The sequence below is a fragment of the Massilia genomosp. 1 genome (assembly GCF_011682185.1).
Taxonomy (GTDB): domain Bacteria; phylum Pseudomonadota; class Gammaproteobacteria; order Burkholderiales; family Burkholderiaceae_D; genus Telluria_A; species Telluria_A rubra.
The window spans coordinates 1-46561 of sequence record NZ_WHJF01000053.1 but is presented as its reverse complement, the minus strand read 5'-3'; the positions used below and the strand labels follow the sequence as shown (position 1 = coordinate 46561).

Here is a 46561-nt window from a genome sequence, read left to right as displayed (position 1 = left end):
AGCTGCTCTAGGGTAGAATTCATGTCGGGCAAGGTGTGTTCGTGCTGATAGGGTAGGTTTTTAGATAACTCCCATTCTATCAATCACTTACGGCATTCTTGCCCTTTTTTGTGCAAAATTCAGGCTAAAGATCCATTTCGGCGATGTGAAAAATACATGTCAGTGTAGTACGCGAGCGTGTCCACCCATGTCCTCTGCAGATCAAAAGGACGATCGTACTCTGTCCCATCCGTTGCCTGACCAAAACAGGCGGCGCACTCACTTTAGGAACTGAAGATGAAGAATGTTTTCCAAACTGGCCCAATGCCAGTCGAGGTCTATTCCACTACTCCCTCAGTTGTTGCGGGCAATCCCATCGGCTTCTGTGTCTCCGTCACACAGCCAGGTCCTGACGTTCTCGTGGAGGTCTACCGATCCAGTCAACTCGCTTATTGGGACATTCAGTTTGGTACCCAGGCAGACCTCCTCTACCAAGGTGACTATCGCACTCGCATTTCCGTGCGCGAAGGCCAAGAGCCAATCTTCCAGGTGATCGTGGAGTCACTGAGCCAGCGAATTCCCCCCCAAGTGGGGTCGAACGGATGTGGATGGACGGTGTCGGCAACTTGGCAGACGCCCAAGAACTTAGTGTCCAGCGTCTACATCGCCAAAGCGACACAGGGTTCTGAATCCTCATACTCACTCTTCGTGGTTCGCAGCGAAGCACCAGGAATCAATAGCAAGGTGTTGTGCCAGCTATCGCTCAACACTTACCAGGCCTACAACCCTTGGGGAGGTCAGTGCTTCTACGGCCCACCGATCGCCGAAAGCGATCCCGAAAATCCCCCAGTCGTCTCCTTCGAGAGGCCTTGTTCTCTCTGGGATTACATGCTTTACGACGAGCCGATTGTCACGTGGCTCGAAGCGAATTCCTCGGTGGAGTTTTGCACCAACTGGGATGTTCATACCGATCCATTGCTTCTTACACCCTATCAACTCTTCGTGAGTTGTGGTCACGACGAGTACTGGTCGGGAGCCATGCGCAACAGCGTGGAGGCGTTTGCGAACGCAGGCGGCAATGTCCTGTTTTTGAGTGGCAACACCATGTACCGCCCTGTCGACTTCGTCGGACTGACAATGACACGAAACGCGATAACTTGGCAAGCCCTCAATCGTCCAGAGGCGCTGACAACGGGCGCCAACTGGTCAGCAGGGCGCTGGAGTAGCCCCTTGCCCCGGCGCGGTTACGTCGTCTCGATTCCAGACCATTGGATTTTTGACGGGACCAAGCTTCCAAAGGGCGCTGTTCTGGGAGAGCAAACGGGAATTATTGGCTACGAGACCGACGCCGCCACGGTTCCTCCCTCACCGGCGAATGTGGTCACGCTCGCAGAAGCGGACCTTAGTGAATGGTTCGACCAGCGCGGCAAGGCCGGCTTGACGGCATACTGGCGTGAACAAGGCTACATCCTGTCGACGTCCACCACAGGTTGGGGGCAGGGACTCAGGAGTGGCGGTGAGCCCGCCGTCGTGCAGGTCATGCGTAACCTCGTGGGACGGATGAAAGTTCGCTTCGGAATCGTGTACGCGGTTCAGGGCGACAAATTGGTTTGGTACCGGGACAGGGATCAGTATGGAGACGGCGATATTGGCGTCAGCAAGTCGATTGGCAGCGATGGGGGCTGGGATAAGTTCAAAAACATTTTCAGTGATGAGACTGGCAACATCTACGGTTTAACTACTGGCGGCGATCTTCTACGCTATCGTGACTCGCATCGCGACGGCTCCGGCGACGTCCGGGATCCGGTCATCGCTGGGCACGCTATCTGGTCTGCGTTCAAATTTGTGTTTGCCGGCGGAGATGGCGTTCTCTACGCCGTTTCCACAACGGGGGACTTGCATTGGTACAAGGACGAACTCCAGCCCAACGGCGGGTCGATCAGCGGCGGCGCTACCATCGGCCATGGCGGATGGGCGGACTACAAATTCGTCTTCAACGGCGGCGGCGGCATCATCTACGCCATCTCGAACGGCGGCGAGCTCTACTGGTACCGTGACAGCCATCGCGACGGAACTGGTGATGTGGGGACGGGGAGGCAGATTGGCGCCAGCGGTTGGAACAAATTTAAAAATGTCTTTGGAGACTCAACTGGGAACCTGTACGCCATAGATGGCGATAGCGGCAATCTGTTGAGGTACAAGGATACCGCGCGGGACGGGACCGGTAGCGTTGACGTCAACGCGGGCCACACTATCGGCAAACGGGGCTGGCAGGACCTGACCTTTGCTTTTTCGGGATCCTAGCCCGACGACGCGGCGGTGTACTTGGCGCGAAACTCCTCCATGCTGCGGATGATGATGCTGGCGCGTTTAAGGACTCCGTCGCCTTGTTTGGCAAAGTCGAAATGGCTGGATATGCTGGGCGTGTTCGCGGAGTTTGAAACCAACGTCCGGCGAGAGCGCCAGCTCGAAGGCATCCCCGCCGCGAAGGTGCGCGGCGCCTACCATGGGCGCAAGCCATCGGTCGATTCCGCAGAGGTCCAGCGCCTGCACGTTGAAGAGAAACTGGGCGCGACGGAGATCGCGCGGCGGCTCGGCGTCGGCCGCGCCTCGGTGTACCGCGCGCTGGCCCGCCATGAGCGGCCGGCGTGAGGCGATTCCCGTCGATTCGCTGCTGCAACTACGGCAGCGGCTGGACCGTCTGCCGCCCAAGAGCCCAGAGCGGGCGGCCCAGATCGGTCCAGTTGCACCTGACGCTGGCGCTCGAGGCGGGCTAGCAGACGGGCGAGAAGCCGGTCACGGCGGAATTGGTGGAGACGGTGCTGGCGCGCCACGGCTACCGGCTCATCAAAACAGACCAGGGCGCCATCGACGTCCGCCTCTTCAAGCATGTCTTTCGCGTCGATGAATATGCGGACCATCGAGACATCTTCAAACACGATGCCATCGCGCGTCAGCTGCCTGCCAACCACCTCGTCGAGCGCGATGCGGATCGTGTTCACGGCTTGCCGAAGAACAGATAAAACGTCTGGTTGCCGCGTTCCCCAACGCCGACCGCCACGGTGAACGGTCCCAGCGCGGTATTGACCGCGCCGAACAGGGAACCGGCGAACTGCGCCCGTTCCATCTGTTCGCCGTTCAAACGCCGCGTCATCTTGCCCAGTTCCACCGAACCGCCCAGATACACAGCGCGCATGCCCAGCAAGGTCATCTTGCGCGTGTACACGCCGCGCCCGAACAGATAATCGCCGCCGAGGAACTGGCGCGCCTGGTAGCCGGACAAATTCAAAAACCCACCCAGCGAAAACAATTCCATCAGCGGTAAATCGTCGCCCCACAGATGGCCCGCGCGCCCGGCCACGCTGAACCGGTGCGGGCCCCGGTTCCAGGCCATTTCGTGCCCCATTTCGAGCCGCTTGTATTCGACCGTGGCGCCGACCGAGGTCGGGGCAAGGCGCGCGTTCACAAAGCTGTAATTGCCGGTCGATGGAAACACCCAATCGTCCAGGCGATCCTGCACGTATTCGAACTTGATGACGCCAATCTGGCTTTTCTCGGTGCTCAGTTGCGACACGCCGATGCTCGGGTCCGAGCGTTCGGTACCGCGTTCCAGCCCCACCTTGAAGGTGCTGTCGTCATCGACGTGATTGACCAGATCGATGCCGATGGACGCCTGCTTGGCGCTGTAGGTCGCCACCGCCTTGTCGTTGATGATCAGGTTATCCTTGTTCTGCGAAAAACGCAGCGACGGCGCCACGTACCAGCGGCTTTCACCGCCCAGCGGCTGGTACAGCTGCGAGGTAAACGAGTTGACCTGGCCGAGCGAAACAGTATTGCGCCATTCCAGCCCGGAGCGCGTCAGCCATTTGCCGCGATGCGCCAGCAGGATGGTAAAGTCGCTTTCGCCGGCCAGGTCGGTCGACAGGCGCACGCCTGCTTGCAGGTAATTCGGCCCCCATTCCTTTTCGACCGGTTCGATCACCAGGGTGCGCCCTTCCGGTCCGTATTCGAAACGGTGCGTGACGTTTTCGAAGTCGCCGGTCGAATACAGGCTGTTCATATTGGCGTGCAATTCCGCCGTGCTGAACGCCTGGCCCGCCTTGATCGAGAATTTGCGGTGAATATACCCCTCGCTGACATGTTTCAGCTGTTTTGTATCGATGCGCACTGAATTGACCTTGACCACCGCCGGATGGCGCGCCGCGCGCGCGGCCAGGTGCGCCTTGAAATCGGCCTCGGACAAGGCCAGCGGCGCCAGGCGGTCGGCCACCACGCGCGCGGCGGCCTCGCCCATGTCGATGGTCCTGGCGGAGTTTTCGAAGTCGGCCGCGCTGAAATCGCCCAGCTGCGGCAGGATCAGCACGTCTTTCGGCGTCAGTTCGCGCAGCGAGGCTTCGACATTCTGCTCGGTAAGGATATTGAGCATCTGCTGGCCAACGCCGAAGGCCGAGACGATCTTGTCGCGCTTGAGCAGCGGCGTGCCGAGGTTGACGGCAATCACAATGTCGGCTCCCATGGCGCGCACCACGTCGACCGGCAGGTTGCGCACCAGGCCGCCATCGAGCAGGGCGCGGTCGTCGATCTCGACCGGGGCGAACACGCCCGGCACCGACATGCTGGCCCGCATCGCGCGCGCGATGCCGCCGCGTTCGAGCACGACCATCTTGCCGTTTTCGATATCGGTGGCAATCGCGCGGAAGGGAATGTCGAGCTCGTCGAAGTGGGTGACGTCGCCGGTTTTCGCAGCCAGGGTGTTGAAGAAGAATTCGATCTGCTGGCCGTAGTTCAGGCCGCGCGGCAGGCGCATTTCGGCGTCGGAAAAGCCGATCTCGCCGCTGACGATGTTCTTGCGCTCGGTCGCCTTGGCATAGGTGGAACGCTCCAGGCGCGGCGGGCTGTCGGTGAGGACATTGTTCCATTCCACGGCGGCGATGCGTTTTTCCAGCTCGTCCGGACGGTTGCCCATGGCGTAGGCTCCGGCCACGATCGAGCCCATGCTGGTGCCGACGACATAGTCGACCGGGATGCGCATGTCTTCGAGGACTTTGAGCACGCCGATGTGGGCCACGCCGCGCGCGCCGCCGCCGGATAACACCAGGCCGATTTTGGGACGGCGGGGTGGGTCGGCGGCGAGGACGGTGGCGTGGAAGACGGCGAGGATGAGGAAGACGGAGGCGTGGAAGGCGCGCATGAAATGGATGATGGAGGTTGAGTAACCCCCGTCGTTCCCGCGAAGGCGGGAACCCAAGTTTGTTGAGCCGCTAGTGGCTGCAGTACGAAATTGGGTTCCCGCCTGCGCGGGAACGACGGGGGCTTAAATTGGCTTTGCCTTCGAATCCCGCCTGTGGGGACCGTTTACTCTGGCCGCAGCGGTGTGAATGCATCCTTGCCGACGACGGTATTCCACTGCCGGACTTTATACCCGGTCACCACGCCATGCAGCAGGTAGGGATCGGCCTTGGCAAACGCCTCGACCAGCGCCGGCGATTCGGCCTGGAAGAACAGCACCGACATATCGGCCGGATCGGAAAACGCCCCGCCCATGATCAATTCTCCGCGTTCCTGCGCTTCCCACGCCAGTTTCAGGTGCTCGTTGCGGTACTTGCCGCGCGTTTCAAGATAATCCGGGGCCAGCTCGTAACATAACAAATAGTGCATGCAATCTCCGTCAAAACGCCATCATAAAAACCGGTCGAGAATCTTCCGGCTGTGCTTGTCGATGGTGAACATATCGCGGATCAAGAACTGGATGCCGTGGTTATCGGCCACCAGCAGCGACGCATCGCCGATCCGGCGGATATCTTCTTCGCCCTTGAGCGTGAACGCGGTATCACCCCGGTCGGTCTTGACTTCCCATGTGCAGGGCGTGGCAAAACTGCTGACACTGACAATATGGTGAATCACCGGCATGAATTCGCGCCCATCGAGTTCATCTTGCACCAATTCGCGGATTGCCGCTGGCAGTGCCGCCAAACTGTCGATCCAGCCGACTTCCTTGCCATTGGTCAGCACCATCGAAATACCCTGGTCCGGCGCCTGGATCGGAAAGGCCCGCACCGGCGAGACGCCGACATGCACTTCGCCGTCTTCCGCCGTCAAGGTCAATTTACCGAAACTGTCGCGGCTTAATGTGAATACCGAGCTTGCTGCGCTTGCCATCATCAATCCTTGTCGTCCATATCCGTATCGACGTTGCGCGCCTGCGCTTCGTACAAGCGGAAATATGCGCCTTCACGCGCCATCAATTCGTCGTGACTACCCTCTTCCATCACCACCCCGCGGTCCAGCACCACCAGCCGGTCGGCCCGGTGCAAGGTCGACAGACGGTGCGCAATGGCGATCGTGGTGCGGCCCTGCACCAGGTTATCGAGCGCTTTCTGGATTTCTTTTTCGGTTTCCGAATCGACCGAGGAAGTCGCTTCATCCATGATCAGGATGCGCGGATCGATCAGCAAGGCGCGCGCAATCGAAATGCGCTGGCGTTCGCCGCCCGACAAGCCCTGCCCGCGCTCGCCCACCATCGAATCGTAGCCCTGCGGCAGGCGCAAAATGAATTCGTGCGCATGCGCCGCGCGCGCCGACGCGATGATTTCCTCGCGCGTCGCATGCGGCTTGCCGTAGGCGATATTTTCGGCGATCGTGCCGAAGAACAAAAACGGCTCCTGCAACACCAGCCCGATATTCTTGCGGTAATCCGACACCGCGAACGAACGGATATCGACGCCATCGAGCAGGATCGCCCCTTCCGACACGTCATAAAAGCGGCAGATCAGGTTGACCAGGGTGCTCTTGCCCGATCCGCTATGCCCCACCAGGCCCACGAATTCGCCGGCCTTGATATTGAGCGAAATGCCGCGATTGACCGCGCGGTTGCCGTAGCGGAAACCGACTTCGCGCAAATCGATGCGCCCTTCGATCTTATCGAGCTTGACCGGATTGGCCGGTTCCGGAACGCTCGATACATGGTCGAGAATATCGAAAATGCGCTTCGCGGCCGATGCCGATTTCTGCGTCACCGAGACAATGCGGCTCATCGAATCGAGCCGGCCATAAAACCGGCTGCTGTAGGTAATGAACAAGGTCAGCACGCCAACCGTGATGTTCTTGTTCGATACCAGCCAGATGCCGAATACCCACACCACCAGCAAACCGAGTTCGGTCAGGAACGAGACGGTCGGCGAAAACAGCGACCAGACCCGGTTCAACTTGTCATTGACGGCCAGGTTATGCTTGTTGGCATCGCGAAAACGCGTCGCTTCGCGCTGTTCCTGGGCGAACGCCTTGACCACGCGCACGCCGGGAATGGTATCGGCCAGCACATTCGTCACTTCGCCCCAGACCCGGTCGATTTTCTCGAAGCCGGTACGCAGGCGGTCGCGCACGATGTGGATCATCCACGCGATAAACGGCAGCGGCACCAGGGTAATCACAGCGAGCATCGGATTGATCGAACACAGGATCACCCCGGTCATGATAATCATCAGCACGTCCGACGCAAAATCGAGCAGGTGCAAGGACAAGAACACGCAGATGCGGTCGCTGCCGCTACCGATGCGCGACATCAAATCGCCGGTGCGCTTGCCGCCGAAATACTCCAGCGACAGCTTCATCAAGTGCTCATACGTGGCCGAGCGCAGGTCGGCGCCCATCCGTTCCGACACCAGCGCCAGCACATAGGTCTTGCCCCAGCCCAGCAGCCAGGCCAGCACGGCCGAGCCGAACAGGCCGGCCATGTACATCCACACCAGGTGCTGGTCGACCGGCTGCCCGTTCTGGAACGGTATCAACACATTATCCATCAGCGGCATGGTCAGATACGGCGGTATCATATGCGCCGCGGTACTGGCCAGCATCAGGAAAAAGCCGAGCGAGAGTTGCCCGCTGTACGGCCTGGCAAAGCGCCACAGGCGCAACAGGGTCCAGGTCGACGGCGGCGTGTACAGCACCTTGGTGCAGATCGGGCATTCATCCTGCCCCGGTTCCAGGGGCGCCTTGCAGCTCGGGCACACATCCTGCTCGGCCGACTGCACCGGCAAGCCGCTCAGGAAACTGTCGCGCTGCTCGCTGAAATGGTCGAGCACGCGGATCGCGTGCAGGTTCTGCCCCAAGGTGAAGCGCCAGGAGTCCAGCAAACCTTGTTCGTCGAACAATTGCAGATGGCCGACACCGGCGTGATCGTGGTGGGTGAGCGACAATCCGGGACGGAAAGCCCACTCGCGCCACGCGCTTTCACCGGGCGCGCGCGCCAGCAAACGGCGGCTGGTGACCAGCACCAAGCCTTTTTTGAAATGCAATTTGGCATCGAGGTCAACCTCGACGCCACTTAAAACGTTTTCCCCTGGTGCAAGTTTTTTAGCGACCTCAGCCTGCCAGTGTTCAGGCAGGGAAAGCGGCCCGGTGGCCGTCGTCATAGGAGAAACAGATGGATCTATAGTCATCGTAGTGCGGTTCCGGCTCTGGGCCACGAATTTACGGGCGGAAATTGTTCAACGTGGGCGCCGGCAGCAGGGCTCCCTGGAATGCCGCACCGGCATGCTGCGGAGCAGGCCCGCGCGACGCGTTCGGGAATCCAGACTGGCAGAAATCGGTTCAGCACGGTAAGCTTCGTCTCTAGCAAGTATACAACATGATGCGCTTCGAAAAGCCTCACGAGGTCTTAGGGCGTGAACAACGCCAAGCCTGTTATCAAGAAATAACGACATGACAAAGAAGAAAGAAATCAGTGTTCTGCGGGTAAGCCACCTGCGCGGACCCAACATCTGGACCTATCGCCCGGTGATCGAGGCGTGGCTGGATATTGGCGAGCTGGAAGAGTTTCCGTCGAACCTGCTGCCCGGCCTGTACGAGCGCCTGACCGCGTTGCTGCCGGGCCTGATCGAACACCGTTGCGGCGTGGGCGAGCGCGGCGGCTTTTTGGAGCGCCTGCGCGAAGGCACCTGGTCCGGCCACATCCTCGAACATGTCGTTCTTGAACTGCAAAACCTGGCGGGCATGCGCACCGGTTTCGGCAAGACCCGCTCCACCGGCCAGCGCGGCGTCTACAAGATGGCCTTCCGCACGCGCCAGCCGGAAGTCGGCCTGGCCGCGCTCGAGACCGGGCGCGCGCTGTTGATGGCCGCCATCGACGACACGCCGTTCGACCTGGACGCCGCCGTCGCCAAGCTGAAAGACATCGCCGACCGCCACTGCCTCGGTCCCAGCACGGCGCACATCGTCGAAGCGGCCACCGAGCGCAAGATTCCGTTCATCCGGCTCACCGACGGCAACCTGGTGCAGCTTGGCCACGGCGCCGCCCAGCGCCGCATCTGGACCGCCGAAACCGACCGCACCAGCGCGATTGCCGAAAGCATCGCCAGCGACAAGGACCTGACCAAGACCTTGCTGCAATCGTGCGGCGTGCCGGTGCCCGAGGGCAGCCTGGTACGCAGTGCGGAGCAAGCGTGGGAAGAAGCGCAGGACATCGGCCTGCCGGTCGTGCTCAAACCCTACGACGGCAACCACGGACGCGGCGTCTCGCTCAACCTGATGACCCAGGCCGACGTCGAAAAAGCCTACCACCTGGCCGCGCGCAAAGGCGACAGCGCCAGCGTCATCGTCGAGCGCTTCATCCCCGGCGACGAACACCGCCTGCTGGTGGTGGGCACGCGCATGGTCGCCGCGGCCAAGGGCGAGTCGCTGTGGGTCACCGGCGACGGCACGGGCGACATCATCGCGCTGGTCAACAAGCAGATCAACACCGACCCGCGCCGCGGCGAAGGCGAAGACGCGCCACTGAACCCGGTCAAGCCCGACGTCGCGGCCGAAATCATCCTCGAACTCGAACGCCAGGGCATGAGCGCGCACTCGGTGCCGCTGGCCGGCCAGAAGGTGCTGATCCAACCGAACGGCAACGTCGCCATCGACGTCACCGACCAGGTACACCCGTCGATCGCGCACGCCGCCGCACTGGCCGCGCGCATCGTCGGCCTGGACATCGCCGGCATCGACCTGGTGGCCGAAGACATTACCCGCCCGCTCGACGAACAGCGCGGCGCCATCATCGAAGTCAACGCCAGCCCGGGCCTGCTGGCCCACCTGAAACCCGGCCAGGGCGCGACGCGCCCGGTCGGCACGGCCATCATCGCGCACCTGTTCGCCGAGGGCGAAAGCGGGCGCATTCCCATCATCGGCGTGACCGGCACCAAGGGGACCAGCCTGATTGCGCGCCTGATCGGCTGCCTGATCAACCTGACCGGCAAGCACACGGGCGTGGTCAGCGGCCAGGGCCTGTTCCTCGACCAGCGCCAGGTCTCGGGCGAGAACGCCATGACCTTCGACGCCGGCCAGCGCCTGCTGATCAACCGCACCGTCGAAGCGGCTGTTTTCGAAAGCAACGCGCGCATGATCCTGGCCGAAGGCCTGGCCTACGACAAGTGCATGGTGGGCGTGGTGACCGACATGGAAGGCCAGGAAGCGCTGGCCGAATTCCACATCCATGACGCCGACGGCATGGCCAACGTGATCCGCAGCCAGGTCGACGTGATCCTGCCGGACGGCGCGGCAGTGCTCAACGGCGCCGACGCGCGCGTGGCGCAACTGGCCGGCTTGTGCGACGGGCGCGTGATTTTCTACGCGGTCGACCCCGAGTTGCCGGTCATCGTGGCGCACCGCGCCGCCGGCGAACGCGCGGTATTCATGCGCGGCCAGGACGTGCTGCTCGGCGACGGCGCGAGCGAGACGGTGCTGCTGCGCATGTCCACGCTCAAGCCGGGCACCGCCCAGTATCCCGAAACGGTGCTGGCGGCAGTGGCGGCGGCATGGGCGCTCGATGTTCCGCCCGCGCTGATCGGCGCCGGCCTGCGCACCTTCGACACGGCGACGACCAAACCCACCAAAGCCAAACTTTAACAACACAGCGCCCGGCCAGACGGCCGGGCTGCCGGCAGTGTCAACGCCCGAGGGCGCAGCGACGCACCAGCGCAACACTTAGGATGAAACGCTTTATGGAAGTATCTCGCGTACGGGCCCTGCGCGGCCCCAACCTCTGGAGCCACCACACCTCGATCGAAGCGATCGTCGCCTGCACCAGTGCCGAACAGGATGTCGGCGCCCTGCCCGACTTCGAAGAACGCCTGCGCGCGCGCTTCCCCGAAATGAGCCCGCTGCAAACGCTCGGCCACCACGACCGCATCGCCATGGCCCAGGTGCTGGAACTGGCGGCGCTCGGCCTGCAGGCGCAGGCTGGCTGTCCGGTCACCTTCAGCCGCACCACCGCCACGCCCGAAGAAGGCATCTTCCAGGTCGTGGTCGAGTATTCCGAAGAAGTGGTCGGCCGCCTGGCCATGGACCTGGCCGCGCAACTGTGCGCCGCCGCCGCCGCCGACACCCCGTTCGACCTTGGCGCCGCCCTCCTGCAACTGCGCGACCTCGACGAAGACGTCCGCCTGGGGCCGAGCACCGGCGCCATCGTGCAAGCCGCCGTGGCGCGCAACATCCCGTTCCGGCGCCTGACCGACGGCAGCCTGGTCATGTTCGGCTGGGGCAGCCGTCAGCGCAAGATCCAGGCCGCCGAAATCGACAGCACCGGCGCGATTGCCGAATCGATCGCGCAGGACAAGGAACTGACCAAACAACTGCTGCACGCGGCCGGCGTGCCGGTGCCGCTCGGCCGCGTGGCCGCCGACCCGGACGACGCCTGGGCCGCCGCGCTCGAGATCGGCCTGCCGGTCGTGATCAAGCCGAAGGACGGCAACCAGGGCAAGGGCGTCACCGTCAACGTCACCACGCGCGAACAACTGGTGGCCGGCTACCACGCCGCCGCCGAATTTCGCGACCATATCCTGGTCGAACGCTACCTGCCCGGCCACGACTTCCGCCTGCTCGTCATCGGCAACAAACTCATTGCCGCCGCCCGGCGCGACCCGCCGATCGTCGTTGGCGACGGCAAGCACACCGTGCGCGAACTGGTCGACCAGGTCAACCTCGACCCGCGCCGCGGGAATGGCCATTCGACCTCGCTGACCAAGATCCGCTTCGACGACATCGCGCTGGCCAGCCTGTCCAAGCAAGGCCTGGTGGCCGAATCGGTCGCCGCCAAGGGCCAGCGCGTGATCCTGCGCAATAACGCCAACCTCTCGACCGGGGGCGCCGCCAGCGACGTCACCGACGACGTACACCCGGAAGTGGCCGCGCGCGCGATCGCCGCCGCCCATATGATCGGGCTGGACATCTGCGGCGTCGACCTGGTATGCGACAGCGTACTCAAACCGATCGAAGAACAGAACGGCGGCATCGTCGAAGTCAACGCCGCCCCCGGCTTGCGCATGCACCTGTCGCCCTCGTTCGGCAAAGGCCGCCCGGTCGGCGAAGCGATCATCGCATCGATGTTCGCCGACGGCGACGACGGCCGCATTCCGGTGGTCGCCGTGACCGGCACCAACGGCAAGACCACCACAGTGCGCCTGATCGCCCACCTGCTCACCGCCGGCGGCCTGCGCACCGGCATGACCAACACCGACGGCGTCTACATCGAAGGGCGGCGCATCGACAGCGGCGACTGCAGCGGCCCGCGCAGCGCGCGCAACGTGCTGCTGCACCCCGACGTGGACGCCGCCGTGTTCGAGACCGCCCGTGGCGGCCTGCTGCGCGAAGGCCTGGCCTTCGATCGCTGCCAGGTGGCCGTGGTCACCAACATCGGCGCCGGCGACCACCTGGGCCTGAACTACATCACCACGGTCGAAGACCTGGCGGTGCTCAAGCGCGTGATCGTGCAAAATGTCGCCGACAGCGGCGTGGCGGTATTGAACGCCAACGACCCGGCGGTGGTGGGCATGGCCAACAACTGCCGTGGCAGCGTCACCTTCTTCACCGCCGATTGCGGGCACCCGGTCATGTCGACCCACCGCGCCCAGGGACAACGCGTGGTGTATGTGGACGGCGCCATGCTCGTTGCCGCGCAAGGCAAGGTCGAACACCGCATCGCGCTGGCCGACGTGCCGATCACGCGTAGCGGCAGCATCGGCTTCCAGGTCGACAACGTGATGGCATCGGTGGCGGCGGCATGGGCGGTCGGCACCAGCTGGGACGACATCCGCACCGGGCTCAAATCGTTCGCCAACGAGAGCGACAACGCCCCGGGGCGCTTCAACGTCTTCAGCTACCGCGGCGCGACCGTGATCGCCGACTACGGCCACAATCCCGACGCCATTCTGGCCTTGGTGGGCGCGGTCGAAAGCATGCCGGCCAAGCGGCGCTCGGTGGTCATCAGCGGCGCCGGCGACCGGCGTGACGAAGACATCCGCCAGCAGACCGGGATTTTGGGGGCGGCGTTCGACGACGTGCTGCTGTACCAGGACCAGTGCCAGCGCGGGCGCGCCGACGGTGAAGTCGTCGCCCTGCTGCGCCAGGGCCTGGCGGGCGCCGCGCGCACCACCCACGTGGACGAAATCAATGGCGAATTCATCGCCATCGACACCGCCCTGGCGCGCCTCGGCGAAGGCGACCTGTGCCTGATCCTGATCGACCAGGTCGACGCAGCCCTGGCCCACATCGCCGGCCGCATCGCCCAAGGCTAAGCCCCAACCGGGGTCTGACCTCTGATTCGAAACATTTCCCGTCAGAGGTCAGACAACCCGCCGAATGAAACTCCAACCTCCTACAACCGGGGTCAGAGCTTTAATTCGAAACTATTTCCAATCTAAAATTTCCGCACAGCCCCACGAGTTCACTCAAGGACGCTCTCCCTCTGTAGCTGCCCGATATCGCCCAGACTAACGACAGCATCAGCGCAAATGTCGACCGTACCCGTGAGATAAAACTGCAACTAATTGCTAATTAAAGCTCTGACCCCGGTTGAAGATTTTGATGCTTATGAGCAGTTAATTACGAATCAGAGGTCAGACCCCGGTTGTGGGAAAAGTTGCACAGGCAAAAATATTAATGTTGATAGACAGTTAAATAACATTTACACTTGGCCGCTTTAGTACCGATCAAAGATACTCGACCGCCGGCCGTGCATCGCCAGCCCGGACAGAAAGCCCAACCTTGAACCCCTTTTTCCGCCTGCAGCGCGATACCTTGCTCGGCTTGCAGCGCCTGGTCGTCGGCGGCGCCGCCTTTTACGATGTGCCGCCCGTTCATCCCTGCGTGTTTTTCGCCAATCACACCAGCCACCTCGATACCACCGGCCTGCTGGCCGCCATTCCACCGGCCATGCGCGACCGCACCCGGCCCGTCGCCGGGGCCGATTACTGGAACAAGACCGCCATGCGCCGCTACATCGCGCACACGCTGCTCAATGTGGTGCTGGTCGATCGCGAAAAAGGCGGCGCCGATGCGCTGCTGCCGCTAAAAAGCGCACTCGACCAAGGGGATTCGCTGATTGTCTTTCCCGAGGGCACGCGCAGGGATACGACCCTGCCGGGCGAGTTCAAGTCCGGCCTGTATCACTTGAGCAAGGACCGCCCGGCCTTGGCGCTGATCCCGGTGTACCAGCAAAACCTGCACCGCGCGCTGCCCAAGGGCGCGCCGTTTCCGCTGCCACTGCTGTGCCGCTCGCACTTCGGCGCGCCGCTCTACAACGAGCGCGGCGAGGACAAGGAAACCTTCATCGCCCGCATGCACCAGGCCGTTTGCGACTTGGCCGATACTTTCTGAGAAGACCACGATGACTCCCCTATTCATGCTTACCGGCCAGATCCTGCTGGCAATCCTGGTCCTCGCTTCGAGCGTCGGCTTCGTGCTGCGCCTCAGGAATCCCGGCAACGCCACCATCATCAACCTGAACGCCCGCATCAACGCGTGGTGGATCATGGCCGTCGTGCTGTTTTCGGCGCTGGTGCTGGGCCGCTATGTGACAATCGTGGTGTTCGGCTTCGCCTCGCTGATGGCGCTGCGCGAGTTCCTCACCCTCACGCCGACCAGGAAGAGCGATTACTGGCCGCTGTTCATCGCCTTTTTCATCGCCCTGCCGGCCCAGTACTGGCTGCTGTGGACCCAGTGGTACGGGCTGTTCGCGATCATGATCCCGGTGTATATCTTCTTCCTCATCTCGGCCGCCAGCGCGATCAGCCAGGATACCGATGATTTTTTGTCGCGCAACGCGCGCATCCTGTTCGCGGTGATGTTCTGCGTGTACGGCGTGAGCCACGCGCCGGCGCTGCTGATGCTCGACATCCCGAGCTTCCAGGGCCACAACGCCCAGTTGCTGTTCTTCTTCGTCTTTATCGTACAGATCAGCGATGTGCTGCAGTACATCTTCGGTAAACTCTTCGGCAAGCACAAGATGGTGCCCAAGCTGAGCCCCAACAAGACCTGGGAAGGCTTGCTCGGCGGCGGCCTGGCGACGATGGGAATCGGCGCGCTGCTGGCGTTTGTCACACCGTTCACGCCCTTGCAGGCGGCCGGCATGGCGGCGCTGATCGTCATCGGCGGCGTAATGGGCGGCCTGGTGATGTCGGGCGTGAAGCGCTCGCTCGGCGCCAAGGACTGGGGCACCGGCATCGCCGGCCACGGCGGCTACATGGACCGCCTCGATTCGCTCGGCTTCGCCGCGCCGGTCTTCTTCCACATCGTGCGCTGGATCTGGGCACTGCCCTGAGCTGATCTGCCCGTAGCCCGACTACGCCGCCCCCAACTCCCTTTTCTTCCGCGAGCATCGCCGGTCCCCGCCCTCGCCGGCGGTGGGCGGGGTTCGTCTTGATTTTCGTACAATTCCTGAAAAGATGTGTAGTTATATTTCATCGTCTTTATGCCGATCGCCAGCGGCGTCACAAAAACGACGTAGCAAGGACAAGGCTGCCGCTGCCCCCCCCCCCCTCTTCAGGAGTTGCACATGCATTCTCTCGGTAGTATTACTTCACGTTTTCCCACGCACTGTCTCATCACCGGCTTGTGCGCCACCCTGCTGGCCGCCTGTGGCGCTTCCGATGGCGCCGACAGCCACTTGCCAGCCCCGGCCACGAAGACCGAATCGGTCCGGCGCGCCTCGGTCTCGATTGCGGCCGTGGCGCCCGGCACCCTGCGCATGCATTACCGCCGCGCCCAGCGCGACGAAGCCCAGTGGGGCGTCTACTCCTGGTCCGGCCCCGCCAGGCCGAGCGTGGAGTGGATCAAGGACCGTTTCATGCTGGCCGCCAGCGACAGCTACGGCGGCTATGCGGATATTCCGGTCGACGCCACCAAAACCAGGATCGACTTCCTGCTCACCGACGGCAGCGGCAACAAGAGCTGCGCGAGCGACCAGGCCGGCGATTTTGCGCCCGACATCGCCGCGCGCGGCCAGGAGCTCTGGCTGCTCGAAGGCGACTGCAAGGTCTACACCAGCGCCCCGGCGATCAGCTTGGGCAACCTGGCCAACGCCGCCGCGCACTGGCTGTCGCTCGATACCTTGGCCTGGCCCGGCACGCCGCTTGCTGCCAGCTACAAGCTGTTTTATGCCGCCAACGGCGGCATGGGCTCCGCGCCCGATGGCGTCACCGGCGCCGATGGCAGCATCGACCTGTGCGTTGCCGGCGCCTTGTCGCCGGCGCTGCAGGCGAAGTATCCGCCCATTGCATCGCTCCCGATGGCAGCTTTGCCACCGACGCCAACGACGGCGCGGTGCGCGTGCGCGAATTCCGGGCGATGGTCAAGTCGCTGCACGAACAAGGCTTGCGGGTGACGATGGATGTGGTCTACAACCATACCAGCGGCGCGCAGCAAAGTCCCGTGTCGGTGCTCGACAGGATCGTGCCGACCTACTATTACCGCCTCAATCCGGGTGGCGCCATCACCAACGACAGCTGCTGCGCCGACACCGCCGCCGAAAACGCGATGATGGCCAAGCTGATGACCGATTCCGTCGTCACCTGGGCCACCGACTACAAGGTCGACAGCTTCCGCTTCGACATCATGGGCATGGCGCCGCTGTCGGTCATCACCGACCTGAAAGCGAAGGTCGAGCGCGCCGCCGGGCGCGATATTTACCTGTACGGCGAAGCCTGGAACTTCGGCACGATCGGCAACGACGCGCGTTTCGTGCAGGCGCGCCAGGCCAATATGTTCGGCACCGGCGTCGGCTCGTTCAAGGACCGCCTGCGCGACGCGGTGCGCGGAGGCGGCTGCTGCGATGGCGGGCTTGAGCTGATCAGCCAGCAGGGCTTCATCAACGGCGCCTTTACCGACCCGAATGCGACCAGCGTGCAAACCAGGGACGACCTGCTGCGCCTGGGCGACTTGATCAAGGTGGGTTTGTCGGGCACCCTGCGCGACTACAGCTTCACCGACCGCACCGGCGCGCTGCGCAAGAATGCGGACATCGATTATGCCGGCCAAAAAGCCGGGTTTGCGGCCAGTCCGGCCGAGACCATCAACTATGTCGAAGCGCACGACAACCAGACCTTGTTCGACCTGAATGCCTTCAAGCTGCCGCAGTCGACCAGCCTGGCCGATCGCGTGCGCGTGCAGAACCTGGGCGCGGCCATCAATATGCTCTCGCAGGGCGTGCCGTTCTTCCACGCGGGGCAGGAGATCCTGCGTTCGAAGTCGCTCGACCGCGACAGCTATAACGCGGGCGACTGGTTCAATCGCCTCGACTTTTCGTACCAGTCGAATAACTTCGGCGTCGGTTTGCCGATGGCGGGCGTGAACAAGGCCAATTGGGAATGGATGTCGCCGATTCTGGCCAATGCGCTGATCAAGCCCGATCCGGCGGCGATTGTGTCGGCGCGCGACTATTTTCTCGACCTGCTGGAGATTCGCAAAGACAGCACCCTGTTCCGCCTGCGCAGCGCGAAAGAGGTGAGCGAGCGCCTCAGGTTCCACAACACGGGACCGCAGCAGATCGCCGGTCTGATCGCGATGAGCATCGACGGGCGCCGCTATCCGGGCGCGAAGTACGGCAGCGTGGCGACCTTCTTCAACGTCGACAAGGTCGCCAGGAGCATCACGATCGATGAACTCAAAGGGCGCAAGCTGGCGCTGCACAAGGTGCAGCGCCAATCGGACCATGACCGGCTGGCGAAGACGGCGACCTACGAGCGCGCCAGCGGCACCTTCAGCATCCCGCCGCGCACGACGCTGGTGTTCGTGGAAAATGGGCCGTTCTGGCAGAACGATGACTAACTCCCCCTCGGACTGTTGATCCGTCTCCCCCTCGCCAAGGCGCCCCTCGGCGGAGGAAGACGCAAGCGCCGCCGATACCCAGATCGGTATCGGCGGCGGCAAAAACATGATTGGAGCAATTCCCGCGCGTCCCCTATGATTCGGGCAAACAAGAGCATCTAGCTCAATAACAATCATTGGAGACCCATGAACCATCCCGCGGCCGCTCCCGCGCGGCCCGTCCGATCGCCCTCAAATCCCTCGTTGTTTCATTGCTCGGCGCCGGCATGCTGACGCACCTCTCCGTGGCCGCCCAGGAAGCGATCCCCGCCCCGGCTGATACGGCGGTGGTCACCGTCAGCGGCGTGCGCAAGGCGGCGCAAAGCGCGCAAGCGATCAAGAAGAACGCCGACCAGGTGGTCGACGCCATCGTCGCCGACGATATCGGCAAGTTCCCCGACAAGAACGTGGCCGAAATCCTGCAGCGCGTCACCGGCGTGCAGATCACGCGCGGCGGCGGCGAAGCCGGCACGGTGATCATCCGCGGCCTCGGCGGCGTGGTCGCGCTCCTGAACGGGCGCGAGTTCTTTTCCGATACCGGCCGCAGCCTGTACCTGGCCGACGTGCCGGCTTCCATGCTGCAGCGGATCGATGTCTACAAGACCCAGGGCGGCGACCTGCCCGAAGGCGGCACCGCCGGCGTGATCGACGTGCGCACCAACCGCCCCTTCGATTTCAAGGGCCGGCAGATCAAGCTGAACGCGCGCGTGGAAAACCGCGACAAGGCCAAGACCAATAATCCCGACGTGAGCGCGATGTTCAGCGACCGCTGGAAAACCGGCATCGGCGACATCGACGCGCTGGTCGGGCTGTCGTACCAGCGCGGGCGCTATCACGATGAGGTGGCCTTCGCCGGTTTTCCGCTCCCGATCGACAATGGCGTGACCGGCGCCGAGAACGTCGGCCGCTTCATGGGTAACGGCGACCGCAAACGCGAAGCCGGCAACTTCGCGCTGCAATGGCGCCCGGCGCCGACCGTGGAAGTATTCGCGGAAGGCTTCCGCACGAATATCGACCACCGCTTCCAGAATAGTTTCATGATCGGTTTCCCGCCGCACTTCGCCGGCGCGACGATTACGACCAAGCCGGGCACCAACAATCTCGATACCATCACGCGCCTGAACCAGGACGCGCCGGGCTTTGCCTCAACCCAGGCCTACCAGCACGATGTGAGCAACGAGCAGGTGGCGCTGGGTGCGCGCTGGGACGCCACGCCCAACCTGCGTTTGACCACCGAGGTGGCGCGTACCGCCAGCTACTTCAAGGAGCGGCGCGTCATTTTCGATTTCGATTACACCGCGCGCGGCTTCGTGGGCGCGGTGCGCTCGGGCGGCGGCTACATGGACTTCCCGGGCACGAACATGGAAGACCCGGACGACGCCAGGTTCCGCGTGCGCGGCGGCACCGACATCGCCAACGCGCGCCAGGGCACGTCGAACGACTGGCGCGGCGATGTGGCGTACGACGCCACCGATAACGGCATCCTCGGTTTCGTGAAGGAGCTGGCCGGCGGCGTGCGCCTGGCCGAGCGCAAGGCTCAATCGCGCGGCATTCGCGACATGTGGTACGACAATAGCCCGCAAAAGGGCGCGCCGGCCAGTCAGTTCCCGGGCTTGTGGACCTTGTCGGCGCCGACCGGCGGCAACTATGGCGTACATCGCTACGTGGTGGCCGACCATAACTACATCCTCGATCACACCGACGTGGTGCGCACCATCCTGACCGGTTCGGCGGCGCAGCTGGAAGACAATCCGCTGTCGTACTACAGCGACGTGGAGCGCACATCGGCCTTGTATGCGAAGGCCAAATTCGGCTTTCACCCGGGTGTGCCGGTCAGCGGCGTGCTGGGCGCGCGCGTGGTGCGCACCGAGCAGACGCTCAAGGGCAATTCGTCGATCGTCGGCGTGGTCGCGCCGGTGTCGGTCGATACCAGCCGCACCGACGTGCTGCCGAGTTTTGCGCTGCGCGCGGACCTGGCCCAAACCCTGGTGGCGCGCGTGGTCGCCGGCCGTGCGGTCGAGCGGCCGGCATTTGCCGATTACAATCCGGCGCTGCGCCTGGTCGAAGGCGTGGCGGCGACCCCGAACTCGTCGGGCATCCTGGTCGGGCTGTACGAGAAGGAGGCCTGGTCGGCGCGCCTGGCGTACAACTGGCGCTCGAAGTTCATGGCCGAGGAGCGCTATCGCGGCAATGACAAACTGGACTTGCATGTGGCGCCCTTACGCTCGCTCGATGGCTCCTTGTCGTACCGGATCGACAAGCAGCTGACCGTGACCGTCGATGGGAACAATCTGCTGGACCAGCCGTATCACGATTACTTCAACAAGGACCCGGGCCTGGTGCGCGATACGCGCAGGTATGACCGGACCGTGGGCCTGGCCTTGCACTACAAGTATTAGTCCATCCGATGGAAGACCGGTTGCCAGCGCTCGCGATAAGCGCCGCAATCGGCACAAGAACACCCGATCGGCGCCCTCCCTGCGGCAGCATTCCCCCCGCGATGGTAAGCTTTTGCTTTTTGATAAACACGCATCGCGATCCCTTGCGAGCCACGTAGAAAGCTTCCATGAAACAGAACTATATCAACGGCGCCTGGGTCGACGGCGCTTCGTCGTCCGCCAATATCAACCCATCGAACACCAAGGACATCATCGGCCACTACGCCCAGGCCGACGCGCAGCAAACCGGGCTGGCGATCGCCGCCGCCGCCGCCGCCGCACCGGGCTGGGCGCTGTCGAACATCCAGATGCGCGCCGATGCGCTCGACAAGATCGGCAGCGAAATCCTGGCTCGAAAAGAAGAGCTCGGCACCCTGCTCTCGCGCGAAGAAGGCAAGACCCGTCCCGAAGGCATCGGCGAAGTCGCCCGCGCCGGCGCCATCTTCAAATTTTTCGCCCAGGAATGCCTGCGCCTGCGCGGCGACAAGCTGCCGTCCGTGCGCCCCAACCTCGACGTGGAAGTCACGCGCGAGCCGGTCGGCGTGGTCGCCATCATCGCGCCGTGGAATTTTCCGATCGCCATTCCATCCTGGAAAATCGCACCGGCGCTGGCCTACGGCAATTGCGTGCTGATCAAGCCGGCCGAACTGGTGCCGGCCAGCGTCTGGGCCTTGACCGACATCATCAGCCGCGCCGGCCTGCCGCCGGGCGTGTTCAACCTGGTGATGGGGCGCGGCAGCGTGGTCGGCCAGGCCTTCCTGCATGACCGCCGCGTCAACGCGATCAGCTTCACCGGCTCGGCCGCGACCGGCGCCAAGGTGGCGGCGGCCGCCATCGGGCGCATGGCCAAGGTGCAGATCGAGATGGGCGGCAAGAATCCGCTGATCGTGCTGGGCGACGCCGACCTCGCCACCGCCGTCAACTGCGCGGTGCAGGGCTCGTTCTTCTCGACCGGCCAGCGCTGCACGGCGTCGAGCCGGCTGATCGTCGAAAAAGGCATCTACCCGGCCTTTGTGGCCGCCATGAAAGAAAAACTGGCGGCCTTGACCGTTGGCGACGCGCTCGGCGCCGGCATCGATATCGGCCCGGTGGTCGACCAGAGCCAGCTCGACCAGGATATGGCATACATCGGCATCGGCCGCGAAGAAGGCGCGACCCTGGCTTTTGGGGGCGAGAGGGTCGAGTGCGCCACGCCGGGCTTTTTCCTGCGCCCGACCTTGTTCACCGATTGCAGCAACGACATGCGCATCAGCCGCGAAGAAATCTTTGGCCCGGTCGGCATGGTGATTCCGGCCGACAGCTACGAGCACGCGCTGGCGCTGGCCAACGATACCGAGTTCGGCCTGGCCAGCGGCATCGTCACCACCTCGCTCAAGCATGCGACCCACTTCAAGCGCCACGCCGAAGCGGGCATGGTGATGGTCAATGTGCCGACGGCCGGGGTCGATTATCACGTGCCGTTCGGCGGGCGCAAAGGGTCGAGCTACGGATCGCGCGAACAAGGCACGTATGCGGCCGAGTTCTTTACGACCGTCAAGACTGCCTACTGCGGGGTGTAAGCAGTCCGCGTACTCAGTTGTTGAAAGGAAGTTTGGCGCCGCCATGCCGTTCGCTGGAAGACACGGTGCGGTTGGCGCCCACGCTGACAGCACGGCGCGCGGCGGCGGCGACCATGCCAACGCCGACCAGCATCAGCGCATACATGTCGGGCTCAGGCACTGGACTGGGCGTGTCGATCCGCTCGGCGTAACATTGCCGCCCGCATCGGTCCGGCGCGACCGGCAAGCAGTCATCGACCATGACAGGCGCGCTCGCGGCCGCGGCATCGATGACGGGCTGAACTTCCGGCGCCTCGCTCTGCGTTGCGGCCATGGCAAGGGCCGGCATGGTCAACGCGGCGACCAGGATGCGTCTGAACCAGTTCGTGGAAATGACCATGCCGGAGACTCTTTGCGGACAGGAATCGGTGCTGCGCGAGCAGTCCAGATCCCAGAGTATGCCAGCCACTGCGCGCCGGTCTGCGCAATGTCAGGGAGCGCGGTCGCAGCGGCGATTTTCTCTCGCCAAAAAAATGCCCGGCATGATACGGGCATTTTTTGTTGGTCAACAGACTTGCATCAGGCAGCTTCCGCCACTTCCTCTTCCCTGGCAACATCAATGACCACTGGCTGGCGAATCAGGTAATCGAACGCGGACAATGCCGCTTTCGATCCTTCGCCGGCAGCAACGACGATCTGCTTGTACGGCACCGTGGTCACGTCGCCGGCGGCAAATACGCCAGGCAGGCTGGTGTGGCATTTGGCATCGACAACGATCTCGCCGTACTTGCTCAGTTCCAAAGTCCCTTTCAGGAATTCGGTATTCGGCACCAGGCCGATTTGCACGAACACGCCTTCCAGCGCCACGAAGTGATCGGCGCCGCTGGCGCGGTCCTTGTAGCCGAGGCCATTGACCTTCTGGCCGTCACCGGTAATCTCGGTCGTTTGCGCGTTGACGTGGATGGTCACGTTGGCGAGGCTCTTCAACTTGTTGACCAGCACCGCGTCGGCTTTCAGCGCATCGGCGAACTCGACCAAGGTGACGTGCTGGACGATACCGGCCAGGTCGATCGCCGCTTCCACACCCGAGTTGCCGCCGCCAATCACGGCAACGCGCTTGCCTTTGAATAATGGGCCGTCGCAGTGCGGGCAATACGCCACGCCCTTGTTCTTGTACTCGGCTTCGCCGGGCACGTTGACATTGCGCCAGCGCGCGCCGGTCGAGACGATCACGCTGCGCGCCTTGAGCACGCCGCCGTTTTCCATGTGTACTTCGATCAAGCCACCCGGCGTGGCGGCGGGAATGATGCGCTCGGCCCGCTGCAGGTTCATGATGTCGACTTCGTAGTGGCGCACCTGCGCCTCGAGGGCGGCGGCGAATGTGGGGCCGTCCGTTGCCAGCACCGAAATGTAGTTCTCGATGGCCATGGTGTCGTTGACCTGGCCGCCGAAGCGCTCCGCCGCCACGCCGACACGGATGCCTTTGCGGGCCGCGTACACCGCCGCCGCCGCGCCGGCCGGGCCGCCGCCGACGATCAGCATGTCGTAGGCCGACTTTTGATTGAGTTTCTTCGCTTCACGGTCAGCCGAACTCACGTCGAGCTTGGCGACGAGTTCTTCCACGGTCATATGACCGGACGTAAACATGGTGTCATTCTTGAAGACCATCGGGACCGCCATCACCTGGCGCGCCTCGACTTCGGCCGGGTACATGCCGCCATCGATGATCACGGTGCGGATCTTCGGATTGAACACCGCCATCAGGGTCGCCGCCTGCACCACGTCGGGGCAATTGTGGCAGGACAGGGACATATAGACCTCGAAATCCATCGATTCGTCGAGCGCCTTGATGGCGTCGATGACGTCCGGTTCGACCTTGGGCGGATGGCCGCCGGTCCACAGCAGGGCCAGCACCAGGGAGGTAAATTCATGGCCGAGCGGAATCGCGGCGAAGCGCACGCCGTGGGTCTCGCCTTCGCGGGCGATCACAAACGAGGGGCTGCGGCTGTCGGCGCCCGACTCGTCGACACTGACTTTATCGGACAGGCTGCTGATCTCGGCCAGCAGTTCACGCAGTTCGGCACTTTTGTCGCTGTCGTCGAGCGTGGCGATCAGACGAATCGGCGCGCGCAGGTTTTGCAAATAGCCTTGCAACTGGGTTTTTAAGGTGGCGTCAAGCATGTTGATATCCGTAAGAAAGTGCCTTGAGTTAAATCCGGGAACCGTCGGGCTGCTTCCCGGCGCAGGGAAGGCAGCGCAAGGCGCCGCGCCTTCCCCGGGGTAGTACCATTACATTGCTATTTAGATCTTGCCGACCAGGTCCAGCGATGGGGTCAGGGTTTTTGCGCCTTCATTCCACTTGGCCGGGCACACCTGGCCTGGGTTGGCGGCGACGAACTGGGCAGCTTTCAGCTTGCGCAGGGTTTCCTTGACGTCGCGGGCGATGGCGTTGTCATGGATTTCCAGGGTCTTGATTGAGCCTTCCGGATTGATGATGAAGGTGCCGCGCAGCGCCAGGCCTTCTTCTTCGATGTGCACGCCGAAGGCGCGGGTCAGCTTGTGGGTTGGATCGCCCACCAGCGGGAACTTGGCCTGGCCGACCGCTGGCGAGGTTTCGTGCCAGACCTTGTGCGAGAAATGGGTGTCGGTGGTGACGATATACACTTCGGCGTTGGCTTTCTGGAATTCAGCGTAGTTCTGCGCCGCATCTTCGACTTCGGTCGGGCAGTTGAAGGTGAACGCGGCAGGCATGAAAATCACGACCGACCACTTGCCCTTCATCGACTCGTTCGAGACTTCGACGAATTTGCCGTTGTGGAAGGCTTGGGTTTTGAACTCTGGAACTTGCGTATTGATCAGCGACATGGATATCCTCGTGCGTGGTTTTGTGGGTTAAGAAAAACTATCGAATGAGAAGCTCTCATTGGTTTCTATGATACGACAAGATAGGCCGGGCACCTCATTGTTTGTATTAATGAGGGTCATTGGGAATTTTGTTTGGCTTGGATTGGCGCGACGGCGAAAGTGACGGTTTTCCCCGCCGTTGAGGGTTGCGCTTGGCTGCATGCACCTGCCCGGGCATGATAGTATCGACGTATGAAACCCTACCCGGCCCTCTCGCTTTACCGGGAAAAACTTCGCGCCCCTCGGCTTGGGACGCGGCCTGGTAAGCGTGTGTGTGTTCGGTTTCACCGCACGCGACGACGACCGGGAGGATAGTGATCTTGACCTTCTGCTAACGGTCAATGCAGAGGATTTCCGACTAACAGTGTTTACAGGGAGATCTCATGGCTGCGAAACTTGGCGTGCAGACAAATTTGCCGGACCCCTCCTTGAATGGCGAAAAGAAGCAGAGCAATCGCAGTACGCGTGTCGGCGAGTCGAAAAACGCGAATATTGCTGGGACTGCCAATACACAGACCAAGCGCCGCAGCCCAGAGGCACGCGAAGCTGCATTGCACGCGCTCCGAGAGAACAAGGATCTTTTCACCGCCGAGGCCGTGATCAGCAGATCAGAACGGCTGCTGAAGAAATCCTGAGCAATGAGCAATGCCGTCTTTGTGCTTGCTCAAACCTACTCTGCACTTCTGGAAACTTCACAAGTAGCCTCCCGCTGAGCGCGGCCAGAGGATACTCCAACTTGATCATCGAAGCGATTTCGGTGGACGTGATATCCGTTCACAGGCCAACTATTCATGTTGATGCCTGAAACAGCGCTGTTCTGACTAATTTTCCCCGCTCGAATTCGCCAATCGTCAATTCTCGGCCCGTGATTCGTCCTGAATCGGCGCGCATTGCTCCTGCACCCCAGCACGAAAGCGGTAAAATGGCGCCCTTAACGACAACGCAGCGCCGCGTCGCACCCTGGCGGGCAACTTACCAGACATGCCGGGCCTCAACGACAAAGAACACATGACCACTCCCCCGACCGAAATCAACGCCGCCGCCGTCAAAAATGGCCCGACCGAAAAGCACACGCCGATGATGCAGCAGTACCTGCGCATCAAGGCCGACTACCCCACCATGCTGGTGTTCTACCGCATGGGCGACTTCTATGAGCTGTTCCACGACGACGCCGAAAAGGCCGCGCGCATCCTCGGCATCACCCTGACCGCGCGCGGCGCCTCCAACGGCAACCCGATCAAGATGTGCGGCATCCCCTTCCACTCGCTCGACCCGTACCTGGCCAAGCTGGTCAAACTGGGCGAGTCGTGCGCCATCTGCGAACAGATTGGCGATCCGGCCACCAGCAAAGGCCCGGTCGAGCGCAAGGTCATGCGCGTGGTCACCCCCGGCACCCTGACCGACGCCGACCTGCTGCCCGAAAAAGCCGAACGCCCCCTGCTGGCCGTGTGCATGATCAGCCAGCGCAAGGTCGTCACCACGGGCCTGGCGTGGTTGTCGCTGGCCAGCGGCGGCCTCAAATTGATGGAGTTTTCCGGCGACAGCCGCACCGTCGGCCTGCGCCTGCAACAGGAACTCGAACGCATTGCCCCGGCCGAAATCCTGCGCGGCGATGGCGCCGAACTGTTCGACGACGACGGCAGCGCCCACACCCAGCGCGTGCCGGACTGGCACTTCGACGTCGTCGGCGGCCACAAGGCCCTGCTCGACCAGTTGAACGTGGCCACCCTCACCGGCTTTGGCGCCGATGGCCTGGGCGCCGCATTCGGCGCGGCCGGCGCGCTGCTGCGCTACGCCCAGTCGACCCAGGGCCGCGGCTTGCAGCACGTGCGCAGCCTGTCGACCGAAACCGAGAACGAATTCATCGGCCTCGATGCCGCCACCCGGCGCAACCTGGAGCTGACCGAAACCATCCGCGGCCAGGAGTCCCCTACCCTGTTCTCGCTGCTCGACCACTGCCGCACGGCGATGGGTTCGCGCCTGCTGCGCCACTGGCTGCACCATGCGCGGCGCGAGCAGAACGTGGCGCGCGCCCGCCATGCGGCCATTGCCGCGCTGGCGCAAAGCGACGCCGCCGGCGCCCTCTCGGCCACCCTGGCCGAGGTGCCCGACATCGAACGCATCACCACCCGCATCGCCCTGCTCTCGGCCCGTCCGCGCGACCTGGCCAGCCTGCGCGACGGCCTGCGCCAGCTGCCAACCCTGCGCCGCTCGGTGCAGCAAGCCTTTAGCGCCGGCGAAGAAAGCCTGCTGGCCACCATCCACGATGCGCTGGCCACGCCCGCCATCTGCCTCGACCTGCTGGAGCGCGCGGTGGCCCCGGAACCGGCGGCCATGGTGCGCGACGGCGGCGTGTTCGCGCGCGGCTTCGACGCCGAACTCGACGAACTGCGCGGCCTGTCCGAAAACGCCGGCCAGTTCCTGGTCGACCTCGAAACACGCGAACGCGCCCGCACCGGCATCGCCAACCTGCGCGTCGAGTACAACAAGGTGCATGGCTTCTACATCGAAGTCACGCACGGCCAGACCGACAAGGTGCCGGACGATTACCGCCGCCGCCAGACCCTGAAAAACGCCGAGCGTTACATCACGCCGGAACTGAAGGTGTTCGAAGACAAGGCCTTGTCGGCGCAAGACAAGGCGCTGGTGCGCGAAAAGCTCCTGTACGACCAGCTGCTGGCCGACCTGGCGCCGCACATCGGCACCCTGCAAACCATCTCGCAGGCCCTGGCGCAGCTCGACACGCTCACCGCGCTCACCACCCACGCGCTGCAACACAACTGGTGTGCGCCGCAGCTGGTCGCCGAACCCTGCCTGGTGATCTGCGAGGGCCGCCACCCGGTGGTGGAAAACCAGATCGAGCGCTTCATCGCCAACGACTGCACATTCAACGACGAACGCCGCCTGCTCCTGATCACGGGTCCGAACATGGGCGGTAAATCGACCTTCATGCGCCAGGTGGCCTTGATCACCCTGCTGGCCTACATCGGCAGCTACGTGCCAGCCACCAGCGCGACCATCGGCCCGATCGACCGCATCTTCACCCGCATCGGCGCCACCGACGACCTGGCCGGCGGCCGCTCGACCTTCATGGTGGAGATGACCGAATCGGCCGCGATCCTCAACGGCGCCACCGCGCAGTCGCTGGTGCTGATGGATGAAGTCGGCCGCGGCACCTCGACCTTCGACGGCCTGGCGCTGGCCTGGGCCATCGCGCGCCACCTGATCGACGCGAGCCGCAGCTTCACCCTGTTCGCGACCCACTATTTCGAACTGACGCAACTGCCCGAAAGCCACCCGAGCGCGGCCAACGTACACTTGTCGGCGGTCGAGCACAAGGACAGCATCGTGTTCCTGCACGCGGTGCAGCCAGGACCCGCGTCGCAAAGCTATGGTTTACAGGTGGCGCAGCTGGCCGGCGTGCCGCAGGCGGTGATCAAGGCGGCGCGCAAGCACCTGGCGCGGCTCGAATCGCAGGCGCTCGACACCACGCCACAGCTCGACCTGTTCGCGCTGCCGTGCGTCGAGCCGGATGAGCCGGCCCAGGCGCCGCACGCGCACGACGCCGCGCAGGAAGACATGCACGATGCCCTGCTCGACGCCCTGGCCGCCATCGATCCCGATGCCTTGACCCCGCGCGAAGCGCTTGAGCGCTTGTACCAGCTCAAGCGCCTGGCCACGCCATGATGCGCGCCGCGCCACTGGCCGCGTTCCTGTGCGCGGCATGGCTGGCGGCGACGCCGGCCGCCAGCGCCGCGCAAGGCAAGCCGGCTGCCGCCAAAGGACCGGCGCCCTACCAGTTCGCCATCATCGGCCACCGCTTTGCCGATGGCGGCGGCGAGCCGCAACTGGAACAAGCCATCGCCGCCAGCGACGATGGCGCAGTGGCCTTTATCGTCGCCACCGGCATCAAGGCCGAGCGCGAGCCATGCAGCGACGAGTTGTACACGCAACGGCGCGACCTGTTCGCCGAGGCGCGCCGGCCGATGATCGTGGCGCCCGCCGCCAGCGACTGGAGCGGCTGCACCAACGGCGCCGGCAGCCAGGTCGCGGTCGATCGCCTGAACCGCATGCGCGAATTGTTTTATCCGGACGCCGATTCCCTCGGCAAGCGCAAGCTGCCCTTGCTGCGCCTGTCGACCAGTTCGCAGTTCCGCAGCTACGCCGAGAACGCGCACTGGATTGTCGGGAACGTGCTGTACGCGACCATGAACCTGTCGTCGGATAACAATCACTATCGTCCCGAGGCGGGCCGTAACAGCGAGTTCGAAGACCGCGCGGTGGCCAACCGGTTCTGGCTCAAGCGCCTGTTCGGCACGGCCCAGCGCAAGAAGCTCGATGCGGTGGTGTTGTTTACCGAAGGCGACATGAAGATCCACAGCGAAAAGCCAGGCTTGCTGTCCATGCTGGGACCGGGCGAGAACCGCAAGGATGGCTATGCGGCGGTGCGCCACCAGGTGCTGGCGTCGGCCCAAAAATTCGCGGGCAAGGTGCTGCTGGTCGATACCGCGCTGCCAGTGGGACCGGCACCGGCCATTGCATGGCGCGCCAACCTGGGTCATGTGAGCGTGGGATCGGGTGTGCTGCGCATGCGCGTGGCGCCGGGCAGCGAGAAGATGTTCCTGCTTCAGAAGCCGTAGACACAGACGCAAAAAAATACAGCCGTAAACGCAGATGCGGCGCCGGAGAAGATCTCGGGCGCCGCACGGACCGGATGCGAGGCGGGCGCAAGCCCGCCCCGGCATGCGGGGAATTAATGCACCGGGTGGCTGCGGAAGTGGTCGCCCTCTTCGCCGTCACCCTCGTCGTCATGGTCGTGATGACCATGCGCGCCGTGCACGTGGCCGTGCGCGATTTCGACGTCGAGCGCTTCGCGCACGTCGGTCACTTCCAGCTCGAAGCGCAGCGCGATGCCGGCCAGCGGGTGATTGCCGTCGAGGACAACCTTGTCGTCGGCGATGTCGGTGACGGTAAAGATCATGGTTTCTTCATCGCTGTCCGGGCCATCGGGCATGCCTTCGAACTGCATGCCGACTTCGAGCGGCTCCGGCAGGCGCTCGCGCGCTTCAACCTTGACCAGGGCCGAGTCGTAATCGCCGAACGCGTCGTCCGGTTCGATCTGCAGGACGCAAGCGTAGCCGGTTTCCTTGCCATCGAGTTCTTCTTCGATTTTCGGCAGCGTATTTTCATAGCCGCCGTGAAGATAGACCATCGGCTGGCTGCCGTCTTCGATCAGATTGTTCTGCGCGTCGGACAATTTATACTTGACCGTTACGACCGTGTTTTTGGCAATCTTCATAGTGCTTCCTTTCAGTGTGTACTGGCCGATTATACCTCCCCGCCGCCTTGCCCTGTTTCGGACTTGGTTATAATGTCGCATGAAAAAATTAACGCTCTTGGGCGATATCACGCCCGCCCAGTTTTTACGCGATTACTGGCACAAGAAACCGCTCTTGATCCGCCAGGCAATTCCCGGCTTCAAGCCCCTGCTCAAGCTGGACGCGCTGGCCGCGCTTGCCAAACTGAACCATGTCGAATCGCGCCTGATCACCCAGGTCGACGGCGACTGGAGCATGCAGCACGGTCCGCTGACCGAATTGCCGCCGCGCGCGCAGCGCGAATGGACCATGCTGGTGCAGGGCGCCAACCTGGCCGACAAGGGCTGCGACGCGCTGCTGCGCCAGTTCCGCTTCATCCCGGACGCGCGCCTGGACGACCTGATGATCAGCTACGCCACCGACGGCGGCGGTGTCGGTCCGCATTTCGATTCCTACGATGTGTTCCTGCTGCAAGCGCACGGCAAGCGCCGCTGGCGCATCGGCGCGCAAAAGGACTTGTCGCTGGTCGAGGGCAAGCCGCTGAAAATCCTGAAAAACTTCAAGCCGCAGGAAGAATTCCTGCTCGAACCGGGCGACATGCTGTACCTGCCGCCCCACTACGCGCACGACGGCGTGGCCGAGGGCGACTGCATGACGTACTCGATCGGCTTCCGTTCGCCGTCCTACCAGGAATTGGGTGAAGCGTTTCTCCAGTTCATGGCCGACTCGATCGACCTGCCGGGCCGCTACGCCGATCCCGACCTGGAAGTGGCAAAAAATCCGGCCGAAATCCCGCGCAACATGCTCGCCGCCATCACCGAAGAAATGAACAAGGTGCGCTTCACCGAGGAAGACGTGACCATTTTCGTTGGCGAGCACATGTCCGAGCCGAAGCACAATGTGTTCTTCACGGGACCGGCCAAGCCGCTCACCGTGGGACGCTTCGCCGAGGCCGTCGCCAGGCGCGGCGTGGCGCTCTCGCTCAAGTCGCAGATGCTGTATCGTGGCAAGCACGTGTTCATCAACGGCGAATCGTTTGCCGTCGGCCGCGCCGACAAGGCCGTGCTCGACGTGCTGGCCAACGAACGGGCCATCGGCGGCGCGGCCCTGGACGGCGCCTCCGACGATGTGATGGAAGCGCTGTACACCTGGTACCAGGATGGATGGATCGAACTCGCTTGATGTTGATGTTTACGCTCTCAAGGACACTGCCATGACCGACGCCACCGTTCATAAGTTCAACTCGCACGCCGAATTCGAGGCGCAGCTGCGCGACTGCCTGGGGCGCGCGCAGGGGACGCTGACCATGTTCGATCCGGATTTTTCGGTGTTTCCTCTTGGAAGCATCGAGACCGATGCCGCCCTGCGCCGTTTTCTCGCCGGCGGCGGCGCCATGCAGCTGGCCATGCATGACAGCGCCCATATCGAGCGCAACTGTCCGCGCTTCGTGCGCCTGCTGCGCGAGTTCAACCACAAGATCGAGGTAGGGGCGACGCCGCGCTCGCTGCATCACCTGACCGACTCCTTCTGCATCGCCGACGGCATGCACATCGTGCGCCGCTTTCACAGCGACCACATGCGCGGGGAAGCGGCGTTCGATGCGCCGGCGGCGACCGAGCTCAGTCAAGAAAGATTCGGGGCAATCTGGATCGAGGCTGTTTCAACCTTACATCCGACCACGACTGGTTTGTAAGGGTTTGTAAGGCCCAAAACAGGCTGATCAGAATATAAATCGGAGATGCAGCAAATTAACCGATGAAATGAGCATAAAGATGACTTTTATCACAATATGAATGTTGCCAGTTCGCAAAAAGCTTCCATAAAAGCATCATGGTGCTATTGCGAAGCACCAAATTTAGCTATAATATCGGGTTAGGAAGTTTCCGTTGTCTGTCAAGCACCATTACAGGTACGAAAGCTAACGAGAATTCCCTAACGAGCGATAATTACCGGTAATTATTCATCGCAATATACGTTGTCATCATTTAGTGCATTAACTAAGGAAAACCCATGAAAAAATCTTTGCTGATCGTCTCCCTGCTGGCTGTAGCCCTGGCTGCTTGCACCAAAAAAGAAGAAACCCCAGTTACTCCAGTGACCCCAGCTGTTGAAGCTCCTGCTACCGTTACCCCACCACCAGTAGTTGAAGCTCCAGCAACCCCAGCTGCTGACGCTGCTACTGCTGCTGCAGTTGCCGCTTCGGCCGCGTCGGTTGCTGCTGACGCTGCTGTTGCTGCTTCGGCTGCCGCATCGACCGCCGCTTCGGCTGCTGCATCGGCTGCGCACTAATCAGCACGATTTGAAAAAGACCGGCCTGCGGGCCGGTTTTTTTTCGCCTGGCGATTCGTGACGTGCGGCGATTGACCCCTGAGGCGCATTGCAGAGCGCGCCAGCGACGTAAAAAAACCGGCCTCGGCCGGTTTTTTCATTCCTGCGTGTACGATTACTTCAACTCGTCGCTCAGCAGTTTCAGGATCTTGGCGCCGGTTGGCGAGGTTTCTGGCTTGCCATCATTGCTCTGCACTGTCACCTTGCTCACCGTCGCGCCCGCTTCTGTCTTGACCGCCACGCGGAAACGCTGCGCTTCCTTGGCCTTGTCGGACGAGGAGCCAAAGCTGAACAGCTTGCTCAAGAAACCATCTTTCTCGGCCAGGTCCGGATCGACATAGCGCACGAAATACACGCCCTGCACCCGGTCGCGGTCTTCCACCGTGAAGCCGACCCGGTCCAGCGCCAGGCCGACCCGGCGCCAGGCGCGGTCGAATCCTTCGGCCACTTCGACCGAATCGCCCAGCAGCTTGGCGTTTTGCGGCGCTTGCGGCGCCGCCGCCACGGCCGCTTCGGCCGGCTTGACATCGGCCACGCCGGTCAGCCTGGCCAGCAAACGGCTCAGGAATTGCGCTTCCAGGCCCGGATCGTTGGGACGCACGGTCCAGGTGGTCGACTCCTTTTGGGTGCCGACCAGCACTTCTTCCGCGCCGCGATGGCTGATGTAGATTTCAGTACCGTTCGCGGTGCGCTCGAGGCGGGTGCGGAACTTGTCGCGCTCGCCGGTCGAGTACAGCGAATCGAAGACCTTGCCGATCGACTGGCGGATGAAGTCTTGCGGAATCTTCGAGCGGTTCTCGGCCCAGTCGGTTTCCATGGTGCCGGTGACGGCCGACTCATTGATGACGGTAAAGCCCGAATCGGCCCAGAACTGCTTGAGCTGCGGCCACAGTTGCTCCGGCGTCTGGTTGACCACCAGCCAGCGCTGGTTGCCGCTGCGCTCGACACGCACGGCGTCGGTGCTGCTCGCGCCGATCGGCTGGCCGCCAGCGCTAGGTGCCGCCGTCGTGCCCTTCGGCTGCTGGTAAGTCGAGGCCGACGCCACGCCGCGCGTTTCGGGAATGGCGTAGCGGTTGTCGCGCTCGAGCTGGGTCAGGTCGGGCGGCACGTCCAGCGACGCCGCCTTCTTGGCGCCACGGTAATCGAGCTTGTCCTGTTGAATCACGGAACTGATCATGCCGCAGCCGGACAGGCTGACCATCAGCGCCGACAGCACCAGGCCGCGCGTCGCTGCAGGAGAAAATGCCGGGGCCTTGGCCATTGTTAATGTATTGCGAATAGTCATGTCGTTACTGAATGAGAAGCTGAAAGGCAGCTGGTGTCTGGGATGATCCGACCCTTGCGGGTCAGGGCTGTGGTAGGACGCCGGCGTCGCGCAGCGCGCCGCGGACCGCGTCGTGGCAGTCTTGCCCGAGCGGCGCCAGGGGCAGGCGTATGCCGGCAGGCATCAGGCCCATTTCCGCCAGGGCCCATTTGACCGGAACCGGATTTGGCTCGATAAACAGTTTCTGGTGCAACGGCATGACGGTGTTGTTGATCTCGACGGCGCGGGCGATGTCGCCGCCCATCGCGGCCGCGCACAGCTCGTGCATGGCGCGCGGGGCCACGTTGGCCGTGACCGAAATATTGCCGGCGCCGCCGCACAACATCAGCGCGATCGCGGTCGGATCGTCGCCCGAGTACACGGCGAACGACTTGTCGACATTGCGCAGCAGTTCCAGGCCACGCCCGATATTGCCGGTCGCATCTTTGAGGCCGACGATATTCGGGATGGCGGACAAGCGCACCACGGTGTCGTTGCTCATGTCGGCCACGGTACGGCCCGGCACGTTGTACAGGATGATCGGCAGGTCGACCGCTTCGGCGATGGCCTTGAAGTGGCGAACCATGCCTTCCTGGGTTGGACGGTTGTAGTAGGGAACGACCACCAGCGCGGCATCGGCCCCGACTTTCTTGGCATAGTCGGTCAGCATGATCGCTTCCGAGGTCGAATTGCCACCGGTGCCGGCAATGATCGGAATGCGGCCACGGGTGTGCTCGACGGCCAGCTTGACCAGTTCGCAGTGTTCCTCGACGCTGACGGTGGCCGATTCGCCCGTGGTGCCGACGATGACGATGCCATCGGTGCCCTCGGCGATGTGCCAGTCGATCAGCTTGCGCAGGCCCGGATGGTCCAGACTGCCGTCTGCATGCATCGGGGTGACGATTGCTACTATGCTGCCCTTGATCATATGTAGGTAACTATGCTGGTAAATAAAGTCCTGATTGTAGCGGATCGCCCGCCCGAATGGTTCATTGTTGACTAGAATCGCGCCTCGGTCGCCGCCGCGCCCCCGTCAAGGCGCGCGTCTTCGCGGGCAAAATCGGCCCCGCAAGCGCACAGGCGCTGCACCATGGCCGCCTTCGGCACGCTGGTAAAGCCCTCCTCGAACGCCAGCACGCGCAGGTGATGGGCCGCCGCCTGGCGCAGCAGCTCGCCTTCGTGCAGCAAGAACGCGGGCTTGCTCGGACGGCCGAAGGCTTCGTTTCCGCCCGCAAAGGTCTCATAAATCAGCAGGCCGCCCGGCGCCAGGCTGCGCACCAGCGCCGGAATCGAGGGCCGGTGCAGGTAATTGGTGACGACGATGACGGCAAAGCGTCCGTCCTCGAACGGCCAGGGCGCGCTGCCGTCTTCCAGGTCGAATTCGAGGGTGGTGATGCCGGGGCCGGCGGCGGCGGCCAGCGCCTCCGGATCGCGGTCGAGCGCCACGACCGGGTGGCCGAGCGCGGCCAGCAGGCGCGCGTGGCGGCCCGTGCCGCAAGCCAGGTCAAGCGCCTCGCCGCGCCGGGCCAGCGGGGCGAAGCGGGCGATCCACGCGGAAGCGTCGGCGGTGGTCAGTGTGTCAGTCATGGGAAATTCCTTTGTAGGGTAACAGGCAAGCGCAGGCGGCTATCCGCGTGCCATTGCCAGGAGCCAGGCCACGGGAGCGGCCACCTTGGCAAAGGCGGCGCTGGCCACCGTCATGGCCTTGAACAGGAAGCTGTCGAGCACATGCAGGCGCATCAGCAGGATGAAGGCCGTGAAGATGAGCACGTCGAGCACGGCCACGTCATTAACCAGGCGCAGCGCGCGCTTGGGCAGGGCCGCCAGCAGGCCGGGCGAGAACAGGCTGGCCAGCCTGCGCCCGCCGTCCGGCGGCACCGAGGGCAGCATGCGCAGCACGCGCTCGGGCAAGAGGCTGGCCAGCACGTGGCTGCCGTCGAGCGGCGGGATCGGCAGCAGGTTGAAGACCATCATCACGGCATTGACCGCCACGCCGGCGCGCACCATGTCGTAAAAGAAGCGCTCGGTGACGCCGCTGGCGGCCAGCCCGATGCCGATGATGCTCCAGGCCACGCCCATGGCGAAATTGGCGGCCGGGCCGGCCAGCGCCACGAAGGCCATGTGTTTCTTGGGATTGCGCAGGCGGTCGTACTCGACCGGAACCGGCTTGGCGTAGCCGAACGGCAACTGGATCAGCCAGTACAACATCAGCGGCAACAGCACGGTGCCGAAGGGATCGATGTGGCGCAGCGGATTGATGCTCAGGCGACCTTCGTCGGCGGCGGTGGTGTCGCCGAAGTAGTTGGCCACAAAGCCATGTCCCACTTCATGCAGGGAAATGGCGAACAGCACCGGAATCGCGAGCACGAGCAGCGCCAGCAGCGTGTTGTAAGAGCTGCTCATCGCCCGCTTCCGGCAGGGCGGGCGCGCGGACCGGGCGCGGCGGCGCCGGCAGCCACAGTCAGAGTCCGAACGCGGCGGCGTCGCCGCGGCCCTGGCGCACCAGCACCACATCGTCGCCGGTCAGGTCGATCACGGTGGTCGGCTCCAGCGAGCAGGCGCCGCCGTCGATGATCAGGTCGACCTGCTTGTCGATGCGCTCGCGGATGGTGTCGGCGTCGGTCAGCAGTTCATCGCCCTCGCCGTCCGGGTCGGGCAGGATCAAGGTGGTGCCCAGCAGCGGCTGGCCCAGTTCTTCCAACAGGGCCTGGGCGATGGCGTTTTCGGGCACGCGCAGGCCGATGGTCTTGCGCGACGGGTGCGACAGGCGGCGCGGCACCACCCGGGTCGCTTCCAGGATCACCGTGTACGGCCCCGGCGTGGCCGCCTTGAGCAGGCGGAACTGGCGGTTGTCGACGCGTGCGTAGACCGCGATTTCGGACAGGTCGCGGCACAGCAAGGTGAGATGGTGCTTTTCATCGATGCCGCGGATGCGGCGCAGCTTGTCCACCGCGCCCTTGTCGTCGAGGTGGCAGACCAGCGCGTAGCACGAGTCGGTTGGCAGCGCGACGATGCCGCCGGCATGAATGATCTGGGCGGCCTGCTTGATCAGGCGCGCCTGCGGATTGTCGGGATGGATGGCGAAAAATTGGCTCATGCGGTGGGCAGCTTGTTGAGGGCGGCGATGCGTTCTTCCATCGGCGGGTGGGTCGAGAACAGCGCGCCCCAACCCTTGCCGCTGGCGGAAATACCGAAGGCCGACATTTGCGAGGGCAAGGCGCCGGGCGCCAGGCCGCCAAGGCGGGCCAGCGCTTGCTGCATCGGGCGCGGGCTGCCCAGCAGCCTGGCCGAGCCGGCGTCGGCGCGAAATTCGCGCTGGCGCGAGAACCAGGCGACGATGATCGAGGCCACCAGGCCGAACACCAGTTCGCATACGAACACGGTGGCCATGTAGCCGATGCCGGGACCACGGTCGCTGTTAGCACGCAGCACGACCTTGTCGACAAAAAAACCGACCACGCGCGCCAGGAACACCACGAAGGTATTGACCACGCCCTGGATCAGGGTGAGGGTGACCATGTCGCCGTTGGCGACGTGGGCGATTTCGTGGCCCAGCACGGCTTCGACTTCGTCGCGGTCCATGCTTTGGAGCAGGCCGGTGGACAAGGCCACCAGCGCGGAATTCTTGAAGGCGCCGGTGGCGAAGGCGTTCGGCGCGCCATCGTAGACGGCGACCTCGGGCATGCCGATGCCGGCCCGCTCGGCCAGCTTGCGCACGGTATTGACCAGCCACAGTTCCGCTTCGCCGGACGGGTTCTGTATCACGCGCGCGCCGGTCGACCATTTGGCCATCGTTTTACTCATCAACAAGGAGATGATGGAACCGGTAAAGCCGACCACGGCCGAAAACACCAGCAACTGGCCGATGTCGATGCCGGACGCACTGACCCCGCGCCCGATGCCCAGCACGTTGAGCACGATAGTCAAGACCAGGATGACGGCCAGGTTTGTGGCAAGGAACAGCAAAATACGCTTCATGGCAAGCCTCCCGGCGTCGACATTGGTGAACAGGAGAATAAAGTAAGGCTGACAGTGGCAAATACAAGAGCCGCGCCGCCGCTGCCATGGCAAGAACGGCGCTGTTCAGCACCGCTTAAGCCGGCAACTAAAACCAGTCGTGCCAGACCGGCTTGACGCTGCGCGGCAAGGGCGGCAAGGCCGCAAAATCGACGCGCGACTCGCCCGGCGCATGGAAATCGGTGCCGCGCGAAGCCAGGAAGCCATAACGCCGCGCTTCTTCGGCGTACAAGGGATACTGGTCCGGCGTATGGCTGCCGGTGACCACCTCGATCGCCGTGCCGCCAAGCTGCTTGAATTCATCGAACAGCGCGCCCTGCCCGACCAGGCCGAGCTTGTAACGGCCCGGATGGGCGATCACGGCAACGCCGCCGGCGCCCTGGATCCAGCCGAGCGCCTGCGCCAGGGTGGCCCAGCGGTGCGGCACGAAGCCGGGTTTGCCTTCGACCAGGTATTTACGGAATACTTCGGGAATGTTCGCGCACACGCCCGACTCGACCAGGAAGCGCGCGAAGTGGGTGCGCGAGATCAGGTCGGGATTGTCGACGAACTTGAGCGCGCCCTCGTAGGCTCCGGCAATGCCCGCGCGGGCCAGCTGCGCGGCCATCTCGCGCCCGCGCGCATCGCGCCCGCTGCGGGTGGCGGCCAGGCCCTGCACCAGGCCGGGATCGTTCTCGTCGATCTGCAAGCCGACGATGTGGACGGTGTGGTTGGCCCAGGTGATCGAGATTTCCACGCCGGACACGAAGCGCATGCCCAGCGCAGTGGCCGCCTCGCGCGCAGCGGCCACGCCGCCGACTTCGTCGTGGTCGGTCAGGGCCCACGCGTTCACGCCCGCCTTATGCGCGTAGGCGGCGACGGCGGCGGGCGCCAGGACACCGTCGGACACGGTCGAGTGACAATGAAGATCTACATTCAGCATACGCAGGCAAGGCTCGGATCGGCAACAGGTTGGGTCAGGCTTTATTGTACGCTCACTGAGCGATTGACGCGGCGCGTGGCCGATAAGCCGGCCGATCTAGGCCAAAAACGCTTCCACCATCCTGGCCAGTTGCTCGGGCTGGTCGTGATGCAGCATATGCCCCGCATCGGCCATCATGCGCGAGGTGACCGTCTTCAGATGCCCCAGGCGGCGGTCGACCTCGATGCGCGCTTCTTCGCGCGGCCCCATCCACTGCCACATATTGGTATCCTCGGCCTCGACCCACAGCACCGGCGCGCTAATGGCCGACCAGCACGCCATTACCTCTTCCAGCTGGTAACCGAGCGGGGTCGGCTTTTTGTGGTTCGGGTCGCCCAAAATCTCCCATTCGCCGGCCTCGTTCTGCGCCGACCAGTGCTGCGCCAGGAACTGCGCGCGCGTATCGATCAGGCGCGGATTGGTCTTTTGCAGGCGCGCCGCCACCGCCGCCTGGCTCGGATAGGTGCGCAGCGCGGGCGGCGTGCGCATCTCGTCGAGCCACTTGGCATAGCGCCGCGGCGCCTTCTGCGGGTCGGACGCGGGCATCCCGAAGCCTTCCAGGTTGATCAGGCGGCGCACCCGGTCCGGCCGGGCGCCGGCGTAAATGCCGACCACGTTGCCGCCCATGCTGTGGCCGAGCAGGTTGACCGCCTCGCCCGGCGCGTAATGGTCGAGCATGGCGTTGAGATCGGCCACGTAGTCGGGGAACCAGTACGTGTCCGAGTGGCTGCGCTCGGTCAGCCCGAAGCCGCGCCAGTCGGGCGAAATCACATGCCAGTCTTGCTCAAGGCAATCGACCACGAACTGGAACGAGGCCGACACATCCATCCAGCCATGCACCATGAACAGCTTGGGCGCACCCTCCCTGCCCCAGTGGCGCACGTGGGTGCGCAAGCCGCGCACGGTCAAAAATTCGGAACGGGAAGGTTTCATGTGGGACTCGGCAATAAAAAAGAACGACCGTTCGAATTATACCGGAGAAGTTTTTATGCGTTGCCGTTACCCAGGATCAGTCCGGGTTGATGGTGGGCGCGACGGCGGTCGCTTCGATTTCGAACAGCATGCCCTCGAGCGCCAGGCGCGCCACCGGAATGAGGGTGCAGGCCGGGGCCGGACGTTCGCCCCATGCGGCGCGCATGGCCTGACCCAGTATGCCGAGGCGTTCCATGCTGTGGTCGACGATCAGCACGCTGATCTTGACGACATGCTCGAGACTGGCGTCGGCGGCGGCCAGCGCCGTTTGCAGGTTGGCGAGCGCCTGCGCGACCTGGCCGGCAAAGTCGGGTGCCAGTTCGCCGGCCGCGTTCTCGCCGCCCTGCCCGGCCACGTACACCATGCGTGCGGGGGTGGACGCGATCACCACGTGGGTGTAGCCGTTCGCTTGCGGGTCGTACAGCCCGATGGGATTGATGAAGGAAATGCCGGCCTGGTCTTTTTTGTGCATGGATGTCGTCCTGAGAGGGAATCGGAAAAAACTGGCTCCACTATAAAACCTCAGGTGGGATTGAGGTCAAGCGCTGCCTGACGCAATCAGTCGGTGAGCGCGCGCAGGCGCGCCAGGGCATCTTCAACAACACACTCCGGCGCTGTTTCACCCCGTTTGGCGCCGCGCCTCAGATCGAGCATGCGCACCTGATGGCCGACAGCACAAGCGCAGCTCGCTTCCCTTTTTGATCATGGCCTTCGGTCGCTTGAGATTTTCGTCGTCGCTTAGTTCGTCCAGTACAGATATCGCAAGAAGCCCATGCCCGTATCCGATTTCTGCGCCTGCTCGGCCATCTGCGGCAACGGCGAGAGCGGGTGTACCTTGTCGATGCGCTGGCAACTGTTGGTCGGCAGCTTGGTATTGCGAAACGCGTACACCGTCCCGGCCGGCGGCGGCTTCAGATACAGGCTGGCCACATTCAGGCCGCTCCCCTCGGGGCACAAAGGCGCCATCGCCGCCAGCATCCCGCCCCCGCCCTGCGTCGTGGGCAACAAGGTGCGCCCCTGCCACAGCGCCGACATTTCCTTGATCATCCTCCCCCAACTGGCGAAATCGGCTTCGTCGAGCGGCACCGGAAACACGCTGTTGACCTGCCGGGGATGGCCGATCCATTCCTCATCGTCATCGGTCTCGGCCAAAATTTCCTGGCGCATCTTGCCCGAAATCACAAAGCCATTGCCGATCAGCTGGTGCGCCGCTTTCATCAAGGCGGGCCGCGCCAGGATCACGCCATCGGATTTATCGCTCAACTCGAACGCGCGCAGATTGGTCAGCAAGCCTTCGATGAAATGATGGTACGCGAGCGACCATAAAATATCGCTCTGGTCGACGTGGATCACGGCGCCCAGATTGTATTCGCGCTCGTAATAGGCCAGGTCGTCGCTCGGGCCGCTGAAGCGGAACGCCTGGTGCCCGCGCTTGGGCAGGGCGAACAGGTATTTCTCCCATAGCTTGACGGCGCCGTCGCCGTCGATGTCGAGTTCCCATTGCGCGGGCGCCAGCCGCAGCGACTTGCGCTTGCCGAGCTTGACCTGGGCCAGCAGCTTGCGCGTGGCGCCGAGTTCGCCGATCACGTAGTCGATTTCCTTGCGCACCTCGACCACGACCGCCTCGCGCGGCATGCGTTGCGTCTCCATCCGCGCGAAGCCCTGCGTGCCCCAGGTGACGATCTGGCGCACCAGCGCCGTATCGCGGCAGATGACGGCGGCTACGCGCGCATCGTCGTCGCGTGGCGTGCCGCTGCGCGCGGCTGTGCCGCATGCTGCGGCGTAGCCGGCGCTCGTGGTGAAATCGGCCGCGCCCGCCGCCGGGACCGCCAGGGCGCCGCACAGCGCCAACGCACCGGCCAGGCGCGCAACAGGGAACAATCGCATGATACCTCCAAGATAATCGTGTCAGAAAATAAATCTATCCTACGCGAAACAAACGCGCTTGCGTCGTCCCGCCTTGTGATTAGAAGAAAACGCCCAACATCCTCCTCTCGATGCGGCCAGAAATGGCCGTGCCGCGTCGAAAGCGCGGGGGCGGCGTAAAATAGCGCCATTCCAACGCTTCCTGACACCAACATGGCTATCTACCAACTGGGCGAGCACGCGCCCGAGATTCACGAGTCCGCCTACGTCGCCGATTCGGCCAGCCTGATCGGCAAAGTGACGCTGGCGGCCAATACCTCGGTCTGGTCCGGCGTGACGCTTCGCGGCGACAACGAGCGCATCACCATCGGCGCCGACAGCAATGTGCAGGAAGGCACGGTCATGCACACCGACATGGGCTTTCCGCTCACCATCGGCAGCAAGGTGACCGTCGGCCACCAGGCCATGCTGCACGGCTGCACGGTGGGCGACGGCTCGCTGATCGGCATCCAGGCCGTGATCCTCAATGGCGCCAGGATCGGCAAGGGATGCCTGGTCGGCGCCGGTGCGCTGGTGACCGAAGGCAAGGAATTTCCGGATTACTCGCTCATCATCGGCGCCCCGGCCAAGGCCGTGCGCACCCTGAGCGAAGAAGACATCGCGCGCCTCGAAGGCAGCGCCGCCAGCTACGTGGCGCGCGCCCAGCTGTTCAAGACGCAACTGAAAAAATTGGATAAACAATGACTACAGACAATAACAACGACACCCTGCAAAAATTCATCTTCGACAACGCCGCCGTACGCGGCGAATTCGTCGACATTTCGGCCACCTGGAGCGAGATCTTGCAGCGCCACAGCTACCCGCCGGCCGTCAAGACGGTGCTAGGCGAAATGGTCGCGGCGGCGGCCCTGCTGTCGGCCAACCTGAAGTTCAACGGCGCCATCATCATGCAGATCCACGGCGACGGGCCGGTGCGCCTGCTGGTGGTCGAATGCGATTCCGATCTGCGCATGCGCGCCACCGCCAAGGTGACCGAAGGGGCCAGCGTGGCCGACGACGCCAGCCTGACCGAGCTGCTCAACCCGGGCGGCAAGGCGCGCTTCGTCATCACGCTCGACCCGATCGACAAGATGCCGGGCCAGCAGCCCTACCAGGGCATCGTGCCGCTCGACGGCGACGACATGGCCACCGTCATCGAAAACTACATGCTGCGTTCCGAGCAGCTCGACACGCGCCTGTGGCTGGCGGCCGACGACACCGTCGCGCGCGGCCTGCTGCTGCAAAAGCTGCCGCGCCACAGCGGCAAGGAAGACCAGATCAAGCAAGGCAGCGAAGCCGACGAACTCGACACCTGGAACCGCGCCGTCATGCTGGCTTCGACCCTGAAGCAGGAAGAACTGCTCTCGACCGACATCCAGACCCTGATGAACCGCCTGTTCTGGGAAGAGACGATCCGCGTGTTCGAGCCGGCCCATCCCCAGTTCCATTGCGGCTGCACGCGCGAAAAAGTCGGCAACATGCTCAAGATGCTGGGACGCGAAGAAGTCGACGGCGCCCTTGAGGAACTCGGCCAGCTGGCGATCGACTGCGACTTCTGCGGCAAGCACTACTCGTTCGACAAGGTCGATTGCGCGCAGCTGTTCGTCGGCGACACGCCGGTCGAAGTGCTCATACCGGCCAGCGACGTAAAACACTGAGATGCGCGACTCGCCCCGCTCCGCGTTCCCGCATTTTCTGGCGATTCCGACGCGCTGGATGGACAACGACGCTTACCGGCACGTCAACAACGTCGTCTACTACAGCTTCTTCGACACCGCCGTCAACGCGTTCCTGATCGCGCGCGGCGTGCTCGATATCCATGCCGACACCGTGGTCGCTCTGGTGGTCGACACGGGCTGCTCGTACTTTAGCTCGATCGCTTTTCCGGACACGGTGCATGTGGGCGTGCGCGTGGCCAAACTGGGCAACTCCAGCGTGCGCTACGAGCTGGCGCTGTACCGCAACGATGAAGCGCTGCCGGCTGCGGCGGGGCATTTCGTCCACGTCTACGTCGACCGCGAAACCAACCGTTCGGTGAGCGTGCCGGACGCCGTGCGCGCCGTGCTGGCCAGCATCGCCAGCGCGCCGCAGGCATGACGGCGCTGTCGAAGCATACCCTGCGCACCCTCGCGCCGGGCGACGCCGACGCCCTGCTGGCGTTCGAACTGGCCAACCGCGCCTGGTTCGAACGCCATGTGCAAGCGCGCGAGCCGGCGTTCTATTCGCCCGAAGGCGTGGCGCGCCAGATTGCGCAGTACCTGGAAGGCCATGCCACGGGCGCCTGGCATCCTTGCCTGCTGCTCGATGGCGACGGCCGCATCGTCGGCCGCGCCAATCTGAAAGACATCGACCGCGCCGAGGGTTCGGCCGAAGTGGGCTACCGCATCGCGCACGACCAGACCGGCAAGGGCCTGGCCACCTTCGCCCTGCGCAATTTGATCGGCCTGGCGCGCACCGCCTGGCAGCTGAAAGAACTGCGGGCCGAAGTCACGCAGGCCAACCAGGGTTCGGCGGCGGTGCTGCGCAAATGCGGCTTCGTCCACGCGCGCGATTTGCCGCAGCTTGCCGTGGTCGACGGCGCGCCGGTGGACGGCGCGCTGTACCTGCTCGACCTGACGCCGGCCTGACGCCCTTGGATGGTGGCCCGCCTGCAATGATGCCGCAAGCCGGCTACAGCCCGACCATGCCCATTTCCTTCTCGTTGTAGCGCGCCCCGCTCACCGCACCGCGCGGCACGGCGGCGCCAATCGCCGCCACGTCGGCCGCGCTCAACGCCAGCTCCGCAGCTCCCACGTTTTGCTCCAGGTTGGCCAGCCGGCGCACGCCCGGAATCGGCACGATGTGATCACCCTGCGCCAGCAGCCAGGCCAGCGCCAACTGGGCCGCGCTGGCGCCGCGCGCGGCGGCCAGTTGTTCCAGGCGCGCCACCATCGACGCGTTGGCGCGCAGCGCCGCATCCTGAAAGCGCGGCAGGCCGCGCCGGTAATCGTCCGCCGCCAGCGCCTCGGTCGACCCCAGCTGCCCGGTAAGAAAGCCCCGTCCCAGCGGGCTGTAAGGCACAAAGCCCACGCCCAGTTCACGGCAGGCCGGCAGCACCTCGTCCTCCACCTCGCGGCTCCACAGCGAGTATTCCGACTGCAGCGCGGCGATCGGATGCACCGCGCAAGCGCGCCGCAAGGTGTCGGCCGACGCCTCCGACAAGCCCAGATGCAGCACCTTGCCCTCGCGCACCAGATCGGCCATCACGCCAACCACCTCCTCGATCGGCACCGCCGGATCGACCCGGTGCTGGTACAGCAGATCGATCGCCTCCACACCGAGGCGCGCCAGCGAGCCCTCGACCGCTGCGCGCACATGTTCCGGGCGGCTGTCCACCCCCGTCACACGGGCCATGCCCTGTCCCTGCGCGCCGATGCGAAAACCAAACTTGGTGGCGATCGTCACGCTGCCGCGCAGCTCGCGCAAGGCGCGCGCCAGCAACTCCTCGTTGGCGTAAGGTCCGTAGACTTCCGCCGTATCGAACATGCTCACGCCCAGTTCAACGGCGCGGTGCAAGGTGCGGATCGATTCCGCCTCGTCGGCGCCGCCGTAGGCGAAGCTCATTCCCATGCAACCGATGCCGATGGCCGACACCGACAAGCCGGTCGAACCCAATGTGCGCGTTTTCATCACAGCTAACTCCTCGTGGTTTGAATGGAGCGGCCAGTATGCGCGGCCTCGTTTGATCGGATAAGATGCCTTATTGCGCACGCACTACTGAGAGGGATTCATCAATCCATGACCGACCTGCACGAACTCGCCGCCTTTGCCGCCGTGGCCCGCCTGCGCAGCTTCCGCCAGGCCGCCGTCGAACGCGGCGTGTCCGCTTCGGCGCTGAGCCACAGCCTGCGCGCGCTGGAGGAGCGCCTTGGCGTGCGCCTGCTCAATCGCACCACGCGCAGCGTGACGCCGACCGAGGCCGGCGCGCGCCTGCTGGCCCGGCTGGCGCCCGCGCTCGGCGACATCGCCGACGCCCTGGTCGAACTGGACAGCCTGCAGGACGTGCCGGCCGGCGCCCTGCGCATCAACCTGCCGCGCTCCGCCGCGCGCCTGCTGCTCGCCCCCATGCTGGGCCGCTTCGCCGCCGCTTACCCGCGCGTGCAGCTCGAAGCGGTCACCGACGACGGCCTGCTCGACATCGTCGGCGCCGGCTTCGACGCCGGCGTGCGCTTCGGCGAGCGGCTGGCGGCCGACATGATCGCCATTCCCTTCGGCCCGCCGCAACGCTTCGTGGTCGTCGCCGCCCCCGCCTATCTGGCCGCGCATGGCGTCCCGGGCGCGCCGCGCGAGCTGGAACGGCACAACTGCATCGGCCGGCGCTTCCCCAGCGGCAGCCGCTACGCCTGGGAGTTCGCGCAGGACGGGCGCAGCTTCTCGGTCGCCGTCACCGGCGCGCTGCTGTTCGACGATGACGAACTGATTATCCGCGCGGCCCTCGACGGCGCCGGCGTCGCCTATGTCTATCACGCCGATGCGGCGGCCCACATCGCCGCCGGCCGGCTGCAGGTGCTGCTGGCCGAGTGCGAGCCCGCGCCGTCCCAGTACTTCCTTTACTACCCCAGCCGCCGCCAGATGCCGCCCGCGCTGCGCGCCTTTGTCGATGCCGTGCGCGGCTAGTGTAGTGTTGCATTCTCAGTGCTTCGTATTGAAATATCGCGGATGAGGCGCTATTCTTGTGCATCAACCAGGAGAAAGCTAATGCGAATTGCGACGGAGATTGTGCTTACCCAGGACGAGCA

41 protein-coding genes are annotated in these 46561 nt (G+C 63.8%); 22 read left to right on the top strand and 19 right to left on the bottom strand.

Features of this window, described 5'->3' with window-relative positions; all coding sequences use genetic code 11:
• The first annotated feature begins 276 nt into the window (after nt 1-276).
• From F1735_RS19455 to F1735_RS19440, 3 genes are all read left to right on the top strand, one after another.
• Nucleotides 277-2283 (top strand): N,N-dimethylformamidase beta subunit family domain-containing protein, encoded by a 2007-nt coding sequence (locus F1735_RS19455; protein ID WP_167238480.1) that lies wholly within the window; start codon nt 277-279, stop codon nt 2281-2283.
• Between the two features lie 39 nt (nt 2284-2322).
• The gene (locus tag F1735_RS19450) at nt 2323-2631 is read left to right on the top strand and encodes a helix-turn-helix domain-containing protein (RefSeq protein WP_222853028.1); all 309 of its coding nucleotides are present in this window, start codon (nt 2323-2325) and stop codon (nt 2629-2631) included.
• A 158-nt stretch (nt 2632-2789) separates the two neighbouring features.
• Nucleotides 2790-3002: a hypothetical protein gene (locus F1735_RS19440; RefSeq protein WP_167238447.1), complete on the top strand. Its 213-nt coding sequence runs from the start codon at nt 2790-2792 to the stop codon at nt 3000-3002.
• Here the strand turns inward: F1735_RS19440 and F1735_RS19435 are convergent.
• The 4 genes from F1735_RS19435 to F1735_RS19420 all read right to left on the bottom strand — a co-directional run bounded on the left by F1735_RS19435 (nt 2978) and on the right by F1735_RS19420 (nt 8390).
• Nucleotides 2978-5170, bottom strand: a complete 2193-nt coding sequence (locus tag F1735_RS19435) for a patatin-like phospholipase family protein (RefSeq protein ID WP_167238479.1) — start codon at nt 5168-5170, stop codon at nt 2978-2980. The genes F1735_RS19440 and F1735_RS19435 overlap by 25 nt on opposite strands.
• Nucleotides 5171-5334: 164 nt before the next feature.
• The gene (locus F1735_RS19430; RefSeq protein WP_167238478.1) at nt 5335-5637 is read right to left on the bottom strand and encodes a YciI-like protein; all 303 of its coding nucleotides are present in this window, start codon (nt 5635-5637) and stop codon (nt 5335-5337) included.
• A 21-nt stretch (nt 5638-5658) separates the two neighbouring features.
• Entirely contained in the window at nt 5659-6138 is a 480-nt protein-coding gene (locus F1735_RS19425) for a cyanophycin metabolism-associated DUF1854 family protein (RefSeq protein WP_370664046.1), read from the bottom strand.
• Between the two features lie 2 nt (nt 6139-6140).
• The gene (locus F1735_RS19420; protein ID WP_167238477.1) at nt 6141-8390 is read right to left on the bottom strand and encodes a cyanophycin metabolism-associated ABC transporter; all 2250 of its coding nucleotides are present in this window, start codon (nt 8388-8390) and stop codon (nt 6141-6143) included.
• Between the two features lie 289 nt (nt 8391-8679).
• Between F1735_RS19420 and F1735_RS19415 the strand changes: the two genes are divergently transcribed.
• The 8 genes from F1735_RS19415 to F1735_RS19385 all read left to right on the top strand — a co-directional run bounded on the left by F1735_RS19415 (nt 8680) and on the right by F1735_RS19385 (nt 22096).
• Entirely contained in the window at nt 8680-10866 is a 2187-nt protein-coding gene (locus F1735_RS19415) for a cyanophycin synthetase (protein ID WP_167238476.1), read from the top strand.
• 95 nt (nt 10867-10961) lie between these two features.
• Complete coding sequence (cphA, locus tag F1735_RS19410; protein ID WP_167238475.1) at nt 10962-13532, top strand: cyanophycin synthetase; 2571 nt, start codon at nt 10962-10964, stop codon at nt 13530-13532.
• A gap of 469 nt (nt 13533-14001) precedes the next feature.
• A complete protein-coding gene (locus F1735_RS19405) occupies nt 14002-14613 on the top strand; it encodes a lysophospholipid acyltransferase family protein (RefSeq protein WP_167238474.1) in 612 nt (203 codons plus the stop codon).
• Nucleotides 14614-14623: 10 nt separating this feature from the next.
• Nucleotides 14624-15556 carry a phosphatidate cytidylyltransferase gene (locus tag F1735_RS19400; protein WP_167238473.1) on the top strand — a complete coding sequence of 311 codons (933 nt, stop codon included), beginning with the start codon at nt 14624-14626 and terminating at the stop codon, nt 15554-15556.
• A 234-nt stretch (nt 15557-15790) separates the two neighbouring features.
• A complete protein-coding gene (locus F1735_RS36605) occupies nt 15791-16618 on the top strand; it encodes a pullulanase-associated domain-containing protein (protein ID WP_229505862.1) in 828 nt (275 codons plus the stop codon).
• Nucleotides 16564-18060: an alpha-1,6-glucosidase domain-containing protein gene (locus F1735_RS37890; protein WP_373888552.1), complete on the top strand. Its 1497-nt coding sequence runs from the start codon at nt 16564-16566 to the stop codon at nt 18058-18060. The genes F1735_RS36605 and F1735_RS37890 overlap by 55 nt, the downstream gene beginning before the upstream one ends.
• 266 nt (nt 18061-18326) lie before the next feature.
• Nucleotides 18327-20498, top strand: a complete 2172-nt coding sequence (locus F1735_RS19390) for a TonB-dependent receptor (protein WP_167238472.1) — start codon at nt 18327-18329, stop codon at nt 20496-20498.
• 167 nt (nt 20499-20665) lie between these two features.
• Nucleotides 20666-22096 carry an aldehyde dehydrogenase family protein gene (locus F1735_RS19385; RefSeq protein WP_167238471.1) on the top strand — a complete coding sequence of 477 codons (1431 nt, stop codon included), beginning with the start codon at nt 20666-20668 and terminating at the stop codon, nt 22094-22096.
• A gap of 13 nt (nt 22097-22109) precedes the next feature.
• Here the strand turns inward: F1735_RS19385 and F1735_RS19380 are convergent, their stop codons facing one another.
• The 3 genes from F1735_RS19380 to ahpC all read right to left on the bottom strand — a co-directional run bounded on the left by F1735_RS19380 (nt 22110) and on the right by ahpC (nt 24940).
• Nucleotides 22110-22475, bottom strand: a complete 366-nt coding sequence (locus tag F1735_RS19380) for a PEP-CTERM sorting domain-containing protein (protein WP_167238470.1) — start codon at nt 22473-22475, stop codon at nt 22110-22112.
• Between the two features lie 179 nt (nt 22476-22654).
• On the bottom strand, nt 22655-24256 hold the full coding sequence (gene ahpF, locus F1735_RS19375) for an alkyl hydroperoxide reductase subunit F (protein ID WP_167238469.1): 1602 nt from the start codon (nt 24254-24256) through the stop codon (nt 22655-22657).
• 120 nt (nt 24257-24376) lie between these two features.
• Nucleotides 24377-24940, bottom strand: a complete 564-nt coding sequence (gene ahpC / locus F1735_RS19370; protein WP_167238468.1) for an alkyl hydroperoxide reductase subunit C — start codon at nt 24938-24940, stop codon at nt 24377-24379.
• Nucleotides 24941-25362: 422 nt separating this feature from the next.
• Here ahpC and F1735_RS19365 point away from each other — a divergent pair, with 422 nt between their 5' ends.
• From F1735_RS19365 to F1735_RS19355, 3 genes are all read left to right on the top strand, one after another.
• Nucleotides 25363-25614 (top strand): hypothetical protein, encoded by a 252-nt coding sequence (locus F1735_RS19365; protein ID WP_167238467.1) that lies wholly within the window; start codon nt 25363-25365, stop codon nt 25612-25614.
• Between the two features lie 373 nt (nt 25615-25987).
• Nucleotides 25988-28666 carry a DNA mismatch repair protein MutS gene (gene mutS, locus F1735_RS19360; protein WP_167238466.1) on the top strand — a complete coding sequence of 893 codons (2679 nt, stop codon included), beginning with the start codon at nt 25988-25990 and terminating at the stop codon, nt 28664-28666.
• The gene (locus F1735_RS19355; protein WP_167238465.1) at nt 28663-29619 is read left to right on the top strand and encodes a hypothetical protein; all 957 of its coding nucleotides are present in this window, start codon (nt 28663-28665) and stop codon (nt 29617-29619) included. The genes mutS and F1735_RS19355 overlap by 4 nt, the downstream gene beginning before the upstream one ends.
• A gap of 113 nt (nt 29620-29732) precedes the next feature.
• Here the strand turns inward: F1735_RS19355 and F1735_RS19350 are convergent, their stop codons facing one another.
• A complete protein-coding gene (locus F1735_RS19350; protein WP_167238464.1) occupies nt 29733-30278 on the bottom strand; it encodes an FKBP-type peptidyl-prolyl cis-trans isomerase in 546 nt (181 codons plus the stop codon).
• Between the two features lie 79 nt (nt 30279-30357).
• Between F1735_RS19350 and F1735_RS19345 the strand changes: the two genes are divergently transcribed.
• From F1735_RS19345 to F1735_RS19335, 3 genes are all read left to right on the top strand, one after another.
• Nucleotides 30358-31479 (top strand): cupin domain-containing protein, encoded by a 1122-nt coding sequence (locus tag F1735_RS19345; RefSeq protein WP_167238463.1) that lies wholly within the window; start codon nt 30358-30360, stop codon nt 31477-31479.
• A 31-nt stretch (nt 31480-31510) separates the two neighbouring features.
• A complete protein-coding gene (locus F1735_RS19340; RefSeq protein ID WP_167238462.1) occupies nt 31511-31990 on the top strand; it encodes a DUF7931 domain-containing protein in 480 nt (159 codons plus the stop codon).
• Nucleotides 31991-32307: 317 nt separating this feature from the next.
• Nucleotides 32308-32586: a hypothetical protein gene (locus F1735_RS19335; RefSeq protein WP_166897449.1), complete on the top strand. Its 279-nt coding sequence runs from the start codon at nt 32308-32310 to the stop codon at nt 32584-32586.
• A 154-nt stretch (nt 32587-32740) separates the two neighbouring features.
• Here the strand turns inward: F1735_RS19335 and bamC are convergent, their stop codons facing one another.
• From bamC to F1735_RS19285, 10 genes are all read right to left on the bottom strand, one after another.
• Nucleotides 32741-33910, bottom strand: a complete 1170-nt coding sequence (bamC, locus tag F1735_RS19330; RefSeq protein ID WP_229505861.1) for an outer membrane protein assembly factor BamC — start codon at nt 33908-33910, stop codon at nt 32741-32743.
• A gap of 61 nt (nt 33911-33971) precedes the next feature.
• The gene (gene dapA, locus F1735_RS19325) at nt 33972-34856 is read right to left on the bottom strand and encodes a 4-hydroxy-tetrahydrodipicolinate synthase (RefSeq protein ID WP_167238461.1); all 885 of its coding nucleotides are present in this window, start codon (nt 34854-34856) and stop codon (nt 33972-33974) included.
• Nucleotides 34857-34927: 71 nt separating this feature from the next.
• Nucleotides 34928-35515 carry a class I SAM-dependent methyltransferase gene (locus F1735_RS19320; protein ID WP_167238460.1) on the bottom strand — a complete coding sequence of 196 codons (588 nt, stop codon included), beginning with the start codon at nt 35513-35515 and terminating at the stop codon, nt 34928-34930.
• 39 nt (nt 35516-35554) lie between these two features.
• Entirely contained in the window at nt 35555-36331 is a 777-nt protein-coding gene (locus F1735_RS35530) for a site-2 protease family protein (protein WP_187364299.1), read from the bottom strand.
• A gap of 58 nt (nt 36332-36389) precedes the next feature.
• Nucleotides 36390-37025, bottom strand: a complete 636-nt coding sequence (locus F1735_RS19310; RefSeq protein WP_167238459.1) for an L-threonylcarbamoyladenylate synthase — start codon at nt 37023-37025, stop codon at nt 36390-36392.
• Nucleotides 37022-37906, bottom strand: coding sequence for a protease HtpX (gene htpX, locus F1735_RS19305; RefSeq protein ID WP_167238458.1), 885 nt, complete (start codon nt 37904-37906; stop codon nt 37022-37024). Before htpX ends, F1735_RS19310 begins: the two co-directional genes overlap by 4 nt.
• A gap of 127 nt (nt 37907-38033) precedes the next feature.
• Nucleotides 38034-38867 carry a 3',5'-nucleoside bisphosphate phosphatase gene (locus F1735_RS19300; RefSeq protein ID WP_167238457.1) on the bottom strand — a complete coding sequence of 278 codons (834 nt, stop codon included), beginning with the start codon at nt 38865-38867 and terminating at the stop codon, nt 38034-38036.
• A gap of 96 nt (nt 38868-38963) precedes the next feature.
• Nucleotides 38964-39839: an alpha/beta fold hydrolase gene (locus F1735_RS19295; RefSeq protein WP_167238456.1), complete on the bottom strand. Its 876-nt coding sequence runs from the start codon at nt 39837-39839 to the stop codon at nt 38964-38966.
• A gap of 76 nt (nt 39840-39915) precedes the next feature.
• A complete protein-coding gene (locus F1735_RS19290) occupies nt 39916-40350 on the bottom strand; it encodes a RidA family protein (protein ID WP_167238455.1) in 435 nt (144 codons plus the stop codon).
• Nucleotides 40351-40616: 266 nt separating this feature from the next.
• Nucleotides 40617-41765, bottom strand: coding sequence for a hypothetical protein (locus F1735_RS19285; protein ID WP_167238454.1), 1149 nt, complete (start codon nt 41763-41765; stop codon nt 40617-40619).
• Nucleotides 41766-41957: 192 nt separating this feature from the next.
• Here F1735_RS19285 and F1735_RS19280 point away from each other — a divergent pair, with 192 nt between their 5' ends.
• From F1735_RS19280 to F1735_RS19265, 4 genes are read left to right on the top strand one after another with little or no spacing between them, the layout of a single operon-like run.
• The gene (locus F1735_RS19280) at nt 41958-42488 is read left to right on the top strand and encodes a gamma carbonic anhydrase family protein (protein WP_167238453.1); all 531 of its coding nucleotides are present in this window, start codon (nt 41958-41960) and stop codon (nt 42486-42488) included.
• The gene (hslO, locus tag F1735_RS19275; protein ID WP_167238452.1) at nt 42485-43441 is read left to right on the top strand and encodes an Hsp33 family molecular chaperone HslO; all 957 of its coding nucleotides are present in this window, start codon (nt 42485-42487) and stop codon (nt 43439-43441) included. Before F1735_RS19280 ends, hslO begins: the two co-directional genes overlap by 4 nt.
• Before the next feature lies 1 nt (nt 43442).
• Nucleotides 43443-43880 (top strand): acyl-CoA thioesterase, encoded by a 438-nt coding sequence (locus F1735_RS19270; RefSeq protein ID WP_167238451.1) that lies wholly within the window; start codon nt 43443-43445, stop codon nt 43878-43880.
• A complete protein-coding gene (locus F1735_RS19265; protein WP_167238450.1) occupies nt 43877-44410 on the top strand; it encodes a GNAT family N-acetyltransferase in 534 nt (177 codons plus the stop codon). The genes F1735_RS19270 and F1735_RS19265 overlap by 4 nt, the downstream gene beginning before the upstream one ends.
• 43 nt (nt 44411-44453) lie before the next feature.
• On the opposite strand, the gene F1735_RS19260 is transcribed toward F1735_RS19265, so the two are convergent.
• Entirely contained in the window at nt 44454-45452 is a 999-nt protein-coding gene (locus F1735_RS19260) for an aldo/keto reductase (RefSeq protein ID WP_167238449.1), read from the bottom strand.
• A 108-nt stretch (nt 45453-45560) separates the two neighbouring features.
• Here F1735_RS19260 and F1735_RS19255 point away from each other — a divergent pair, with 108 nt between their 5' ends.
• Nucleotides 45561-46439 (top strand): LysR family transcriptional regulator, encoded by an 879-nt coding sequence (locus tag F1735_RS19255; protein WP_167238448.1) that lies wholly within the window; start codon nt 45561-45563, stop codon nt 46437-46439.
• Nucleotides 46440-46561 lie beyond the last annotated feature (122 nt).

What these genes read in the sequence shown, in the direction of transcription:
- F1735_RS19455 (WP_167238480.1), top strand. Translation starts at nt 277, where the DNA reads ATGAAGAATGTTTTCCAAACTGGCCCAATGCCAGTCGAGGTCTATTCC.
- F1735_RS19450 (WP_222853028.1), top strand. Translation starts at nt 2,323, where the DNA reads ATGCTGCGGATGATGATGCTGGCGCGTTTAAGGACTCCGTCGCCTTGT.
- F1735_RS19435 (WP_167238479.1), bottom strand. Translation starts at nt 5,170, where the DNA reads ATGCGCGCCTTCCACGCCTCCGTCTTCCTCATCCTCGCCGTCTTCCAC.
- F1735_RS19430 (WP_167238478.1), bottom strand. Translation starts at nt 5,637, where the DNA reads ATGCACTATTTGTTATGTTACGAGCTGGCCCCGGATTATCTTGAAACG.
- F1735_RS19425 (WP_370664046.1), bottom strand. Translation starts at nt 6,138, where the DNA reads ATGGCAAGCGCAGCAAGCTCGGTATTCACATTAAGCCGCGACAGTTTC.
- F1735_RS19420 (WP_167238477.1), bottom strand. Translation starts at nt 8,390, where the DNA reads ATGACGACGGCCACCGGGCCGCTTTCCCTGCCTGAACACTGGCAGGCT.
- F1735_RS19415 (WP_167238476.1), top strand. Translation starts at nt 8,680, where the DNA reads ATGACAAAGAAGAAAGAAATCAGTGTTCTGCGGGTAAGCCACCTGCGC.
- cphA (WP_167238475.1), top strand. Translation starts at nt 10,962, where the DNA reads ATGGAAGTATCTCGCGTACGGGCCCTGCGCGGCCCCAACCTCTGGAGC.
- F1735_RS19400 (WP_167238473.1), top strand. Translation starts at nt 14,624, where the DNA reads ATGACTCCCCTATTCATGCTTACCGGCCAGATCCTGCTGGCAATCCTG.
- F1735_RS36605 (WP_229505862.1), top strand. Translation starts at nt 15,791, where the DNA reads ATGCATTCTCTCGGTAGTATTACTTCACGTTTTCCCACGCACTGTCTC.
- F1735_RS19390 (WP_167238472.1), top strand. Translation starts at nt 18,327, where the DNA reads ATGCTGACGCACCTCTCCGTGGCCGCCCAGGAAGCGATCCCCGCCCCG.
- F1735_RS19385 (WP_167238471.1), top strand. Translation starts at nt 20,666, where the DNA reads ATGAAACAGAACTATATCAACGGCGCCTGGGTCGACGGCGCTTCGTCG.
- F1735_RS19380 (WP_167238470.1), bottom strand. Translation starts at nt 22,475, where the DNA reads ATGGTCATTTCCACGAACTGGTTCAGACGCATCCTGGTCGCCGCGTTG.
- ahpF (WP_167238469.1), bottom strand. Translation starts at nt 24,256, where the DNA reads ATGCTTGACGCCACCTTAAAAACCCAGTTGCAAGGCTATTTGCAAAAC.
- ahpC (WP_167238468.1), bottom strand. Translation starts at nt 24,940, where the DNA reads ATGTCGCTGATCAATACGCAAGTTCCAGAGTTCAAAACCCAAGCCTTC.
- F1735_RS19365 (WP_167238467.1), top strand. Translation starts at nt 25,363, where the DNA reads ATGGCTGCGAAACTTGGCGTGCAGACAAATTTGCCGGACCCCTCCTTG.
- mutS (WP_167238466.1), top strand. Translation starts at nt 25,988, where the DNA reads ATGACCACTCCCCCGACCGAAATCAACGCCGCCGCCGTCAAAAATGGC.
- F1735_RS19355 (WP_167238465.1), top strand. Translation starts at nt 28,663, where the DNA reads ATGATGCGCGCCGCGCCACTGGCCGCGTTCCTGTGCGCGGCATGGCTG.
- F1735_RS19350 (WP_167238464.1), bottom strand. Translation starts at nt 30,278, where the DNA reads ATGAAGATTGCCAAAAACACGGTCGTAACGGTCAAGTATAAATTGTCC.
- F1735_RS19345 (WP_167238463.1), top strand. Translation starts at nt 30,358, where the DNA reads ATGAAAAAATTAACGCTCTTGGGCGATATCACGCCCGCCCAGTTTTTA.
- F1735_RS19340 (WP_167238462.1), top strand. Translation starts at nt 31,511, where the DNA reads ATGACCGACGCCACCGTTCATAAGTTCAACTCGCACGCCGAATTCGAG.
- F1735_RS19335 (WP_166897449.1), top strand. Translation starts at nt 32,308, where the DNA reads ATGAAAAAATCTTTGCTGATCGTCTCCCTGCTGGCTGTAGCCCTGGCT.
- bamC (WP_229505861.1), bottom strand. Translation starts at nt 33,910, where the DNA reads ATGACTATTCGCAATACATTAACAATGGCCAAGGCCCCGGCATTTTCT.
- dapA (WP_167238461.1), bottom strand. Translation starts at nt 34,856, where the DNA reads ATGATCAAGGGCAGCATAGTAGCAATCGTCACCCCGATGCATGCAGAC.
- F1735_RS19320 (WP_167238460.1), bottom strand. Translation starts at nt 35,515, where the DNA reads ATGACTGACACACTGACCACCGCCGACGCTTCCGCGTGGATCGCCCGC.
- F1735_RS35530 (WP_187364299.1), bottom strand. Translation starts at nt 36,331, where the DNA reads ATGAGCAGCTCTTACAACACGCTGCTGGCGCTGCTCGTGCTCGCGATT.
- F1735_RS19310 (WP_167238459.1), bottom strand. Translation starts at nt 37,025, where the DNA reads ATGAGCCAATTTTTCGCCATCCATCCCGACAATCCGCAGGCGCGCCTG.
- htpX (WP_167238458.1), bottom strand. Translation starts at nt 37,906, where the DNA reads ATGAAGCGTATTTTGCTGTTCCTTGCCACAAACCTGGCCGTCATCCTG.
- F1735_RS19300 (WP_167238457.1), bottom strand. Translation starts at nt 38,867, where the DNA reads ATGCTGAATGTAGATCTTCATTGTCACTCGACCGTGTCCGACGGTGTC.
- F1735_RS19295 (WP_167238456.1), bottom strand. Translation starts at nt 39,839, where the DNA reads ATGAAACCTTCCCGTTCCGAATTTTTGACCGTGCGCGGCTTGCGCACC.
- F1735_RS19290 (WP_167238455.1), bottom strand. Translation starts at nt 40,350, where the DNA reads ATGCACAAAAAAGACCAGGCCGGCATTTCCTTCATCAATCCCATCGGG.
- F1735_RS19285 (WP_167238454.1), bottom strand. Translation starts at nt 41,765, where the DNA reads ATGCGATTGTTCCCTGTTGCGCGCCTGGCCGGTGCGTTGGCGCTGTGC.
- F1735_RS19280 (WP_167238453.1), top strand. Translation starts at nt 41,958, where the DNA reads ATGGCTATCTACCAACTGGGCGAGCACGCGCCCGAGATTCACGAGTCC.
- hslO (WP_167238452.1), top strand. Translation starts at nt 42,485, where the DNA reads ATGACTACAGACAATAACAACGACACCCTGCAAAAATTCATCTTCGAC.
- F1735_RS19270 (WP_167238451.1), top strand. Translation starts at nt 43,443, where the DNA reads ATGCGCGACTCGCCCCGCTCCGCGTTCCCGCATTTTCTGGCGATTCCG.
- F1735_RS19265 (WP_167238450.1), top strand. Translation starts at nt 43,877, where the DNA reads ATGACGGCGCTGTCGAAGCATACCCTGCGCACCCTCGCGCCGGGCGAC.
- F1735_RS19260 (WP_167238449.1), bottom strand. Translation starts at nt 45,452, where the DNA reads ATGAAAACGCGCACATTGGGTTCGACCGGCTTGTCGGTGTCGGCCATC.
- F1735_RS19255 (WP_167238448.1), top strand. Translation starts at nt 45,561, where the DNA reads ATGACCGACCTGCACGAACTCGCCGCCTTTGCCGCCGTGGCCCGCCTG.